Genomic DNA, 54664 nt, shown 5'->3' on the forward strand with positions numbered 1-54664 from the left:
AACAGGCGTTGCCGGTTGGGAAGGGAAGCGCGCGCGGGGCGGAAGGTCGGGGTCATGGTCCGTTCAGGATCTGGTTTCAAAGATAGCCGATCATGAGGGACGCGTGTTTCCTGAAGATTGCACGGCAGCGGGTTGCCACGCATGCAGTCTGTCCATGAGGCCCCGCACGACGGTGGCCTGATCGTGGATGCGGGCGGCGGCGGCGGCGGACAGGCCTGTCGAAAGCTCCTCTTCCAGCGCTTCGAAGTGCGAGGCGGGCGCCCGCATCTGCAGGGCCAGCAGCGCGCCCTGTATGCGGTGCAGCATCTGGGCCGTGGCGACGGCGTCGGGTTTTTCGGCGGCCTGTTCCAGCGCGTCGAGATCCTGGGTCATGGTGTCCCGGATCAATTGGCGATGGTCGGGCGCAAGCGCGGCGTACACCGCGAGCGTGCCAGCGGCAGGGCCGGCGGGAGCATGGGGGAGCGATTTGTGCATGAGAGCCTCCTAGGCGTACATGCGAATGACGTCAGGCTCGCGGGCGATATTAAAAAAGCCCGGTACCAGGAGGCTGCGAATCGGACGGATTCGCCATAGGCGGAGGCGGCCCCGCAGCCGCTCCGCCGCTTTGCTTTAGAACGTGTGGCGCACGCCGATGCCGGCGGCCGTGCTCTTCAGGCCGTCGATGAAGGCGTAGTCCTTGCCGTACGAACCGTAGGCGTACAGATTGGTGCGCTTGGACAGGTCGTAGGTATAGCCCACGCTCCAGACGTTCATGTTGGCGTCGCCGCCGGTCAGCTTGTCGTTGTTCGGCGATACGTGCTGCCACGATGCGAACAGGCTGCCGGCGCCGCCCATGGGCATGGTGGCGCCCAGCATGTAGGAGTTGGCCTTGAAGCCGTCAACGAAACGGTTGGTGCCGAATTCGTCGCTGAAGGGCGTGCCGGCCGGCAGATCCTGGCCGACGAACCAGCCGTCGGTGGTACGGCCGTAGGCGGCGGCGAGCTTCACCACTTCCAGGTCATAGGACAGGCCCAGCGCGTACTGGCGCGGCGTGGCGTCATGATCGATGGCGCCGCGATTGGAGCCGTTCAACTGGTCATAGGTCAGCGTGACGTTCACCGGGCCCTGCACATAGCGCAGGCCGGCGGTGATGCCGCGGGTGTTGTCGGCGGTGCGAAAGCCCGTCTGGTCCGCCACCGTGTCGTCCGCATTGAACGAGTAGCCGACGCCGAACTCGAAGCCGCTCATGGATGGCGACTTGTACATGACCATGTTGTCCCAGCGCATGGTGTTGGCGGCGCTGAACCCCAGGCCCATGTTGGACTGCGTGTAGCTGGTGTAGAAGGGGTCGATGTCGGCGAGGTAGTTCGAGCCCACCGTGGCCTGGCGGCCGAACTCCAGCGTGCCCCAGGCGTCGTTGGCCAGGCCGATGGTGGCTTGGCGGCCGAACAGGCGGCCGGATTGCCCGCGCTGGCCGTTGGCCGAGTCAAATCCGCTTTCCAGCTTGAACACGGCGCGCAGGCCGTCGCCCAGGTCCTCGGCGCCGCGCAGGCCCCAGCGCGACCCGGCCTGGATGCCGTTGATCATGCCTATCTTGCTACCGTCGTATCCATCGCCTTTGATCTTGTTGTAGCCGATGCCGGTGTCGATGACACCATAGAGAGTTACCGACGATTCTGCCTGAGCGACGCCTGCAAAAGTAGTGAACATTGCGGCTGCGAGCAGCGTCTTTTTCATCCTTGGGGACTCCTGTAGAGGGGTGGAAAAAACAAAAGGGAACAGCACGCGAGCATGTAGCCCAGCGCTGTTCCCAGCCCTCATTGTAGGACACCGGCCGCGGCCGGCAGGCTCAGCCCTTGCGGCGCGCCCGCTTTTCCTCGCGCACGAAGATGAATGCGCCGACCAGCACCATGGCCGCCAGGGCGTACCAGGTGATGGCGTAACCCAGGTGGTTGTTGGGGAAGTTCAGCACGGTCAGGCCGCCGACCGGCGCAGTGCGCCCGCTGCCGTCCTTGCCCGTCGCGTCGGCGTCGATGAAGTAGGGCGCCACGTCGGTCAGACCGCGCGCCGCGGCGATGGCGGGCAGGTCGCGCGAGTACCAGAGGTTGGTGGCCGGATCGTTGTTGCGCAGGAAGCCATGGCCGGGCTCGCCCATGCGCAGCAGGCCGGTGACGCTGGCCTGTTCGGGCGCGGACTGGATGGCGGACTTGCTCTTGCGCCATTCGGGCAGCACGAAGCCGCGGTTGACCAGCACCGTGCCGCCTTCGGGCAACTGCAGCGGGGTCATGACCCAGTAGCCGCTGCCCAGCTCGGTTGCGGCCTGCACCAGGGTCTGGCGGTCGTACAGGTAGGTGCCCGTGGCCGTGACGCGGCGGTATTCGGCGTTGTCGGAGCTCAGCGCGGGCCATTCGGCCTGGGCAGGAGCCGGCGTGGGCGCCGCATGGGCGCGCTGTTCGACCTGCGCGATCAGGGTGCGTTTCCAGGCCAGCCGGTGCACCTGCCAGGTGCCCAGGGCGCACAGGCCCGCGAAAATGGCGACAGCAAGCACCCCCAGGATGACCAGGGTGATCTTGCTGCGCGGATTGCGGGAGGAGGTGTCGCGGGAAGTAGAGTCGTTTACTGCGGCCATCAGGGCATTTTCCGCATGTCGTGGGTAGACATGGGCATCATATTGGAGTCGAGGTGGTACATGATCCAGATGGATCCGCTGAGCGTGATTACGACCAGCACCAGCGTGAATATTAACGCCAACATGTTCCAGCCGCTTTCGGACTTGGTGTCCATGTGCAGGAAGTAGATGATGTGGACCACGATCTGCACCACGGCGAACGCCAGGATCACCAGCGCGGTGGTGCGGGATTCGGTGAAGACGCGGCCCATGACCAGCCAGAACGGGATGGCGGTCAGGACGGCGGCCAGCACGAAGCCGGTCATGTAGCTCTTGAAAGTGCCGTGGGCGGCGCCGTCATCATCGTCGTGATGGTCATGGCCGCCATGGCCATGATCGGCCGGATGCTCCAGATGCGCGGTCATGGCAGCACTCCCATCAGGTACACGAAGGTGAAGACGCCCACCCAGATCAGGTCCAGGAAGTGCCAGAACATGGACAGGCACATCAGGCGGCGGCGGTTTTCGGGAATCAGCCCGTGCATCTGCACCTGGATCATCATCGTCACCAGCCACACGATGCCGAAGGTGACGTGCAGCCCGTGGGTGCCGACCAGCGTGAAGAAGGACGACAGGAAGGCGCTGCGCTGAGGGCCGGCGCCCTGGTGGATCAGGTGCGCGAATTCATACAGTTCCAGCGACAGGAAGCCCAGCCCCAGGATGCCGGTCACGGCCAGCCACAGCTGGGTGGCGCCGACCCGGTTGCGCCGCATCTCCAGCATGGCGAAACCGTAGGTGATCGACGACAGCAGCAGCAGCGCGGTATTCACTGCCACCAGCGGCAGGTCGAACAGGTCGGCGCCGGACGGGCCTGCCGCGTAGTTGCGGCCCAGCACGCCGTAGGTGGCGAACAGGCAGGCGAAGATGAGGCAGTCGCTCATCAGGTAGACCCAGAACCCCAGCAGGGTGCCGTTCTTGGGATGGTGTTCGCCCGCGACGTAGAACACGGGCTCCGCGGGCGGCGCGGCGCCGCCGGGCAGGTTGGGGGCCAGGGTATCAGACATTTTTCGCTAGCAACCTTGTGCGGGCGTCTTCGGCGCGCACGACCTCATCGGCCGGCACGTAGTAGTCGCGCTTGTAGTTGAAGGTATGAACGATGGACACCAGGATCAGCGCCGCGAACGACAGCACGGCCAGCGGCCACATGTGCCAGATCAGCGCGAAACCCATGACGACGCTGATCCCCGCCAGCACGATGCCGGCCCAGGTGTTCTTGGGCATATGGATGGGAATGAAGCCCTGTTGCGGCCGCAGGTAGCCGTGCTGCTTCATCTGCCACCAGGCGTCCTGGTCATGCACGCGCGGCGTGAAGGCGAAGTTGTAGTTGGGCGGCGGCGACGAGGTCGACCATTCCAGCGTGCGCCCATCCCAGGGGTCGCCGGTGGTGTCGCGCAGCGATTCGCGGCGGCGGTAGCTGACCACCAGCTGGATCAGGAAGCTGGCAATGCCGCAGGCGATCAGCAGCGCGCCGAAGGCCGCCACCTGGAACCAGATCTGCAGCGACATGTCCTCGAAGTGGTTCACGCGCCGCGTCACGCCCATCAGCCCCAGCACGTAAAGCGGCATGAAGGCGACGTAGAAGCCCACCAGCCAGAACCAGAACGAGCACTTGCCCCAGAATGGATCGAGCTTGTAGCCGAAGGCCTTGGGAAACCAGTACGTGATGCCTGCCATCAGCCCGAACAGCACGCCGCCGATGATCACGTTATGGAAGTGCGCGATCAGGAACAGGCTGTTGTGCAGGACGAAATCGGCGGGCGGCACGGCCAGCAGCACGCCCGTCATGCCGCCGATCACGAAGGTCACCATGAAGCCCAGGGTCCACAGCATGGGGACCTCGAAGCGGATGCGGCCGTGGTACATGGTGAACAGCCAGTTGAAGATCTTCGCGCCCGTCGGGATCGAGATGATCATGGTGGTGATCCCGAAGAACGAGTTCACGCTGGCGCCCGACCCCATGGTGAAGAAGTGGTGCAGCCAAACCAGGTACGACAGCACCGTGATCACGACCGTGGCATACACCATGGACGCGTAGCCGAAGAGGCGCTTGCGGCAGAAGGTGGAGACCACTTCGGAGAAGATGCCGAACGCCGGCAGGATCAGGATGTAGACCTCGGGGTGGCCCCAGATCCAGATCAGGTTCACGTACATCATGGCGTTGCCGCCGAAATCCGCGGTGAAGAAGTTGGTGCCCACGTAGCGGTCCATGGACAGCAGCGCCAGCACCGCGGTCAGCACCGGGAAGGCGGCCACGATCAGCACGTTGGTGCACAGCGCGGTCCAGGTGAAGATGGGCATGCGCATCATCGTCATGCCCGGCGCGCGCATCTTGACGATGGTGACCAGCAGGTTGACCCCGGACAGCAGCGTGCCCACCCCCGCTATCTGCAAGGCCCATATGTAGTAATCGACGCCGACGTCGGGACTCTGCATGATCCCTGATAAAGGCGGATACGCCAGCCAGCCGGTGCGTGCGAATTCGCCCACGAACAGCGACATCATGACCAGGATCACGCCGCCCGTGGTCATCCAGAAACTGAAGTTGTTCAGGAAGGGAAAGGCCACGTCGCGCGCGCCGATCTGCAAGGGCACGATGTAGTTCATCAGCCCCGTGACCAGCGGCATGGCCACGAAGAAGATCATGATCACGCCATGCGCGGTGAAGATCTGGTCGTAGTGGTGCGGCGGCAGGTAGCCCGCCGAATCGCCGAAAGCCACCGCCTGCTGCAAGCGCATCATGATGGCGTCGGCAAAGCCGCGCAGCAGCATCACGATGCCCAGGATGACGTACATGATGCCGATCTTCTTGTGGTCGATGCTGGTGAACCACTCGCGCCACAGATAGCCCCACTTGCCGTAGTAGGTGATGGCGCCCACTACCGCGATGCCGCCTATGGCGACCGCGATGAAGGTGAAGAGCAGGATCGGTTCATGGTAGGGAATGGCTTCCCAGGTCAACTTACCGAAGATCAGCTTGGTGAGGTCTGGTTGGTCAGGCATCTCGATTCCAGCAAAAAGACCGCAATTTCACGAAGCCCTTGCATCATCCGGATCGCCGTGCGCCAGCGATCCGCTACAGGACCAATCCTTCGGTGGCCGTGCACATCGCGCCCACGTACTTGCGCGGCGCGCCGGTCAGGCCCAGGCGCTCGCGCGTTCCGGCGTCCAGGGTGGTGACGTTGAGTGCGCCGGGTATGCCCATGCCGCCCTGCGCGTCGATCGCCATCGCGTCGCGCATGCACATGCGGTTGGGCTCCACGCAGCGGTTGACGATCGCTTCGAACAGGCCGGGCGCGCTGGAGGCATAGAGCTGCACCGGATTGCGTTCGCTCGGCTGTTCAAGTTTCAGGTAGGCGTCGCGGCTGAGCGCGGCGCTGGAGGCGCGCGCGCTGGCCACCCACTGGTCGAAGCCCTGCTGGTCTACCCCATGGAACTTGAAGCGCATGCCGGAGAAGCCAGAGCCGCTGTAGTTGGCGGAAATGCCTTCATATTCGCCGGGGTGGTTAATCACGGCGTGCAAGGTGGTCTGCATGCCGGGCATGGCGTAGATCTGGCCCGCCAGCGCGGGCACGAAGAAGGAGTTCATTACCGTGGACGAGGTGATCCGGAACTGGATGGGACGGTCCACGGGGGCCGCCATCTCGTTCACCGCCGCGATGCCCTGTTCGGGATAGATGAACAGCCATTTCCAGTCCAGCGCCACGACTTCGACCACCAGCGGCTTGGTGCCGGCCGGCACTTCGCGGCCTTCGGACAGGCGCGCGAGCGGGCGGTAGGGGTCCAGCTGGTGGGTGCTGACCCAGGTAACCGCGCCCAGCGCAATGATGATCAGCAGCGGCGCCGCCCAGATCAGGAGCTCCAGCATGGTGGAGTGGTTCCAGTCGGGGTCGTAGTGCGCATCCTTGTTGCTGGCGCGATAGCGCCACGCGAACAGGAACGTCAGGAAGATCACCGGCACGATGATCAGCAGCATCAAGCCGGTGGAAATGATGATCAGATTGCGCTGCTGCAAGGCGATGTCGCCCGACGGCGAGAGCAGGACCGCATTGCATCCGGCGAGCAATGGCAGAGCGGCAATCAGGACCAATCCGCGGAACCTTGGGAAGGACGGCATGACCATACCCCGAAACGTAACCGTGGGAAGTAAACGCAACACTACGCTGGAAGCCGCGAAAAATCTAGGGTAAAAAGAACAAAAATGTGCAGGGCGGCGCGCGCGGACCAGGGCTGCATCCCAATAACGGAGCGGCTCTGCGCGATATGGACCGCAGGCGCGCGGGTGTGTTTCAGGATCGTAGGCCAGGCTGTTCCGAACCTCCTTTCAGCGAGCATTCACATGGCGACCACCACGCAATATCCCGGTCATGCCCCTTCAGTCCCCGCAGCCGGCGGCGGCCACGCCAAGGTGGCGCCGGGTGAAATCGCGGTGGGCGTGGTGGTGGGGCGCGCTTCCGAATACTTCGATTTCTTCGTCTTCGGCATTGCCTGCGTGCTGGTGTTTCCGCAGGTCTTCTTCCCCTTTGAACCGCGCCTGGAAGGCACGCTCTGGTCCTTCGTCATCTTCTCGTTCGCGTTCATCATGCGGCCCATCGGCACGGCGCTGTCAATGGCGGCGCAGCGGCGCTGGGGGCGCGCGACCAAACTCACCATTGCCTTGTTCCTGCTGGGAACCGCCACCGTGGGCATGGCCTTCCTGCCCGGCTACAACGTCATCGGCGCGCACGCGATCACGCTGCTGGCGCTGTTCCGCTGCCTGCAAGGCCTGGCGCTGGGCGGCTCATGGGACGGGCTGCCGTCGCTGCTGGCCTTGAATGCGCCGCCGAATCGCCGCGGTTGGTATTCGATGCTGGGCCAACTGGGCGCGCCCGTGGGCTTCATGGTTGCCAGCGCGTTGTTCCTGTTCCTGCACGTGACGCTGACCGAAGCCGATTTCCTGGAATGGGGCTGGCGCTATCCCTTCTTCGTGGCGTTCGCGATCAACGTGGTGGCGCTGTTCGCGCGGCTGCGGCTGGTGGTGACCGAGGAATACACGCAACTGCTGGAAGAGGGCGAGCTCGAACCCATCAGCACCACGCAGATGGTGCGCGAGCAAGGCTACAACCTGTTCATCGGCGCCTTCGCGGCATTGGCCAGCTATGCCTTGTTCCACCTGGTCACGGTGTTTCCGCTATCGTGGATCGCGGTCAGCGCCACCCAGCAGATCCAGGACGTGCTGGTCGTGCAGATCATAGGCGCAGTGCTGGGCATCCTGGGCACCATCGCCTCGGGCTGGCTGGCCGACCGCATCGGCCGGCGCACCACGCTGGGCCTGCTGGCCTTGCTGATCGCCGTTTTTGCGCTGTTTACACCCTGGCTGCTGGGCGGCGGCCCGAAAGCGCAGGACGCATTCATTCTGGTGGGCTTCGCGCTGCTGGGACTGTCCTACGGCCAGGCCTCGGGCACCGTTACCGCGAACTTCACGCGCCGCTTCCGCTACACGGGCGCGGCGCTGACTTCCGACATGGCCTGGCTGATCGGCGCCGCGTTCGCGCCGCTGGTCGCTCTGGGCTTGTCGGCGCGCTTCGGGCTGGTGGCGGTCAGCGTCTATCTGCTGTCCGGTGCGGCCTGCACGCTGTTGGCGCTGCGCATCAACAAGGTGCTGGAAACGCGGGATTGAAGGGATGAAACCAAGGCCGCGCCCGCGGAATTTCCGCGGGCGCGGCCTTTTTTCTTGTGTAATGGCGGGGCTAGCGCACCGGCCAGCCGTACATCAGGCCGCCGTCGCGCCATTGCGCGTTCAGCGCGCGCGGCAGTTTCATCGGGCTGCTCATGCCCAGGTTGCGCTCATAGCTTTCGCCGTAATTGCCCACTTGCTTGACGATGTTGTAGGCCCATTTGTCGTCCACGCCCATGTTGCGCCCCATGCCGGGCGTCACGCCCAGGATGCGCTGCACGTTGGGGCTATTGGCCTTGAGCTGCGCATCGACGTTGGACGAAGTGATGCCGAATTCCTCGGCCTCCAGCATCGCGTTCAGCGACCAGCGCACGATGTTGATCCAGTTGTCGTCGCCCTGGCGCACCATGGGGCCGAGGGGGCTCTTCGAAATGTTCTCGTCCAGGATCACATAGCTCTCGGGGTTTTCCAACGTCATGCGGGAAGCGGCCAGTTGCGACTTGTCGGAGGTGAAGGCGTCGCAGCGTCCGGCCGAAAAGGCGCGCACGATCTCGTCGTATTTCTCGATGACGACCGGCTTGAAGCGCAATGACTGCGAGCGGAACCAGTCGGCCAGATCGAGTTCGGTCACGGTTCCCGGCTGCACGCAGACCGTGGCGCCGTCCAGTTCGCGCAGCTTCTTCACGCCCAGCTTGTCCGACACCATCACGCCCTGGCTGTCGTAGTAGTTGACCGCCACGCTCAGCAGGCCGAGCGTGGTGTCGCGCGCCATTGTGGGCGTCACGTTGCGGGTCAGCACGTCGACCTCGCCGGACTGTAGCGCGGTGAAGCGAGCCTGGGTGGTGAGCGGCGTCAGGCGGTACTTCGTCGCGTCATTGAAAACTGTCGCGGCGATGGCGCGGCACATGTCCACGTCCAGGCCGTGCCAGGTCCCCTTGCTGTCGGGCGCGGAAAAGCCTTGTATGCCGGTCGATACGCCGCATTGCAGATAGCCCCGCTTGCGTACCGTATCGAGCGTGGGGCCGGCGAATGCCTGGCTGGATACGGCGGCCAGCGCCAGGGCGCAGATGGCGTATGTGCGTCGGTGCATGTCGTTCTCCTGCCGGGCGGGCCGGCGCCGGATGGTTGCGGAAAGGGGCTTCAGGCGGCGCGCGCGGCCGGCTTGGCGATCTTGTCCAGGCTCTCAGTCAGGGCCTGATCCAGGATCGCAATGGCGCGGTCGATCTCGGCGTTGCTCACGGTCAAGGGCGGCGCGATGCGCCACACCGAACCGCGTTCGGGACGGCGGCGGATGTTCATGGACAGGCCCAGTTCGAAGCAGCGCTGCGTGGTCAGGGCGCCGAGCTGGTGATAGGGTTCGCGGGTATTGCGGTCGCGCACCAACTCCACGCCCAGCAGCAAGCCCAGCCCGCGCACGTCGCCGATGGCTTCGTGGCGTTGCTGCAGTTCCAGCAAGCCGCGGCGCAGGTAGTCTCCCTGGGTCCGGGCGCGTTCGATCAGGCCTTCGCGCTGGATGGTATCCAGCACGGCCAGGCCCACCGTGGCGGGCAGCGGGTCCGATACGTGGCTGGTGTAGAAGGTGAAGCCCTTCTCGTGCACGTCCTGTTCGATGGCGGGCGTGGTGACGGCGGCGGCCAGCGGCAGGCCGCCGCCCAGCGTCTTGGACACGCTCATGATGTCGGGCGTGACGCCGAAGTACTCGGAGCCGCTGCGGTAGCCAATGCGGCCGAATGCCGTCTGTGCCTCATCGAAGATCAGCAGCATGCCGCGCGCGTCGGCCGCCTGCCGCAGCGCCTGCATGTAGGACTTGGGCGGCACCAGCACGCCGCCCGCGCTGATGACGGGCTCGACGATGATGGCGGCCGGCCTGCCGGCGGAAGCCATGTCGAACATCTTCAGGCCAATCTCCAGGCAGGCCAGCGCGGATTGCTCGGCGTCCATGCCGGCGATGTAAGGACGGTAGGCATTGGGTTCGGGCATGACGAACACGCCGGCGGGCGGCACGCCATAGCCCTTGCGGTCGCTGGCATAGGAAACCGAACCGGCTCCGCTGGTCACGCCGTGCCAGGAGCCGCCGATGGCCAGGATCTCGAAGCCGCTCTTGTGCATCTTGGCCATGCGCAGGGCGATTTCGTTGCTTTCCGAGCCGGTGTTGACGAAGATCGACTTGCTCAGGCCTGCGGGCATCCAGTCGCGTGCGACGGTGGCTGCCAGCTGGGCCACGGCTTCCGGAATCATGCCGCTGAAAAAGTGGAAGGCGGTTTCGCCCGCCTTGTGTACCGCTTCGACGATGGCCGGATGGTTGTGGCCGATGGTGGCGCACATCTGGCCCGAGGTGAAATCCAGGATCTCGCGGCCGGTGTCGTCGCGCACGATGGCGCCCCGGGCGGACGTGAACAGGTTGGGGAAGGTATCGCCGCCGTAGCGTACGAGATATTCGCGGGCAGCGGCGCGCAGGGTTTCATCCATGTTTACACTCCGTGGCGTGTGGGCTCCAATGCGGAACCGATGGCCGCAGTGTCGGGCAGGGCGCGGACATCGTCCAATGCGAACTAAGCATGCGCGCCGATGCGTCGCGCGCATGGCCGATGCGGATTACGCATGACGCAAGGAGCACTATGGATACCCGGTGGTTGCAGGACTTCATCACGTTGTCGGAGGTGCGCAATTTCACGCGCGCCGCCGAGGCGCGCAATCTGTCGCAGGCCGCGTTCAGCCGCCGCATCCAGAGCCTGGAGAACTGGGCGGGCGCGCGCCTGATCGACCGCACGGCGTTTCCCACCCAGCTGACCGAGGCGGGAGAACGTTTCCGTGGCGCGGCGATAGAGCTGATCAACCAGTTGGCTGAGGCGCGCGCCGGCATCGCGGGCGTGCCGGCGCAGAATCAGCTGCGTCTGGCGACTTCCTATGCGCTGGCGACCGCGCATTTGCCGAAATGGTGGCGGACCTGGAGCGAGGGCAAGTTCCTCAGCTGCAGCCTGCAGACGGGCAATGTGCACGACACGGTGTCGGCCTTCACCTCGGGTGCGGCCGATTTCCTGATCTGCTTTCATCAGGTCGCCCAGCCCTTGCCGCTGGATCCCGCGCGCTACGACTGCCTGACACTCGGTCGCGAGCTGATTCGGCCGTACGCGGCGCGGGCGCTGATCGAGCGCACCGGCTTGGACCTGCCCGGCACGGCAGCCCGGCCGGTTCCTTTGCTGATGTACTCGGCCAACGTCTATTTCGGCCGCCTGATCGATGCGGCGATCGAAGGGGCCGCGGCGCCGTTGCATGGCGTGCGCATGTTCGAGGCCGAGATGTCGGACGTGCTGGGCGACATGGCCGCCCAGGAACTGGGCGTCGCCTGGCTCGCGGATAGCGCGGTGCAGCGGCTGGCGTCGGCGGATCTTGCGCCGCTGGCCAGCCGCCTATGGGATATCGAGGTGTCGATCCTGGCGTTCAAGGACCGCGCCGACTCGCGCCCCGCGGTGGAATCGATGTGGCAGCGGATGCGCGCGACCGCTCAGCCGGCGTAGCCTTCCAGCACGTTGGCGACGTTGATGCCCACGTCCGCCACGGCATAGCCGCCTTCCATCGTGAACACAGCCGGCAGGCCCAGGCCGGCCAGCAGGCGGCCCACGTGCAGATAGTCGGCGCTCTTGAGCTGGAACTTGGAGATGGGGTCGCCTTCGTAGGTGTCCACGCCCAAGGCGATCACGACCGCGTCCGCCTTGAAGGCGCGCACGGCTGCCAGTCCTTGTTCCAGCGCCTGGGTCCAGGCGGCAAAGCCCGTGCCGGCGGGCAGCGGCAGGTTCAGGTTGGCGTCCAGGCCGGCGCCCGCGCCGCGCTCATCGGCATAGCCCAGATAAAAGGGGTACTCGGTGGTCGGGTCGCCGTGGACCGACACGGTCAGCACGTCGCCGCGTTCGTAGAAGATGCTCTGCGTGCCGTTGCCGTGGTGGTAGTCCACGTCCACGATGGCGACGCGTTCGGCGCCGGCTTCGCGTAGCGCCTGCGCGGCCAGCGCCGCATTGTTCAGGAAGCAATAGCCGCCGAAGAAATCAGGACCAGCATGGTGGCCGGGCGGGCGCGTGAGCGCCATGGCGGCGCGGGGGCCGCCCGCCGCGGATACGGCGCGCGCGGCGTCGATGGCGCAGGCGGCGCCCGCGGTGGCGGCTTGCCAGGTGCCGGCGGTCAGCGGGCAGCCGCTGTCGAACGAGAACAGGCCGACCCGCGCGGCGAAGTTGGTGGGTTCTATATCGTGGCGGAAGCCGCGCACGGGCCAGATCGAGGGTAGGACGTCCAGTTCGGCGTTGGCCGGGTCCAGGGCAACCCAATCGTGCCAGGCGCTGGCCAGGAAATCCACGTAGCGGGGCGTGTGCACGCGCTTGACCAAGTCCAGGTCCGCAGCCGAGGGTACGCGCAATTCTCCGATGCCGCGCTGGCGCAACGCCTGCAGCACGAACTCCAGGCGCGCCGGGGTTTCGTGGCAGGGCACCAGCTTGCCGCGGAACATTTCCTGCCGGCCAGCATGTTTGTCATGGACAGGGTTGTGGAAGATCAGCACGGCGGGGATGTCCTCGGACGTAGAGCCAGGAAGGCGGAAGCGCAACTATAGCGGCCGCGATGCTTGCGGCGCCACGGCTGGCGTGCGACGGCACGGGTTGGGGCGGGTGCTTCCCGGCGTGTGCGCGCCTAAGGGCCAGGCCGCGCGACGCATTTTCCGGCCTGGGACCCCGGGTGCGGAATGCGCCGCTCGGACTCGCCTTCGCGCCGTGTCCAGGAAATGGCCTGCGCCGTGCCGTCCGGGCATACCCGGTATTCCTCGAAGCCATAGGTGTCGGCGCTGTAGCGGCACGCCACGGAAAAGACAGGTTTGCTTGCGTCGAACACGGGGTTGACGAAGCCGCGGCAGGGACTGGCCGCAGCATCGGGATGCGGCATTTCGAGAAAGCGTCCTTCCTGCGGGCGGTACAGGAATATGCGCGAAATAGCCTGTGTGCTCCCGCCGGTCTGGCCGACGACGAAGTCCCGGTAGCCATCATGGTCCACGTCCACGTCCTGGAACTGGTCGATGTCTTCGTCGCCGTCGAGGCGAGGGATTTCCTGCGCAGTGCCGTCGCCCACGCGTACGCTCAGGCGCTGCTCAGGCAGTTCGGAAACCGTTACCACGGCGGACAGGCCGGGGCGGATCGTATAGGGGTAATCGCGCGCGGCGGCGTTTTGGCTTAGCGCTGACAGCGCGGCCAGCGCCGCCACGGACAAGAATGCTCTCATGGGGCGCCCTCCGCGCCATCGACTCGGTGAGGCATTATGCCGCAGCGGCTTGCGGGGAAACCAGGATCTCTCGCCCCGCGTCGGGCGGTGGATCCTGGGTAGAATTCCAAGATACGTAAGATCGCCGCGACGCGCTCCGCCCGCCATGAATTTTCCGTTTCCCATCCGTCAAGAATGTCCGCCGGGCGCATGCGTGTGCGACCGGGAGCGGCTGCTGGCCGATCCGGCCGCGGACATCCGCGTGCTGCGGCTGACCAAGGAAGAGGAGAAACGCCTGGTGGCGCGGCTGGAGAACATCTCCAGCCTGGAGGACCTGCGCGCCATGCAGGGACGCATCCAGGCGCAATTGGGCATCGTGATCCTCATCACGCCCAGCGAAAACGAGGTGCGCACTTCGCGCGGCATTGCGATCCAGCTGGAGGACCAGCTCGGCTTGTGCCGCAAGACGCGCACGGCGATCCCCGCCGCCATCCGCCGCGGCTTCGACAACCGACCCGAGATCGTCTATGCGTTGCTGAACGAGCGCGACCTGCTCAGCGGCACCTGAGCGTGTTCAGGACTTCTTCGCCGCGCCGCAGGGCGCAAGCGGCACCACGTCGGCAGGCGCGCGTCCGGCGTCCGGACGCGTCGCATCGCGCTTCTTGCCCAGGCTGACCGGGTAGATCAGCAACACCGCGCTGCCGGTTTCCAGCTTCGGATCCTGCTTGGTGCCGTAGGCCACGGTCCAGCCGCGCACGGCCAGGGGAGCCAGCGTGTACTGCAAGACGGAACCTGGCGAGACGTGCGCGACCTTGCCGGCAAACAGATCCTGCTGATGCGTTTCGGCGCCGTTGGCGCTGACATAGGTGGCGATGCTGACCAGCGCCGCGCCATTGCCGGGGCGGCCCAGCACTGCGGTCTTGTATTTGCCGGGAGGGATGTCGGTCAGGTTGACCGTGAGTGGTCCGGCCGCGTTCCCTTTGGAATCCAGGCTGACGCCGTTGATTTCGGCGCGGGCCAGGGGGGAGGTGCCGGTGTTGCGCACGCGCACGCTGTATTCCCCGGAAGTCCCCGTGACCGTGCAGACCTCGACGCCGTAGGCGGCGCGCGCAGGATGGGCCTGTGCCGTCGTGGCGGCCGTGGCCAGCAGGGCCGCCAGGAACAGCTTGGGGACAGGGGAATGAACGATGGACACGGCACGCTCCTATAAGGAGGCAGCGCGCCGGGTTGCCGCGTTGCCTGCCCTATTACACCACTTGGCGGCCGGGCGCCGCGGCTTGTCCGCGCTTGCCGGCCAGCCAGTGGAGGATCAGCGCCAGCACCAGCAGGCCGACGATGATGAAGCCCCAGAAGATCCAGGCCAGCACCGAGATCAGCGTGCCGAGGCTGCCGGCGAAGGGCAGCACCTGGTTCAGGCCCTGCGCGGCCCACACCAGGCCGCCTTGCAGCGTCTGTAGCCAGGCGGGATCGACCCAGGCGGCGGCCCAGGCGGGCGGCACCCATTGCGACGTGTCCAGCGCCGTGCCGGGCACCTGGGTCGTGGCGATGGTCGACAGAACCCAGTTGGTCAGCTGCAGCGTCAGCGCAACCAGCCCGGTCCAGAGTGCGGCGAGCACGGCGAAGGCGAGCCAGATGATCTTTTTCATTGAGGTGGTACTCCGATGTTTCTAAAGAGGGGCCACGATAAGGCGGATTCTATTTCTGAAAAACCAGCGTGGTTGTGACAAACGTTAAGAAAAAACCGAAGTCTTGGCCTTGGCGAGCACGATCTGGACCAATGGATGGTGTTGTCCGCGGCGGTTGCGGATGGCGTGGATTTCCTCGTGCACGTCGTCGCAGCGGGCCAGGGGGCGTAAGCCCCGCAGCACGCCGATGTCGCCGCCGCCCAGGCGGCTGAGCGGAAACACGCCCAGGCCGCGGGCCGCAAACACCGACATCAGGGCGCTGTCTTCGAATTCTCCCACCACATTGGGATAAATGCCTTGTTCGCCGAACCAGCGGTCCAGCGTCTGGCGCAGCACCGAATGGCCGGTGGGCAGCAGCACCGGCAGGCGCTCCAGGCAGCGCGGGAAATCCTGCGTGTCGGCCTTGCGCACCAGCTTGGCGGGGCCGTACCAGTCCACCGGCGAGGACACCAGGCGGTCGCTGGTGAGGCGCAGGTTGGGGTTGGCGGGCGCGCCCTGGCCGGCCAGCACCAGGTCCAGGTGATGCTGGGCCAGTTCGCCCAGCAGTTCCTCGACCTCGCCCTCGTGGCAGGTCAGGCGCAGGTCCGGGGTGTGCAGCACCGGACCCAGCAAAGCCTGCGCGGCCAGTTTCGAAATACCGTCGGACAGGCCCACGGACAGGCGCATGACGGGCTTGGTGGCTGCCGCGCGGACCTCCTGGGGCAGCACCTGGCCGATCTGGAAGATTTCTTCGGCGCGGGCGAAGGCGGCTTCGCCCGCGTCGGTCAGCGCCACTCCGCGCCCGGCCGGTTTGAGCAACTGGTGGCCCAGGTTTTTTTCCAGTTCGCGCACTTGCGCGCTGATGGTCTGGATGGCCATGTCCAGCCTTTCGGCGGCGCGGGAAAACCCGCCCTCCTTGGCGACCATCCAGAAGTAATACAGGTGTCGGTAATTGAGCATGGCAGGAATCACTTCGGTTTTTTCGAACCTTAACTCACTTTCAGGCTGATTTCTCCATTTGCCCGGGATCCGGATCATGGGCCCCTTCGAACACAAGCGGGAACATCATGGACACCTTGCTCACCTTACTCTCCGCCGATTTCTTCGGCACACCGGCCTGGAGCTGGCTGCTATTCATAGGCATCGTGGTTGCCTTGCTGGCCTTTGACCTGGGCGTGCTGCACAAGGAAGACCGCGAGATCGGCGTGCGCGAGAGCCTGCTGCTGTCCGCCGGCTACATAACCGCGGCGTTGCTGTTCGGCGCCTGGGTCTGGTGGCAGATGGGTTCCGCCAGCGGCATGGCCTACTACACAGGCTTCATGATCGAGAAGTCGCTGTCGATGGACAACGTCTTCGTGATCGCGCTGATCTTCAGTTTCTTCGCGATTCCGCGCCAGTATCAGCACCGCGTGCTGTTCTGGGGCATCCTCGGCGTGATCGTGCTGCGCGCCATCATGATAGGCCTGGGCGCGGCGCTGGTCAGCAACTTTGGCTGGCTGCTGTATCTGTTCGGCGCCTTCCTGGTGTTCACCGGCATCAAGATGTGGATGATCGCGGACCAGACGCCCGATATCGCGTCCAACCCGATCCTGAAGTTCCTGAAGCGCCGCATGCGCGTCACGGAAGGGCTGCGCGGCAACGCGTTCTGGGTGATGGAGACGGATCCCGCCACGTCGAAGAAGGTGCGCTGGGCCACGCCGCTGCTGCTGGCGCTGGTGCTGATCGAGTTCGTGGACCTGTTGTTCGCGGTGGACTCGGTGCCGGCGATCTTCGCCATCACGACCGATCCGTTCATTGTCTACACCAGCAACATCTTCGCCATCCTGGGCCTGCGCGCGCTGTACTTTGCGCTGGCTGCGATGATCCACCGCTTCCACTACTTGAAGTACGCGCTGGCCCTGGTCCTGGTCTTCATCGGCACCAAGATCTTCCTGGTCGGCTTCATCGGCAAGGTGCCGGCGGTTGTATCGCTGTCGGTGACCTTCGGCCTGATCGCTGGCGGCGTGCTGTTCTCGCTGTGGAAAACCCGCTCGGACGCGTCCAAGCAGGAACTCGCGGCGGAATAAGCCTCGCGGTCTGACGCAAGACGCCCGCCATATCCGATGGATATGGCGGGCGCATTTTTTGGGATTTGTCGCGCCAGTGCGGCGGGCGTAGAGTGCTGGACAGTACAAATGCCGCAAGGAGCCGTCATGACCAGCTGGTCCGCCAAACAATATTCCGCCTTTGAAAACGAACGCACCCGCCCGGTGCGGGACCTGGTCGCCGCCTTGCCCAACCAGGACGTGAGGCGCGCGGTCGACCTGGGCTGCGGTCCCGGTAATTCCACCGAGGTGCTGGCCAGCCGCTATCCGGACGCCGAGGTCAGCGGCATGGACAGCTCGGAGGACATGCTCGAGTCGGCGAGAAAGCGCCTGCCGGGGATGCCATTCGAACTGGCCGACATCGCTACGTGGAATCCGCCCGGGACCTACGACGTGATCCTGGCGAACGCCGCCTTGCAATGGGTGCCGGACCACGCGACGCTGTATCCGCGCCTGGTCGGCAAGCTGGCCCCGGGCGGCAGCCTGGCGGTGCAGACGCCCGACAACCTGGAAGAGCCGGCCCACCGCCTGGCGCGCCAGGTGGCCGGCGAAGCGCCGTGGGCCGCCGCCATTGGCGGCTTCAAGCATCCGCCGCGGCACAGCGCCGCCTGGTACTACGAACTGCTCAAGCCGCATTGCGGCCTGTTGGACGTGTGGCGCACGACTTATCACCACCCGCTGGCGGGCGCGGCAGCCGTGGTGGAGTGGTTCAAGGGCACGGCGCTGCGGCCTTACCTGGATCGGCTGGACGCGGCTGGACAGGCCGGTTTCCTGGCCCGTTACCAGTCGCTGATCGAAGAAGCGTATCCGGCGCTGGCTGACGGCACGGTGCTGCTGCCGTTCCCGCGGCTGTTCATCATTGCGGGGCCGAAGCAGGGGTAGGGCCCGCGGCAGGGGGCTCCCAGCCGCCGCCCAATGACCGGTACAGGTCCACCAGCACCAGCGACACCGCGGCCTGGGTCGACACGCGCTCCTGGTCGCTGGCCAGCACTGCGTTCTGCGCGCTGAGCACATTCACGAAGTCCGACGCGCCCGCGGCATATTGGCGCTGCGCGTTGAGCAGAGCCTGGCGGGCGCTCTCGGAGGCGCGCTCCAGGCTGGCGCGGGTCAGCTGCTGCGCCTGATAGGCGGTCATGGTGTTATCGACCTCGTGCCAGGCGTTCAGCACGGTTTTTTGATACAGCAGCGCCGCCTCCTGAGCCTGCGATTCGCGCAGCCGCAGCCTGCCTCGCAGCCGGCCGCCCTGGAAAATGGGAATCTGCAATGCGGGGCCGACGCCGAAGATGCCGGCGTTGTCGGTGTCCAGGTCCCGCAGCTGCAAGGCTTGCAGGCCGAGGTTGCCGGAGAGCGTGATGCGCGGATAGAAATCGCCCTCCGCCACGCCGACCGCGGCCACGGCCGCATGCAGATTGGCTTGCGCGCGCCGGATATCGGGCCGGCGCCCGGCCAGTTCACTGGGCAGTCCGACGGGAACCTGCAGCGGGCCGCCGGGTATCGGCCCGATGGCGGCCAGGCGTTCCTGCAACGCGCCTGGCGGCTGCTCCAGCAGCAGCGCCAAGGCATTCATCAACTGGTCGACGCGCAACGCCAACGGCGGCACCCGGGCCTCGATGGCGGCGGCCTGCGCGTCGGCTTGCGACACGTCCAGTTCGGTGGCCACGCCTTCGCGCTGGCGCAAGCGGGTCAGCGCCAGGTTGCGTTCGGCATTGGCGAGCGTCTTGCGCAGCACGTCCAGCTGGTTCTGCGCGCCGCGCAGCAGGATGTAGTTGCGTGCCGTTTCGGCGCGGATGGCCAGGACCACGCCGCGTTGCGCCTCCAGCGCCGCCTGCGACTGGGCGCCGGCCTGCTCGACTTCGCGCCGCACGCGGCCCCACAGGTCCAGTTCCCAGCTGGCGTCCACGCCGGCCTGCCACAAATTGAATGAGGATTTGCCGCCGCGCCCCGAAGGGTCCGCCAGGCCGACCTCGCTGTTCTGGCCGCGCTTGTAGCTTGCGCCCGCGCCGATTCCAGGCAGGCCGTCGGCCTCGGTCACGCGCAGGGCCGCGCGGCTTTGCAGCAGGCGCTCGTGGGCGATGCGTATGTCCAGGTTGGCCGCGGTCGCTTCGATGATCAGGGCGCTCAGGGTGGGATCGCCGAAGCTGTCCCACCAGGATGTGTTCACGTCTTGCGGGACGGGGACGCTGCCTGCGGCGGACTCGTTGGCCATACGCCATTGCGCGGGCAACTGCGGCTGGGGAGCTTGAAAGTCGGGACCCACGGCGCAGCCCGCCAATGCAGAAAGGGCGCAAGTGAACGCGGCACGGATCAAGAGGCGCGCGGTCATTGCACGGACTCCTCTGCCGCAGCCCCGGTATCGACCAAGGCTTCGACGGACATGCCGGCGCGCAGCGGCGGCGCGCCGTCGGCCGGCGCATCCAGCACGATCTTGACGGGCAGGCGCTGCGCCACCTTGGTGAAGTTGCCGGTGGCATTGCTGGGGACCACCGGCGAAAAGCTCAGGCCCGTGGCCGGCGCGATGCTCTGCACGCGGCCGTGCAGCGGCGTATCCGGATAGGCGTCGACCATGATGACTGCGGGCTGGCCCGGGCGCATGCGGGTCAACTGCTTTTCGCGGAAGTTCGCCACCACATAGGCTTGCTGCAGCGGCACCACCGCGAGGATGGGCGTGCCGGGGCTGACGTAGGCGCCCACCCGCAGCGAGCGCCTGCCCACGATGCCATCGATAGGGGAGACGACCTGGGTATGCGACAGATTGAGTTGCGCCCGGTCCTTCAGGGCCTGCGCGCGCAGCAGCCCGGCCTGCGCGGCCTCGCGATTGGCTTGCAGCACTTCGCGCTGCTTGCGGGCGGCCTGCAAGGTGGCCGTGTGTTCGGCCTGGCGTGCCTGTGCCATGTCCAGACGGCTGCGGGCCTGTTCATAGGCCTGCTGCGTGCCGGCGCCCTCGCTGGCCAGCCTGCGGTGGCGTTGGGCTTCGCTTTCGGCATAGCGGATATCCGCCAGGTCGGCGCGCGTGACGGCGACGGCCTGCTCGATCACGGCCTGCTGGCGTTCCAGCGTTGCGGCCGCGTCCGACAGGCGCGCGCTGGCCACCGCGAGTTCGGCGCTTGCGGCCGCCAGCGCGGCCCGATGGTCGCGGTCGTCGATGCGTGCGAGCAGCTGGCCTTGCTTGACGGGCTGGTTGTCTTCGACCAACACGGCGTCGATGAAGCCGGATACCTGCGGCGCGACGATGGTGTGATCGGCGACGACGGTGGCGTCGTCGGTGGATTCGGTGGCGCCGGTGGCGGACCATGACCAGCCTGCATAGGCCAGCAGGGCCAGGGCGCCGAGGGCGCCGGCGCGTGGAAGGGGAGAAGTCAAGAGAGAGAAGGACATGATATGGACTCGATTTCAGGCCGCGGCGCGCGGAGGGTAGATCCGGGTCGCGACGAAGGGGATCAGCAGGATGAGGAGCACGGCGACGCCGGCCATGCACAGATAGAGATCGGCGGAGGTCAGCACGGCGGCCTGCTCCTGGATGCGGCGGGACAGCGCTGCCGCGCTTTCGCCTGCCGTGCTCAGCGGAAAGTTGCCCAGTTGGTCGGCCAGCATGCTGGAGTGGTAATTGCGGCGCGCGGTGGTCAGCGCGTCCAGCAGGCCGGTGGCGGCGACCGCGGCAAAGCCCTTGATGGTGTTGAACCAGGACGAGGCCCAGGGACCGTCCTGCGGCGCCAGGCCACCGGTGGCCAGCATCAGTAACGGGATCACGGCCATGGGCTGGGCGAAGATCTGCACGGCTTCGAGCAGGTAGAACTGCTCGCGCGACCAGACCGGCGTCAGTTGCGACCCGAGCAGGCAGGACAGCGCCAGCAGTCCGAGCCCAGCAGCCAGCACCCAGCGGCAATCCACCTGGCGCAGGTTGCACAGCGCGGCGACCAGCGGCAGCGCAATCAACTGCGGCAGGCCCATGGTCAGCAATACCGGCGCCGTTTCCAGCGGGCGATAGCCGCGCAATTGCGCCAAGAAAGTCGACGGAATCAGGATCACGCCCAACAGCACGATCAGCACGCCGCCCAGCGTCAGCAAGGCATGGCTCAGGTTGCGGTGGCGCAAGAGCTGGATCTTGAAGAACGGCAGGGGGTGGGACCATTCGTTGATCATGAACAGCACCATCAGCGCGCTACCGCCGCCCAGCAGCACGGAGATCAGCGGTGAGTTCAGCCAGTCCAGCCGGTCGCCCTGCAACAGGCCGATGACCAGCATGGACAACGCCGGCGCGCCCAGCAGCAGGCCGCGCCAGTCGAACAGACGCAGCCGTTCGAGCTTGAGCGGGTCCTGGGGCAGGCCGCGCCAGACGGCCCAAGCGGCGAGCGCCGCAGGGCCGACGATCAGCCAGAAGGCCCAGCGCCAGCCCAGCACCTCGGTGCAGAAGGCGGCCAGCGGTATGCCCAGGCTGGGGGCGAAGGTGGCGGTGAGGGCGTAGCCGCCCAGTCCGTAGAGCTTGATGCCTGGCGGCAGGAAACGCAGCGCCACTGTCATGAGCATGGGCGGCAGCGCGCCGCCCGCGAGCCCTTGCAGGGTGCGCAGGAGCAGCAGTACGGGCAGGTCGGGCGCAAACGGGCAGAGCGCGCCGAACAGCGCGAAGGCGGCCAGCGCCGCGACCGTGAAGCGGCGCAATGAAAACGTGACCGAGCACCAGGGCGCGAACGCCATGGCGCATACCGAGGCCGCGGCGTAGACGGCCACGAACCAGGTGCCCTGGTCGTAGCCGATGCCCAGCGCGCCGCGGATGTCCGGCAGCGCCATCTTGGTCACGTTTTCATTGAGCCCGGCGAGGATCACCGCCAGCAGCACGCCTAGCAATCCGGTCAGGATGCGCCAGCCGAAAGCCGCCGCGGCGGGCGGGGCGGGGGGAGCGGCGGCCGTCATGATTGTGGGCCGCTCCTGCCCGGGGATGAGGAAGACAACATGGAATAGCGTCCTTGGATAACAGGAGCTATTCAGTCTAGGTAGATGCGGGCGGCGGAAAAACCATTCCTGGATCAACCCACCCTTGCATGGGACGCAAGGGTGCGCGTGGCGCGGCGCAGGCGTGCGTAGAGGTTTTCGCGCGGCACAACCTTCGATTGCGCCGCGCGGGATTTATCCCGGCGGGCCGCCGAACGAATAATGCGGCACTCGTTAACCGCAGAGGATTTCATGAATACATTCCGACTCTCCGTTCTGGCGCTGAGCATGGCGCTCGTGGGCGCCGCCGCGCATGCCGAAGGCAAGACCCGTGAACAGGTGCGCGCCGAATTGATGGAAGCCAAGGCCGCCGGCCTGGTGACTTACGGCGAACAGCAATACCCGGTGGATCTGCCTCATGTCAGCACCAAGACCCGCCAGCAGGTGCGCGAGGAACTCGACGCCGCGCGCGCGGCGGGACTGGTCACGTACGGCGAACAGGACTATCCGCCCGCGCTGCCGTCGCAATCGGACCAGACCCGCGACCAGACGGTCGCGGAACTGCGCGAGGCGCGCACGCGCGGCCTGATGAAATCGGGCGAACTGGACTACCCGCCCGCCGTCAATTGATACCGTCGGCCTTGTCCGCGAAGTAGCGGGCAGGCGTCTTGCCCAAGGTCTTGCGGAACATGGTGATGAAGGCGCTGACGGACTCGTAGCCCAGGTCTTCCGCCGTGCGCTGCACCGACACGCCGGCGGACAGGCGCTGCAAGGCCTGGATGATGTGCATCTGCTGGCGCCAGCGGCCAAAGCTCATGCCGAGCTCCTGCCGGATCAGCCGCGCCAGCGTGCGCTCGCTCATGGCGACGCGGCGGCCCCATTGCGCCACCGTGCTGCGGTCGGCGGGATCGGCGTGCAGGGCTTCGGCGATCTCGCGCAGGCGCGGGTGTTCGGAAATGGGCAGGTGCAGTTGCTCGGCCGGCATGCGCGCCAATTGATCGACCAGCACCTCGGCCAGCTTGCGGTTGGGGGCCGTTGCCGTTTCCTCCGGGGGCAGGTCGGCTAGATAGGCCACCAGCTCGCGCACCAGCGACGAGATGGCCAGCGTGCAGCACTGCTCCGGCAGGCCCGGCGCGTCGGGCGGCACGAACAGGAAGCAGACGCGTCCGTTCTGCGTGACCCGGTTGCTGTGCGGCACGCCGCCAGGGATCCAGACGCCGCATTGCGGCGGCACCATCCACAGGCCCTGCGGCACCGAGCAGGTCACGCCGCCTTGCAGGGACAGCACCAGCTGGCCCATGGCGTGCCGGTGCGGCGGCGATTCCTGGTCGTTCTCGTCCGCATGCACGCGCATGGCATAGGTCCATTGCGAGCCGGTATCGGGATTGAAGAAGGGGGCAGGGTCGTCCAGGCGCTGCATCGAATGTGCTTTGACCGAATTTAGGGATAATTTGTCATTATCTCGAAATTCGGCGAGGACGGCGATGCTTAAGCTGACGGCATGAACTCGCATCCTCTCGCTTCCAAACACCCCGCCGCCAATCCCGTGTTGTTGATCGCGGGCATACTCTGCATGTCCATGGCGCTGCGCGCGCCCATTACCGGCGTGCCGCCGCTGACAGGTATGCTGCGCGAGCAGCTGGGGCTGAGCTCCATGGCCGCGGGCATGCTGATCACCTTGCCTTTGCTGGCCTTTGCCGTGGTGTCGCTGTTCGCCGCGGGCATGGCGCGCCGCCACGGCCTGGAGCGCAGCTTGTTTGCCGCCATGCTGCTGATCGCGGGGGGCATCCTGGTACGCACGCTGGGACCGGCCTGGAGCCTGTTCCTGGGTACCGCTGTCATCGGATCCGGCATCGCCATCGGCAATGTGCTGCTGCCCAGCCTGCTGAAGCGCGATTTTCCGCAGCAGCTCGCAAGCCTGACCTCGGCCTACGTGCTGACCATGAGCCTGGCCGCAGGCCTGGCGTCCGCTGTTGCCATACCGCTGGCGAACCTGTCCGACGCGACCTGGCGCTTTTCCACCGGCTGCCTGCTGCTGTTGCCACTGGCCAGCGCTCTGCTGTGGCTGCCGCAGCTGGCCAATCGCACCGCGCCCGCGGCATCCACGGCGCATGCGCCGCATGGACCCCGCCTGTGGCGCTCTGCGCTGGCGTGGCAGGTGACGCTGTTCCTGGGCATCAATTCATTCGTGTTCTATGTGGGCGTGAGCTGGCTGCCAGCTATTCTGCGTGACGCCGGCTATACGGCTGAACGCGCCGGTGCGCTGCATGGCCTGCTGCAGCTCATGTCGGCCGTCCCGGCGCTGTTCCTGGCCCCCGTGGTGCGGCGCCTGAAGGACCAGCGCGGCGCCGCCTTCTTCTCTGCCGCAGCCTCGTTCGTCGCGTTTGCCGGCCTGATCGCCGCGCCCGGCTGGGCGACGCTGTGGATCGTCCTGATGGGCCTGGGCACGGGCGGCGGCATTATCCTGGGCCTGGCATTCGTGGGCTTGCGCGCCAGCCATGCGCAGCAGGCGGCGGCGCTGTCGGGCATGGCGCAATGCGTCGGCTACCTGTTCGCCGCCAGCGGACCGGCGCTGGTGGGTACGCTGCACGACGCGCAAGGTGACTGGGGCGTGGCGCTGGGCCTGTGCGCGGCCTTGTGCCTGGCGATGGCGGCCGTCGGCCTGTATGCGGGCCGCGCCATCCAGATCGGGCAATACCGGGACGCTGCGCTCAAGCCTGTCCGGCCCGGCTTTTCCACAAGCGCACCAGCGGCTCGGGCGCGTCGGTCTCCGGCACGTCGAAGCTGATGTCCGCCACGTCGTCGCCTTCGTAGATGACCTCCACGTGGAAATAGCGTTGGTCGCCGCCCGCTTCGGCGCAGCGCGGGACGGCGACCGGGGCGGAGCGTTGCAGGGCGTCGCAGACTTCCTGCCGCAGGTCCGGCGGGCAGGTGACGAGATCGATGCTGCGCGGTTGCGCCAGCGCCGGCACATAGGCCAGTCCGCCTTCGCGGGTCAGGCGCACCAGCATCGCAAGGTCCAGGGAAGGCAGTTCGATCATGTCTGGACTCCCACGCCGGCCCAGGCCCGCGCGACGGCATCGCGCACGGCTGGACCATGGCGTTCCGCCGCTACCGCCAGCGTCAGTTTCGCGAACTGCGCGAAGTCGGCGTCGTGCCGCAGGCGCTTGTCGCACAGCGCGTCGTACCAGACGCGGCCCGCGCCGGCCCAGGCGGGGCCTTCCAGTGCGGTGGCCGCCAGGTAGAAGGCGCGGTTGGGAATGCCGGAGTTGATGTGCACGCCGCCGTTGTCGTTGGGCGTGTCCACGTAATCGCGCATGTGGGCGGGCTGCGGGTCCTTGCCCAGCAGGGGATCATCATAGGCGCTGCCAGGCTCGGCCATGGAACGCAGCGCGCGGGCGCGGATCTTGGGCATGAACAGACCGGCGCCCACCAGCCAATCGGCCTGGCGCGCGTCCTGTCCCAAGGTGTATTGCTTGACCAGCGCGCCGAACACGTCGCACAGGGATTCGTTCAGCGCGCCGGACTGGCTCTGGTACAGCAGGGCGGCCTCGGCATCGATCACGCCATGCGTGAGCTCGTGGCCGATGATGTCCACCGCGACCGTGAAGCGGTTGAACACTTCGCCGTCGCCATCGCCGAACACCATTTGCGCGCCGTTCCAGAAGGCGTTGTCGTAGTCTTCGCCGTAATGCACGGTGCCGACCAGCGGCAGTCCCTGGCCGTCGATGGAGTGGCGCTCGTAGATGTCCCAGAACAGCTTGTAGGTCGATCCCAGGTGTTCATAGGCTTCGTCCACGGCCGCGTCGCCGCTGGCGCGGGCGCCTTCGGCGCGCACCAGCTTGCCGGGCAAAGTGGTGGTGTTGGCCGCATCGTGCACGGCGCGCTGGGGCGTGCCGGCAGGCGCCGCCTTTTTCGGGCGGGCGGGCTTGGCGCGTGGCGGCTGCACCGCCATTTCGCGCAGGCTGCGCTGCTGCTGGTCGATGATCAGCGTCTTGACCGCGGGCATGCTGACCCGCGAGTCGGCGTGCTGCGCCAGTCGATCCAGCATGTAGGGGGGGATCACACCGATCAAGGGCGCGGATTCGGAAGGACGTGGCATGCGCGGTCTCCGTCGTGGACGCCGGGCCAGGGCCGCGGCGCGAGGCCATTCAACGGTAGCAGATAGGTCTGGCGCAGGGACGTAACAGTGTGCGGCCTGATGCTAGGAACTATGGACGCCGCGGCGCGGCAGCCGGCGCGCGTTTACGCCTAATTGAACACGCCCGTGAGTACGTCCGCCACGACGGCAGTGGCGATGGCGACGAGGATCAGGTCGCTGCCCGCGACGCGCCATTCGTATCCGGGATGCACGGGCAGGCGCGCCAGCATGGGGCCGGGCACCATCTTCTTGGCGATCCCCGGAGGCAGGGGCTTGCCGCGCGCCAGATTCTTGCGTATGCCCGGGGGCAGCGAGCCGTAGCCGGTAGCGCCCGCCTGCACGGCGTAGCTGCGCGCGGTGGAAACGGTGATGCCGGCGGTGCTGAGCGTGACGCTGACGCCGTTGTCCTGGCTCTGTTGGCCCTTGTTCTTGCCATTGCCGTTGCCCTGGCCGGCATGGTCCGGCTTGCCCTTGCCTTCGGGCGGCGCGGCATGCGCCGGCGCACCGAGCGCGACGGCACAGGCAAAGATGGCCACGATCATCGAACGTTTGCGGCGCATGGTTTCGGCTCCTGCTATGTAGAGGAGCCTAGCGTAGCGCCGTCATTGGGCAAGCGCTACTTTCGCCGGCGGATTCAATCGCAACAATCGCCACAATTCATTTGATCTTCCACTCGCGATAGAATCCCCTGCTTATTTTCCGGGGGGGAACGCACGATGAGGTATTTCCTGATCTTGGTTGGGGCGGCCGTGGTCGCCTATCTGCTGGCGCGCGGCATCGCCGCCGTGCTCTCGGACCGTAAACGTTCAAAATCAGAAAGGGATTCGAAGTGAAGCCGACAGATATCCAGATGGTCAAGACGATTGGTGCTGTAAAGCCGCGCGGTATCAAGATCGCGGTGATTACGGCGGTGTTGTTTGTGCTGATCCTGTTCCTGGCGTTCGATTCCTGGTTCCAGGTCGATCAGGGCGAGCGTGGCGTGGTGCTGCGCAACGGCAAGCTGGTGCGCGTGTCGGAACCGGGCCTGGATTTCAAGACCCCGTTCATCGACAACGTGATGACGGTGTCGGTGCGCGACCACACGTTCGTGTTTGAAAAACTGGAAGCCTACAGCTATGACCAGCAGCCGGCCACGCTGCGCGTGTCGGTGACCTACCGTGTGCCGCCCGAGCACGTGGCCGAGCTGTATTCGGAGTACGGCACCATCAGCAATCTGCAGATGCGCGTGCTGGAACGCAAGACGCCGGATTCGGTGAAGAACGTGTTCGGCCAGTACACCGCGGTGCGCGCCATCCAGGAGCGCCAGAAGCTGGGCCAGGACGTGAACTCGGCCGTGCTCAAGACGATGGAAGGCGCGCCGGTGCAGGTGGTGGGCGTGCAGATCGAGGAAGTCGGCTTCTCGCAGGCCTATGAACACTCGATCGAACAGCGCATGCTGGCGCAGGTGCAGATCGAGACGACCCGCCAGCAAAAGGAAACGGCGATGATCACGGCCGAGATCCAGGTGGTCAAGGCCAAGGCGGAAGCCGACGCGCGCCGCCAGCAGTTCACGGCCGAGGCCGACGGCATCCGCATGCGCGGCGACGCCGAAGCGGCCGCGATCCGCGCCAAGGCCGAGGCCCTGGCCGCCAACACCAATCTGGTGAGCCTGAACGCGGTGGAAAAGTGGGACGGCGTGCTGCCGGCCACGCAGGTTCCGGGCTCGGCGCTGCCGTTTATCGGCATCAAGTAGGCGCGGCGGGCGAGGGCTGCGCAGGCTCCGGCGGCGCAGCCTGCCGCCGGCGCGCGTAGTCCATGAGACTGTCGCCCGACAAAGCCTTGCTGTAGTACCACCCCTGCACGATGATTTCGGCGGGGGATGCCAGCGCCTTCAGCTGCTGGTCTGTTTCCACGCCTTCCACCACGATCTGCAGGTTCAGCGCTTCGCAAAAGCGCAGCAGGCCGTTCAGGACCAGCGCGCCCCTGTCGCTGTCTTGCGCCACGACGAAGCTGCGGTCGATCTTGACCGCGTCGATCTCGAACTGGTGCAGATAGCCCAAGGCCGAATAGCCGGTGCCGAAGTCGTCGATGTAGACCCGCGCGCCTATCGCGTGCAGGCGGTCGAAGGCGGTGTGCAGCGCCTGGGTATCCTCCACCAGCGCGTCTTCGGTCAGCTCCACCGAGATCTGCCCGCTGGCCTGCGCCAGCACCTTGATCAGCTTTTCCAGGTAGTCGCCGGACGTCAGCGTGCCAGCCGTGACGTTGATGGTCATCGGCAAGGCGAAGTCGCGCTTGCGCCATTGCAGGCATTGCTGCACGGCCTGCCTGGCCACCCATAGATCCACTTCCCGCATCAGGTCCGCCTGTGCGAGCCAGCGCAGGAACTCCACCGGCGTCTGCCGCGCGCCGTCGGGGCCGGTGGCGCGCAACAGGGCTTCGCAGCCGGTGCACAGTCCGCTGCGCAATGACACTTGCGGCTGGAATTCCAGATGGAAATCGTATTGGCTGATGGTGCGAATACGGCTGTTCTCGGCGTTGCGGCGCGCGCGGTCGGCGTAGGTCTGCACCACCGGATCGTGCGCGTACAGCAGCGATTCCTCTTGCAGCCGGGTGAAGGTGGTATCCAGCGATTTGAAGTAGACGGTGGCGCTTTCCTGGCGCTGACGTTCCAGCGCGACCACATAGGGCGCATACAGGCACACGCCTATCGCCACCAGCGTGAGCTGTAGCGCCACCCCGCCCAGATGGCCGCCAGCGGCGACATAGGCGTTGAACAGCACCGGCGAGGTCAGGGGCAGGGTGGTCGTCGCGGAGGGCAGCCAGCCTAGCTGCACCACGGCCAGCGCGAGGATGGCGTTGGTCACCGGCGCCAGGATGAACGGCACCAGCAGGCGCGGATTCAGGATCAGGGGCAGGCCGAACAGCAGGATTTCGTTCACGTTCAGGAGCGCCACCGGCAGGCTGGCCAGCGCCAGCACGCGCAGGGATTCGCTGCGCGCGAACAGCAGCATGGCCACCACCAGCGACAGCGTCGCGCCCGCGCCGCCGATGAAGACGAAAGCGCCCAGCAGCGTGCTGTTCAGGGCATACATGCCTTCGTAGCCGGCGGACTGGCTGGCGGAGTTCAGCATGGCCGCCTGGTCCATCACGCTCATCAGGGGGGCGAGGGCGTGGTAGCCGTGTATGCCGAAGAACCACAGCAGGGAGTTCAATCCCGCCATCAGGGCGCCCGAGGTGAACGGGCTGTCCAGCGATGCCAGGCTCAAGGGGATGTTGAATTGCGCCACGGCGGGGATCTGCAGCGCGGCGGACAGCGCCAGCACGACCAGGCTGGCCGTCAGCAGGCCGGGCACGACCATGTTCAGCGTGTCGCGGACGTTTTCAGTGATCAGCCCGTCCGGCGCCAGTTGGGTCCAGCGGCGGCGGTGCAGCCAGGCCATCAATGGCACGGTCAGCAGGGGCGAAACAATGGCGATGAAGAGCACAAGGGTGGCGGCCGCCTGGGGATAGGGCGCCATCAGGCCCTCGGCGATCATCACGTAGGACAGGCACAGGAACGCGGTCGGCAGATGCGGCACGCGGTGGCGGAACGACAGCATGTAGCCGATGGAGGTGCCCGCCAGGATCGGCATGATGCCTGAGAGCTTGTCGTGGACGCCGGTCAGCAGGTCCACCACGGAGGCGGGCAGCCCCAGTTGGCGGGCGACGACCGACAGCACCAGGAACAGCGCCGTGATCAGCAGGCAGGGCAGGGTCCAGAGCAGGCCTTCGCGTATGGCGCGCAAGCCGCTGGCGCCCGCCAGCGCGGCCAGCCGATCTTTTGGATAACGCATCAGGGCCAGTTTCGGCATGGCGGTTCGCCCCAGAGTCCGTGCAAGCGAAGATCGCCGCTCCCGTGTTTGTAAGAATATTTTGCTACATCCTAGCCCCGGTTTTCCAGGTTTAGCAATCGGCACCTATCAGAATGTCAGGGATTCCCCTCTATCAAGAATTGCAAAGCGGGCGCAAGGTGGCAGCACGGGCGCGAAGGGCCGCTATACGATCAAGGGGCTCGCCCGGTGCGCGGGACAACAAGCTTCAGATTGAGGAGACATGGATGTCTCAGTTGGATTGGACGTCCGGCGATACCAAGCCGGATCGGCAGGGCTACTACGAAACGCGGTTCGACACGGGATGCACGGTCATCACGCTGTACAGCGTGCTGGGTTGGATGCCGGTGAAAACGCCGGGCAACATGGTGAGCTGGCGGCCTTTGCCGCCCGCCGTCGAGAAGCAAGAGGCCGAACGCCACATACAGGAACTGCGAGAGGCGCAGAGCCACATCCCGATGGATTACTAGCTGGGCGAGCGGGGAAGCTCGCAAGAGTCATGGCACGCAGTTGCGATAATGAGAATTATTTGTAAAATTCGCGGCGTCGCCACCTTCGTTATCCGATCGGTTCATGTCCCGCTCTCCTCCGCCCCGCACCGGCTGGCTCGCCTACTATGACGAGCTGGTTGGGGTATGGAGCCGGCGGGTCGGCAACAGGCATGACGCGGAGGACGCGGCGCACGATGCCATCGAACGCCTGCTGAAGGCGGACGCCAGCGTCGCGTTGAAGGCGCGCAGCTACTTGTTCCAGGCTGCCGGGCATCGCTTGATCGACCGCTGGCGCCGGCAGGAACGGACCGAGCATGTGCCGCTGGACCTGCTGGACGAAGCCGACCAGCCTGCCTGGACCGACCCGGAATCCCCGGTGCGCGCGTCGCGCCTGGCCGATGACCTGGCCCAAGTCCTGGCAGAATTGCCGCCCAAGTGCCGTGAAGCCTTCGTCCTGAATCGCATCGAAGGCTGGACGCAGGCCGAGGTGGCTCAGCATATGGGCCTGTCCAAGAACATGATCGAACGCTACGTCATGCGGGCGATCGAATTCGTGCGCGACCGCATGCGTGAACACAATCCATGACGATGCCGTCCACCCCTGACCCCCGCGAGCAGCTTGCGGCCGATACGGCGGCGCAGTGGTTCGCCCGCTGGCATTCGGGCGAACTGACGCGCCGCCAGCGACGCGACTTTGCCCGGTGGCGGCGCGACCACCCCGAGGCCGCGCGCGAATTCGACCGCATGCAGCAGTTGGGGCGGGCGGCTGCCGGACTGTCCCGCGATCAAGTCCGGACGCTGCTCGGAGGGGAGGTCCCGCCGCGACCCAGGCCGCAGCGCCAGGGCCGTCTTGCGCTGCGCTTTGCCGCGGGCTGTGCGGCCTTGGGCGCAGCCGCGCTGGTGGCTTGGTGGAGCCTGCCGGCAGAGGTGCCGGCGTACACCGCAACGCTCAGCGCGGAACGCGGTGAACGCCGCCAGGTGACGCTGCCTGATGGTTCCATGCTGGAGATCAATGGCGCCACGCGCGCCGACGTAAGGCTTTATGCGGAACGGCGGGAAGTGGCGCTGGACCGTGGCGAGATCCTGTTCACCGTTAGTGCCGATGCGGCCCGTCCATTCATCGTGCGGGCCGGCAGCGGCGTGGTCCGCGTGACCGGCACGGTCTTCGATGTGCGGCGCGATGAAGAGCAGGTGGCGGTGCTGGTGGCGTCCGGCACGGTGGAGGTGTCGGGCGGCCGCTGGTGGAACATGGGCCATGCCGTGCTGCGAGGGGGGGACGGCATCCGTGTGCCGGGCAGCGGCGCGATCGGCGTGCCTGCGCCCACCGACGTCCAGAGCGCGATCGCCTGGCGCGAAGGGCGGGTGGTGTACAAGAACGCGCCGCTGGCCGAGGTGGTGCGGGATATGAACCGCTACTTGTCCACGCCATTGCGGCTGGCGGACGACAAGGTGGGGCGCTTGCGGGTGTCGGCGTCATTCAGCCTGGATCGCCCTGAAGCCCTGGTCGACGCCTTGCCGGCGGTGGCGCCTGTAAAGCTGACGCCGGGACCGGACGGCGCCCTCGACATCAGCGCCAGGTAGGTCCTGCGCCACAGTTACAAAATAAATGAGAATGGGATTCAGGTTTATCTTGGGCTGATTCGTTCTACGAAGGAAGGCGGCAGCCGCCGCGTTTCCATTTCGGGAAACGTTCCCCGTATCGTCGAACAGAACAGCAGGTACTTGTGACTATTCCAGCAGCCCGGCATTTCCCCGTGGCCACGCGTTTCGCGTGCGCGTCTCCCCGTTTCATGCTTTCTTCCTTGGTGTTGGCCTTGAGCCTGGCGACGGCAGGTGCGCCCGCGAGCGCGTGGGCCCAGGCACCTGCCGTGTCGATCGATATCGCGGCACAGCCGCTGGGAGATGCCTTGATGCAATGGGCGGCGCAAACCAAGGTGCGTGTCTTCTACGCGCCCGAGGTGGTGGCCGGAGTCAGCAGCAAGGGCCTGCGCGGCAGGCTGGAGCCGGAGGAGGCGTTGCGCAGCCTGCTGCAGGGTTCGGGCGTGACCTACCGCTGGCAGGGCGACAGCATCATCCTGTCGCGCGATGGCGGCGTGGCCAGCCTGGCGCCGGTCACGGTGCTGGGCAGCATGAATCCGGCGGTGACCGAAGGCACAGGTTCCTATACGACGCCCGCTTCGGCCGCAGCCACCGGGCTGACCCTGTCCTTGCGCGAAACCCCGCAGTCCGTCAGCGTCGTGACGCGTCAGCGCATCGATGACCAGAACCTGCGCTCGCTGGACGAGGTGATGGGCAATGTGGTTGGCGTGCAGGTGGTCAGCGAAGATACCGATCGCACCGATTTCTGGTCGCGCGGCTTCTACATCGACAGCCTGCAGTACGACGGCGTACCCACCACCATCGGCCTGTCGATGTATGGCGAATCCGACAATGATTCGTTCATCTACGACCGCATCGAAGTCGTGCGCGGCGCCACCGGGCTGATGACCGGTGCGGGCAACCCGGGCGCTTCCATCAACCTGGTGCGCAAACATGCCAACAGCCGCGAATTCACCGGGATGGTCAGCGCCGGTGCGGGTTCGTGGAATCAATACCGGGGCACGGTGGACATGTCCACGCCCTTGAACCAGGAAGGCACCGTGCGTGCGCGCATGGTGGCGCTGTATCAGGGGCGCGATTCCTATATCGACCTTTATCATGCGAACAAGAAGGTGTTCTACGGTGTCATCGATGCCGATCTGACGCCATCGACCCGGCTGAGCGTGGGGGCGGATTATCAGGACAAGCGTCCACGCGGATCCACCTGGGGCAGCCTGCCCGTGGTGTTCAGCGACGGCACGCCGACCGACTGGCGGCGTTCCAAGACCACGGCGGCGGATTGGACCTACTGGCACACGACCAACCAGACGGTGTTCGCCACGCTGGAGCATCGCTTCGCCAACGATTGGGAAGTCAAGGCCGACTGGTCGCAGCGTAAAAGCAAGTACGACGCCAAGCTCCTGTACTTGTACGGCGATCTGGATCAGGCAACGGGAACGGGCCTGGCGGCACTGCCGGGGTACTGGAATTCCTACGCGCAACAAACCTCGCTGGACCTGCAGGCCACGGGGCCGTTCAGCCTGCTTGGCCGCAAGCATGAACTGGTGGTGGGCGCCATGCGCAGCCGCTACGGCGAGGACTTCTACCGTTATGGTTTCGACCGCGCTTCGCTGGCGGACACCGGCAACTTCTACGAGTGGGACGGATCGTACGCGCAGCCGACCTGGACCGAGGCCAGCCTGCGCGATACGGTCACGCACCAGCGCGGCGTCTATGCCGCGGCGCGGTGGTCGTTGACCGACAACCTGACCGCCATAACCGGCGGCCGCTACGCGACCTGGGAATCGAAGTCGCCCACGCGCGATCAAAAGGACTCCCAGTTCATTCCATACGCTGGCCTGGTGGTCGACCTGAACGACACCTACTCTGCGTACGCCAGCTATACCGACATCTTCCAGCCGCAGGACAATCGCGACAGCAGCGGCAACTATCTGGACCCGGTGCAGGGCCAGAACTACGAGGTGGGCCTGAAGGGCGAATACCTGGACGGCAGGTTGAATGCGTCCGTTGCGCTGTTCAAGGTCAAGCAAAGCAAGGTGGCGGTGCTGGACGGCGACAAGCTGGTGCCAGGCACGCCGGATCAAGCCTACACGACCGCCGATGGCGTCACCACCAAGGGCATCGAGCTGGAAGTGAGCGGACAACTGGCGCAGGGCTGGAACGCCTATGCCGGCGGCACCTACTACACCAGCCGCGACGCGCAGGGCGTATCGGTCAATCCCGAGCGTCCGCGCGCGGTGGCCAGGTTGTTTACGACTTACCGACTGCCGGGGGAATGGAGCCGTCTGACGGTGGGCGGCGGCGTCAACTGGCAACTGTCGAGCTATTCCGAAGTCAGCGCTGGCGACAACATGGTCACGGTCAAGCAGAAGGCCTACGCGATCTACAACCTGATGGCGCGCTACGACTTCAATTCACGCCTGTCCGCGCAGATGAACCTGAACAATCTGTTCGACAAGAAGTACTACCTGGGCGGCGTCGGCAACCAGGTCTATTACGGCGAACCCAGAAGCGTGTTCGTCAACCTGACTGCCAAGTTCTGATTGTGAAGCGCGCGCCGGGGGGGGCCCGGCGCGGTTTGCGGCGTGCCGCCGCGGGCTTCCAGCCATGGTTCTTGTAAAGAGGCCGAAGATAATTATAATTGCGAATCATTTTCATTAAGTGGGAACGTCTGGCCGCGACGCCCGGGCGCACCATCATGCCATCCTCTACCTTCGCTCCTCGCGCCGAGGTGCAATCGGTCTATCAGGCTCACCATCAATGGTTGCGCAGCGTGCTGCAACGCAAGCTGGGCAATGTGTCCGACGCGGCCGACGTGGCGCACGACACGTTTGAACGGCTGATCCGCGCCGACCTTCGCGAACCGCTGAACGAACCGCGCGCCTATCTGCGCACCATCGCCACGCGCTTGCTGATCGGCCGGGCCAGGCGAGCCGCGCTGGAAGCGGCCTATGCCGAATCGGTGGCGTTGCAGCCGGTGGCGGTGGAGCCCTCGGTCGAAGCGCGCGCCCTGATCCTGGAAGCCTTGGAACAGGTTTGCGAACTGCTCGACAGCCTGCCCATGAACAGCCGCCGGATCTTCCTGATGGCGCAGGTGGACGGCATGTCCTATGCCGAAATCGGCGAGCGGCTGGGCCTGACGCCCAACGCCGTGCAGAAGTCCCTGGCCCGCGCGCTCGTGCATTGCTACACGGCCGTCTACGGTTGAGGCCGGGCCGGATGGAAAACGCCAAGCTGCTGCGGCCGCATGCGCCGGAAGCGGGAACCGTCGATCCCAAGATCGTTCGCCAGGCCGCCGATTGGTGGTCGCGGCTGCGCGAGGACGCGACCGACGAAGACCGCAGGCGTTTTGAAAACTGGCGCCTTGCGCAGCCCGCGCACGAGCTGGCCTGGCAACGGCTGAACGCCTTGACGCGCGATGTGGCGGCGGGCGTCGCCGGAGCCGGCGGCGAGGTGGCCGCGCGCACGCTACGGCAAGCGCCGTTGATCCAGTCGCGCCGCAACGCCATCCGCTGGATGGTGTCGGCGGCCGGGCTGGGCCTGGGCGGTTGGGGCGTGAGCCAAAGCGGCGCCGTGCGTGCGCTGTCGGCAGATATGCGGACCGGCACCGGCGAGCGGCGCGCAGTGACGCTGCCGGATGGCACGCTGCTGGAACTGAACACCGCCAGCGCGGTGGACCTGCGCTACACGGCGAGCCGGCGCGAACTTGTCCTGCTGGAAGGCGAGATCCAGGTGACTACCGGGCGCGATCCGCTGGGCCGGCCTTTCACGGTGCGCACGCGCGCCGGCGTGCTGACGCCGGTGGGCACGCGTTTCGTGGTGCGCGGTCTGGAAGATGGCCGCATCCGGGTGGCGGTGCTGGAAGGCGCGGTGGACGTGCGCGGCCTGGATCCGAACGACTCGGCGCGGCGGGTGCCGGCCGGTGGGCAGGCGGAGTTCTCGGCCGCTGGCGGCTTTGCCGCCGGGCCTCTGGAAGCGGCTAGCTCGGCATGGCTGGACGGAATGCTGATCGCCGACGAGATGCCGCTATCGGACTTTCTGCGCGAACTGGGACGTTATCGTCCGGGCCGCTTGAGTTGTTCGGGCGAGGCGGCCGGCCTGCGCGTGGTGGGGGCGTTTCCGCTGGCGGACAGCGACCAGGTGCTGGCCATGCTGCAGGAAGTCCTGCCGGTGCGCGTGCGCCGCTATACCCGCTACTGGGTCACGGTGGGACTGGCGTGATTCGTGCGCGGCCGGACTATTTTGTAACAGCGGCGGCGGATATTCCGATCTCGCGCTTCATGTAAAGAATGCAGCCGGTCTTCAGGCTGCGCCGATTCTTCATGAGCCAGGGAACCCATTCATGTCTTCTCGTCTAGTCCGCGCCGCGGCCCTCGTCCGCCTTCCCTTGCCGCGCACGGCCTTGAGCGCCGCGCTGCGCTGCGCCCTGCCTGGCGTGATGGCCGTCGCCTTGTGGCCGGCGGCCGCGTTTGCCCAGACGCCGGCGTCCGGACAGCGCGTCGTTGCCTTCAGTATCGAAGCAGGCCCGCTAGGCGCGGCGCTGGGCGCGTTCGGCGTGCAGGCCGGCGTCATGGTGGCGTCCGATCCCGCGTTGACGGCGGGCGCGGCAACGGGAGGCGTGACGGGTTCCTATGCTGTCGACACGGCGCTGCAACGTCTGCTGGCCGGCACCGGGCTGGAAGCCGTGGCCCGCCCCGAGGGCGGCTACCGCCTGCGACCAGCGGCGGCGGCGGGGGCGGCCGCGACCTTGGCGCCGGTCACGGTGACAGGCAGCTACGCCACCACCACGGATGGCACGGGCTCCTACACTTCGCCGGCCGTCACCATCGGCAAGACGGCGCAGGCCCTGAAAGACATTCCGCAATCCATCACCGTGCTGACCCGGCAGCGCATGGATGACCAGGACATGGTCAGCCTGCCGGACGCGGTGAACAACACCACCGGCATGGTGGGCGTGCAGGGCGTGGGATCCGGTGTAGCGATCAACGCCCGCGGCTTCCCCGTGGACCTGCTGCAATATGACGGCGTGTCCTTGCTGCGCAACAGCTACAGTCTGGGCAACTGGGAGCAGGACTCGCTGGTGTTCTACGACCGCGTGGAAATCCTGCGCGGCGCCGCCGGCCTGCTGCAGGGCGCGGGCAGCCCGGGCGGTGCGATCAACCTGGTGCGCAAGCGCGGCGGGGCGGAGCCTGCGGTGGTGGTAACGGCCAAGGCCGGCTCCTGGGATCACTACGGCCTGCAGTTGGACGCGGGCAGTCCCTTGAACGAATCGGGCACCTTGCGCGGCCGCGTGGTGCTGGATGAAGATCAAAGCCATTCCTACATCGACTATGTGTGGGAAAAGACGCGCAACCTGTACGCCGCGCTGGACTATGACATTAGCGATGACACCACGGTGGGCATCGGGATCAGCAACCGCTACAGCCGCTCGCGGCCGATGTTCGTGGGCTATCCCCGCTACGCGGACGGAGGCGATATCGACCTGCCGCGTTCGACCTTTACGGGTTCGACCTGGAACCGGGCGAAGAACGACCAGACCATTTTTTACGCCGACCTGGCGCACCGCTTCAACGACGCATGGCGCTTCAAGATGGTCGGCGTCGCCATGAATGAAAAGAACACGACCGTGCATCAGCGCGTCGCGGATGCCGTGCAGCCGGACGGCAGCGGGCTGTCCTATGGCGATTTCGGCGTGGACTTCCACAGCAAGCAGCGCGGGCTGGACATGTCGGTCAGCGGCGACTTCACCGCCCTGGGGATGAAGCAAGAGGTCGTGGTCGGCGCCAACTATTCCAAGCTGACCACGCAGGACCGATTCACGCGCGTCTGGCAGGACGGCGGCAATATCTTCGATATCGACCACCATCGTCCGTGGCAGGACATCGACACCATTGCCCAGGCCAGCGGCTATGACTCGCGCAGCGCCTACGACATCCGCCAGAAGGGCATTTACGGCACCTGGCGCGTCAAGCCCACTGAATCCCTGGCGCTGATCGGCGGCGGGCGCATCGGCTGGTACGACTACACCTATAGCGGCGGCGGCAGCGCCACCACGTCCAGCACCTCGGGACGTTTCATTCCCTACGCCGGCCTGGTGTATTCGCTGAGCGACAACTGGTCGGCCTATGCCAGCTACACAACGGTGTTCGAACCGCAGACCGAGCGCAGCGTAGCGGGCAGCCTGCTCAAGCCCATCGAGGGCAACAACTACGAAATCGGCGTCAAGGGCGAACTCGCGGACGGCCGCGTCAATACGCTGTTGGCGCTGTTCCGCTACGACCACAAGAACCGCGCGGTCAACGACTACGACGCCGGCTTTGCGTGCGATGGCTGGTATTGCTCGCGCGCGGCGGGCAAGGTGCGCAGTCAGGGCCTGGAGGCCGAGGTCTCGGGCGAAGTGGTCAAGGGCCTGGAGCTGTACGCCGGCTACACCTACAACACCACCAAGTATCTGGACGACCCCGACAACCAGGGCAAGGTCTTCAATACCTGGACGCCCAAGCACATGCTGCGCCTGTGGGCCAACTACAGGCTGCCGGGTTCCTTGAACCGCCTGAGCGTGGGCGCCGGCGTCAACACGCAGACGCATACGATCAGTTCGGACCGCAAGTTCACCATGGCCGGATTCTCGATCTGGAATGCGCGGCTGGGTTATCAGGCCACGCCGGAACTGAGCATCGGGCTGAACCTCAACAATGTGTTCGACAAGAAGTACTACGTGCCTTCGTACAACACGCTCAGCAGCAACAATTACTACGGCGAGCCCCGCAACGTGATGCTGACGCTGCGCTACGCGCCCAAGCTGTAGGCGGCCATGGCGCCCGAGGTGGGCGAGGCCGGGCGCGTACATACGATAGAATATGAATGGTTCCTATTTACATTCTATTGCCAGGTGCGCCTTGCCCACGCCCGATTCCCCGCCCGCCGATCCCGTCGCGAAGCTCTATCGTGACCATCACGGCTGGCTGTCGGTCTGGCTGCGCAAGAAGCTGGGCAATTCCTTCGACGCGGCGGATCTGGCCCACGATACCTTCGTGCGCTTGATGGCCGGGCGGCGCCGGACGGAAGCAGGCGCCGAGCCGCGCGCGCTGCTGACTCATATCGCGAAGGGACTGGTGGTGGATCACTGGCGCCGCCACGCGCTGGAAGAGGCTTATCTGGCCGCCGTCGCGCAACTGCCCGAGCAGGAAGCGCCTTCGCCGGAGGCCCGCGCCTTGATCCTGGAGACCCTGGGCGCCATCGACGCCGCGCTGCGCAAGCTATCCGCCAAAACCCGCGAGATCTTCCTGCTGTCGCAATTCGAGGGCATGGGCTATGACGCGATCGCGCAGGGCCTGGGCGTGTCGCTATCCACCGTCAAGCGGCATATGCAGGCGGCGCTGACCGCTTGCCTGATCGCCAGTCAGACCGACCTGTGATCGATCCCGCCATCCTGAAGGAAGCGGCCGGCTGGCTGGTGCGCTTTCAATCCGAGACCTTGTCGCCGTCGGACCGCGAGGCGTTCGACCGCTGGCGCGCACGCAGCGCTGCGCATGCCGCCGCCTGGCAGCGGGCCGAGGACATGTTGCGCGGCTTCGGGCAGGTCCCGCCGAGGATTGCCGGAGATACCTTGCGGCGGCTGGATCGTCCGGGACGCCGGCAGGCGCTGCGGGCGCTGGCCGGCCTGCTGGTGCTGGGGCCTGCGGCCTGGCTGGGCGGACGCGAGCTGCCCTGGCGGGAATGGAGCGCGGATGCGCGCACCGCGACCGGCGAGCAGCGCCGCATGGAACTGGCCGACGGCACGCAGCTGGTGCTCAACACCGCCAGCGCGGTGGACATCGACTACACCGCGCAACAGCGCACGCTATGGCTGCGGGCAGGCGAAATCCTGCTGACCACGGGCCGCGATGCGCCGCAGCTGCAGCGGCCCTTTGTGGTCCAGACCGCGCAGGGAGCAATCCGTGCGCTGGGCACGCGCTTCATGGTGCGCGACGAAGGGAGCGTTGTGCGCGTGGCGGTGTTCGAGGGAGCGGTGGAGATCCGGCCCATGTCGGCAGGAGGCAGCGCCACGGTGCTGCCGGCCGGACAGCAGACCGTCTTCAATGGGCGCGAGGTACAGCCCCAGGCGGCGGTGGACGCGACGGCGGCGTCCTGGGAGCAGGGCATGCTGGCCGCGCGCAACTGGCGGCTGGCGGACCTGGTGGATGAACTGGGGCGGTATCGGCGGGGCGTGCTGCGCTGCGATCCGGCGGTGGCGGGGCTGCGGGTGTCGGGGGCTTTTCCCTTGAACGACATCGATGCCAGCTTGCGGCTGCTGGAAAAAACCCTGCCCGTGAGGGTGAGCCGGATCACGCCGTACTGGACGACGGTTGCTCCGCGCGCCGGCGTTACAAACTAATCGCGAATGGGCTGACACTTTTTTCTGCTTCGTCCGGTGTACCGGGTGAACCGGCGCGTACCGCGCGCCACCCCGACCCTTACGAAGGATAGCTTCATGGTTTCCCGCAACTCCCGTTCGCCACGCCCGGCTCGTGGAACAACCGTTTTGCCGCCCCTGGCGGCGGTGGCCCGGGCCGTCGGCATGGGACTGGCGCTGTTGGCCGCGGCGGGGGCGGCGGCGCCTGCCACGGCCGCCGAAGCCGTCAGCGTCGCGGCGCGTAAATCCTACGCGATTCCGGCGGGACCCCTGGGCGACGCGCTGGCCCAGTTCGCCGCGGCTGCGGGGGTGCCGCTGTCGTTCGATCCGGCGCTGGTGTCGGGGCTGCGCAGCAACGGGCTAGACGGCGCCTATACCGTGAAGGAAGGCTTCTCCCGTTTGCTGTCGGGGTCGGGCTATGCCTTGTCGGAGCAGGGCGGCGGCGCCTATTCCCTGCGCAAGCTGTCTTCGGGACAGGATGAATCGGCGACCGTGCTGCCGACGGTCACCGTCGCCGGCGCCAGCGCGACCCCGTTCGCCTTGCCAGCCGAATACGAGGGCGGCCAGGTAGCCAGGGGCGGACGCCTGGGCCTGCTGGGCAATCGCGACGTGATGGACACGCCGTTCAACGTCACCAGCTACACCTCGGAGCTGTTGGCGAACCGCCAGGCGGTAACCTTGGCCGACGCGCTGAACGTTGAACCTTCGGTGCGCTTCACCGGCCAGATCGGCGGCGTGACCGATTCGTTCTACATCCGCGGCTTTCCCATCGGCGAAGGCAATCTGGGCGAGATCGCCTTTGACGGGGTCTACGGCGTGGCGCCCAACTATCACGTCTTCACCGATTACATCGAACGGGTCGAAGTGCTGAAAGGGCCGGCGGCGCTGCTGTACGGCATGTCGCCCAATAGCGGCGTGGGCGGGGTGATCAACATGGTGCCCAAGCGGGCGCTGCCGGAGGACCTGAGCCGCGTGTCCGCCGACTATGTGGGCGATTCGCAATTCGGCGCGCGCGCGGACCTGAGCCGCCGCTTCGGCAAGGATGGCGAATGGGGCGTGCGCATCAACGGCATGCACCGCCAGGGCGATACGCCGCTGGACAACCTGTATTCGCGCACCGACATCGGCGCCTTGTCGCTGGACTACCAGGGCGAACGGCTGCGCGCCTCGCTGGACCTGCTGACGCAGAATGAGAAGATCGACGCGCCCACGCGGCCTTTCCTGGTGGCCGCCGGCATAGACGTGCCGCATGCGGCGGACGGACGGCGCAACGCCACCCAGCCCTGGGGCTGGTGGAAGTCCGATGGCCAATCGGCGCTGCTGCGCGTCGAGTACGACATCAGCGACCGCCTGACGGTTTTTGCCGACGCTGGCGGCTCGGACACCGATGTTTCGCGCCTGTCGGACCAGACGCCCACCATCGTCAACGCGGCCGGCGATACGGTGGTCACGCCAAACAACTTCCGGTTCGAGGTCAACCGCAGCACCTACAACGCGGGGCTGCGCGCCAAGCTGGATACGGGCCCGGTGCGCCACGCCATCAGCTTCATGGGCAGTCTGTACAGCGACCGGAACAAGCAGGCCAGCGTGTTGGGCACGCCGCTCACGTCCAACATCTATCATCCGATCACGCGCCCGGAGCAATACATTCCAGCGCCTGCCTATGTGCCAAAGATTTCGTCATCGGACCTTTCCGGCCTGGCGCTGGCCGATACGCTCAGCATCCTGGACGAGCGCGCGCAGCTGACCCTGGGCGTGCGCCAGCAGCGCATCGAATCGCGCAACTTCAACGCCACGACCGGCGCGCGCACCGTCAGCTATGACGAGAGCGCGACCACGCCGCTGGCGGGCATCGTGGTCAAGCCCTGGAGCAATGTCTCGCTGTACGCCAACTACATCGAAGGCCTGAGCAAGGGCGATGTGGCGCCGGCCACCGCGTCCAACGCGGGCCAGGTGTTCAAGCCCTATAAGGCCAGGCAAAAAGAGGTGGGAGTGAAGGTGGACCTGGACGGCGCCATGCTGACCCTGAGCGCCTTCGAGATCACCAAGCCCAGCGGCCAGCTGACCAACGGCGTGTACGGCGCCGACAGCGAGCAGCGCAACCGCGGTCTGGAACTGAACCTGGCCGGCGAACCATGGCGCGGCCTGCGCCTGCTGGGCGGGGTGACCTTGCTGGACGCGGAACTGACGCGCGCCGGCAATAGCGCCGTGGTGGGCAACCGGCCCGTGGGCGTACCCAAGGTGTCGCTCAACCTGGGCGCGGAATGGGATACGCCATGGGTCGCGGGCCTGACCTTGACCGGCAGCATGATGCACACCGGCAGCGAGTACATCAATCAGGCCAACACGCAGTCGGTGCCTTCGTGGACCACGTTCGATCTGGGCGCGCGCTATGCCGCCAAGGTCTACGGCAAGGACATCACGCTGCGGGCGAATGTGGTCAACGTCTTCAACCGCGCCTATTGGTCGGGCGTGGCGTCGTACGGCACGATTTCCCAGGGCGTGCCGCGCACGCTGATGCTGTCGGCGTCGATGGACTTCTGAGCGGAACTTGCCGGCCTAGGACGCCAGGATGCCGCTGATGCGGGCCAGGTTGTCCAGCGTGCTGCGCAGATGGCTGGCCAGTTCCGCTGAGGCCTCTTCGTTGCGCTCGCGTTCCAGCAGGTCGAGGATGGCCAGGTGCTGATCGCAATGTTGCTGGTAGCGGCTGCGGTCCTGCATGGAGCGGTAGGACAGCAGCCGGCGCACGCGGTTGACGCGCTTGATGGCGTCGATGAAGAAGGGATTGCCCGAGGCTTCCACCAGCGATTCATGAAAGCGCACGCCGCGCTCATGCAACTGGTCCGCGGTGTCGGTGGCGATGCCGCCGTCCAGCAGGTGCTTTTCAGCGGCGCGGCAGCGCGCCAGCACTTGTTTATCGATGCGAAAGCCCGGTTCCAGCAGCGCCGCCGGCTCCAGCGCCAGGCGCAGGCGGTAGGACTGCAGCAGGCTGTCGGGCGTGGTCATCATGGACGAAAACTCCCAGCCATAGCCCGGTCTGCGCTCGGCCCAGCCTTCCTGCGCGATGCGGCCTAGCAGGGCCTGCGTCTGCGCCGCCGTCAGGCCATAGCGCGCGCGCAGCAGCGCCTCGCTGCACTGCATGGGCAGCGCGCCGCGCAGCAGCTCGTCGGCCAGCTTGAAGTAGCTGTGCGTGACGATGTCGTCCACGGCGGGCGGCGCCAGGTCCTCATGCGCTTGCGCCAGCGTCGCGTGATCCTGCGCCAGAAAATAGCCGCGGTTGGGCTTGCGCGAAACGACGCCGCGTTGCTCCAGGATGTCCAGCGCGTCGTTGACGGGCGAGCGCGACAGCCGCAGCCGGTCGGCGAGCTTCTGCGCGGTCAGGTGCGCACCCGCGGGCAGGCGGTCTTCCTGGATCAGGGCCAGGATTTTCGCGGCGGTATTGGTTTGGGCGCTCATGCGTGGCGGGCGGCGGAATGGATGGTGTCCGAGAGGATAGCGGGAATGACGCCGCCCATGCGCAGCAGCCTGACTTCCAGCCGGGTCTCGACCGCTGCCGTGGCCTGTAGCGTTTCGACGGCGCCGCCTGCGCGCAGGATGCGCACCGCCACGGCCATGCGCGGCGCCAGCGCGACGGCCTGGGCGTCGATCTCGATCCGGTCGCCGGGCCGGACCCGCAGCGTGGCCGGCGTGACGCCCGCAGGCAGGCGCAAGGGCAGGATGCCCATGCCTATCAGGTTGGAGCGATGGATGCGTTCGAAGCTGACCGCCAGCACCGCGCGGATGCCCAACAGCCGCTGGCCCTTGGCGGCCCAGTCGCGTGAGGAGCCCGTGCCGTAGCGTTCGCCCGCCACCAGGACCACGGGTTGGCCGGCCCGGGCATAGCGGCCAGCGGCCTCCCAGATCGGCTCCACCCGGCCGCTGGGCGCGTGCAGCGTGTGGCCCACCGGCGCGCCGGGGCAAAGCAGATTGACCAGGCTCTTGCTGTAGAAGGCCGCGCGCAGCATCACCTGCCAGTTGCCGCGCCGCGAGGCGAATACGTTCAGGTCGTTGCGGTCGTCGCCGCGTTCGACCAGGAAGTCGGCGATCGGGCTGTCCGGCGGTATGGCGCTGGCGGGCGACAGATGATCGGTGGTCACATCGTCGCCCAGCACCAGCAGCGGATGCGCCGTGTAGCGGCCCAGTTGGCCGGCCTCGTCGACGCTGGCGAAGGGCGGGCGGCGCAGGGCGGTGGAGGCCGGGTCCCAGGGAAAACGCGCCGAGTCCGGCGATTGCAGGGCCTGCCATGCCGGGTTGGCGCTGGCGATCTGGAAGGCGTGGCGGTAATCCGCCGGTTGCTGACCGGCGGCCAGCGCGGCGTCGATGTCGGCGTCGTTGGGCCAAAGTTCGCGCAGATGGATGGCGCGGCCATCGGGTCCAGTTTGCACGGGTTCGCGGCTCAGGTCGCGTTCGGCATCGCCGGCCAACGCGAACGCGATGACTAGCGCTGGCGACATCAGGAAGCCCAGGTCCAGGTCCGGATGGATGCGGCCGGCGAAGTTGCGGTTGCCGGACAGCACCGCCACGGGATGGACCGAGCCGGCCGCCATGGCCTCGCGCACGGCTTCAGGCAGGGGGCCGGAATTGCCGATGCAGGTAGTACAGCCGTAACCCACGATGTCGAAGCCCACGGCGGCCAGATCGTCCAGCAGCCCGGCGCGCGCGAGGTATGCGGCGGCCGCGGGCGAACCCGGGGCCAGCGAGGTCTTCACCCAGGCGGGTACGCGCAGGCCGGCTTGGCGCGCCTTGCGGGCCAGCAGGCCGGCGGCGGTCAACAGGCGTGGATCGGAGGTGTTGGTGCAGCTCGTGATGGCTGCGATCGCGATGGCGTGGCGGGGCAGGCCGCCAGCGGCGGCCGAGGGCGTGAAGGCCAGTTCCTCCAGGATCGCCCTGGTGTGGCCGTAGGGATGCAGGTCTTGCGGCCGCTTGGGGCCCGCCACATGCATCTGCACGCGGTCCAGCGCGATGTCGACGACGCGGGTGTAGCGCGGTTCGGCGGCGGGGTCGTAACCGATGCCGGCGTGTTCGGCGTAGGCCTGGATCTGCGCGATCAGCGCCTCGGGCCGGCCTGTCTGGCGCAGGTACGCCAGCGTTTGCGTGTCTATCGGGAAGTAGCCCGTGGTGGCGCCGTACTCGGGCGCCATATTGGCGACCACGCAGCGGCTGCCGGCCGGCAGCGTGGCCACGCCCGGCCCGTAGAACTCGACGAATTCCCCGGATACCCCGATTGCGCGCAGGCGCTGGGTCACGGTCAGTGCCAGGTCGGTGGCGCTGACTCCCGGCGCCAGCGCGCCGCTCAGGCGCACGCCGATGACATCGGGAATGCGCAGTAGTGTGGGCAGGCCGAACATCACGGTCTGCGCTTCCAGGCCGCCCACGCCCCAGCCCAGCACGCCGATGCCGTTGACCATGGGCGTGTGGCTGTCGGTGCCTATCATCATGTCCGGATGCAGGGCGATGGCGTCGCCGTCTTCCCGCGCGCAGACCACGGTGGCCAGTTGCTCCAGGTTGATGGTGTGCATGATGCCCGTGCCCGGTGGATGGATACGCACGTTGGACAGGGCCTTGGAGGCCCAGCGCAGGAAGCGGTAGCGTTCGGCGTTGCGGCGCAGTTCCAGGTCCAGGTTCAACGACGCCGCATCGGCGCGCGCATAGGACTGCACCGCCAGCGAATGATCCACCGACACGTCCACGGGCAGCACGGGATTCAGCGTGGAAGGATCCACGCCGGCTTCGGCCAGGGCATCTCGCATGGCGGCGATGTCCACCAGCGCCGGGGTGCTGGTGGTGTCGTGCATCAGCACGCGCCCGGGCTGGAAAGCGATCTCGGCCTCGCTGGTGCCGTGCGCCAGCCATTCGAACAGCGCCGCGGTAGCGGCGTCACGTTCCGTGCCTTGCATGTTGCGCAGCGCATTCTCCAGCAGCAGCCGCAGCACCACCGGCAGGCGAAAGTACTCGGCGCCGTACATGCCGGGCAGGTCCAGGCAAGTATGGCGGGCGCCGTTCAGGGTGAAGCGGGCATGGCGGGGCGTGGCGGTGATGGTGTCCATAGCCGCCATTTTGCATATTGAATTATCAAAATGCAATTAAAGAGAATGGGGGACGATTTGACCGATGTCCCCGGAGAGGCTGGCGCCCCAGGGCCAGGGCTAGCGCAAGACGGCGTCCAGCGCGCTCAGGGCAGGCGGGATCATGGCCAGGAGACGGGCCCGGCCGACGCCGTCCCGTGCTTGCACCGACAGGCCGTGCAGCACCACGGCGTAGTAGTCGCCCAAGGCCTGTACATCGGTGCCGGGCTTGAGTTCGCCCGCCTGCAATGCGGCCTCGAGGCGGTCGATGATGGACTGCGTGCGCGCCTTGCGATGGCTGGTGAGCCACGCCATGACGGCTTCGTTTTCCGCGGCGTAATTGGTGGCGGCCGACACCACCATGCAGCCTTGCGGACGGCCGCGTCGGGTGTAGGTGCCTACCGCGTCGGCCAGCAGTTTGGCGATGGCGTCGCGCACGCCTTCGGTGTCTTCCAGCGCCTTCTCGGCGAAGGCGCCGTCGCCTGCCTCGTAGCGCGCCACGGCTTCGCGGAACAAGTCCTGCTTGGAGCCGAAGGCGGCGTAGAGGCGCGCCGAAGCCAGTCCCGTCGCCGCCACCAGGTCCGCCATCGACGTGCCCTCGTAGCCTTGCTTCCAGAACGCAAGCATCGCTTGCTGAAGCGCCAGGTCGCGGTCGAATTCTCTGGGTCTGCCTGCCATGACGGTCTCGTTGAAATGAACTGAGGCGCAGTGTAACGCCGCGCCTGCGCGGCTATGTGCGCGGAGCCGGCGCTTGCAGTCGTACCTGTTCATCGTCTATTCTTTGTCGTTCGACAAACAATTAGGTTTAAAAAATCATGCAAACGATCAAAGGCCCCAGCCTGCACCTGGCCCAGTTCAGCGACGCCGTCGCTCCCTTCAACAGCCTGCCCGCCATCGCCGAATGGGCGGCGGGCGTGGGCTTCAAGGCCCTGCAGATTCCGGCCTGGGACCAACGCTTCTTCGACGCCGCGACGGCGGCCGCCAGCCAGGACTATTGCGATGACATCAAGGGCACGCTGGCCGAACATGGCCTGGTGGTCAGCGAGCTGACCAGCCACATCTATGGCCAGTCGCTGGCGGTCCATCCCGCCTACGACGCCATGGTCGACAACTTCGCGCCGCCCGAGGCTCGCGGCAATCCGCAAGCCCGGACGGCTTGGGCGCGGCAAGGCCTGCTGGACACGGCGCGCGCATCGCGCAGGTTGGGGCTGACCGAGATGGGCACGTTTTCGGGTTCGCTGGCCTGGCCCTACCTGTTCCCGTTTCCGCAGCGTCCGGAAGGCCTGATCGAAGCGGCGTTTGATGAACTCGCCAAGCGCTGGCTCCCGGTCCTGGACGAGTGCGAAGAGCAGGGCGTGAACCTGTGCTTCGAGATCCATCCCAGCGAAGACCTGCACGACGGCATTTCGTTCGAGATGTTCCGTGAGCGCGTGGGCGGCCATGCGCGTTGCGCCATCCTGTTCGACCCCAGCCACTTCGTGCTGCAGCAGCTGAATTATCTGGAGTACCTGGACATCTACAAGGATCACATCCGCATGTTCCATGTGAAGGATGCCGAATTCAATCCGACCGGCCGGCAGGGCATCTATGGCGGATACCAGTCCTGGATAAATCGGGCCGGCCGCTTCCGCTCGCTGGGCGACGGGCAGGTGGACTTCAAGGCGATCTTTTCGAAGCTGGCGCAATACGACTACCAGGGATGGGCCACGCTGGAATGGGAGTGCTGCCTGAAGGACCAGGAGACCGGCGCGCGCGAAGGCGTGGAGTTCATCAACCGCCACATCATCCCGGTCACGTCCAAGGTGTTCGACGACTTCGCTGGCGCGGCCATCGACAAGCAACAGATCAACGCCCTGCTGGGCATCGCATGAGCGGCCTTGCGCCGCATCGGACAGCAACAATGACACATCAGAATTCTTCCTTCGACGCCTTTGCGCACCAGTACGTTCTGGTCAACGGGCACCGCATCCACTGCGCCACGGCGGGCGCGGGTACGCCGGTGCTGCTGATTCCGGGCTGGCCCCAGACCTGGTACACGTGGCGTCACGTCATGGCGGCGCTGGCGCAGACAGGCTACATGGCGATTGCGGTGGATCCGCCCGGGACAGGCGATTCCGACCGTCCTGCATCCGGCTATGACACCGGCGCGATCGCCGCCACGCTGCACCAGCTGATGGCGCAGCTGGGCCACGCGCGCTACCAGGTGGTGGGCCACGACATCGGCATGTGGGTGGCTTACGCGCTGGCCAGCGATTTTCCGCAGGCGGTGAGCCGCTTGGCCCTGACTGAGGCCGTCATCCCGGGACTGGCCCCGGCGCCCACCATCTTCGCGCCGCCGCAGGAGAACATCTTCCTGTGGCACTTCATGTTCAATCAGTTGCACGATCTGCCCGAGACGCTGATCGCGGGCAGGGAGAAGGCCTATCTGACCTTCATGTTCGACAAGTGGTCGCATCGCCGCGACCGGGTCGCGGCCGAGGTCTACATCGACGCTTACGCTGCGCCTGGCGGGCTGCGCGGCGGATTCGCCTACTACCGCGCCATCCCGGAGACCATCCGGCAGAACACGCTGCGCGCCAAGCGCATGCTGGAAATGCCTACGCTGGCCATCGGCGCCGAGCATGCGACCCGCGATGCGCCGTTGGTCACCATGCGCGGGAATGCCAGGAACTTGCAGGGGGCGATCATTGCGGATTGCGGCCACTTCGTCACCGAGGAATGCCACGAAGCCTTCCTGGAGCACTTGCTGCCGTTCCTGTCGCCGGAGGGGTGAGCGCGGCGGCGCTTCGACCTGGACGCGGGGAGGCTTGCAGTATGCTTACCCGCTTCATGGACCTTCCCGATGTTGCCGCAATGACTGATTTCCCTTTCGATGCCGTGCTGTTCGACTGCGATGGCGTTCTGGTCGATTCCGAACCCATCACCAGCCGCGTGCTGACCGAGATGCTCAATGAATTGGGCTGGGGCATTACGCATGCGGAAACCATGCAGATCTTCACGGGCAAAGCCGTCAGGGACGAGCTGCCGCTGATCGAGGCCCGCACGGGCGCGACCATCACCCCCGGCTGGTTCGACCAGTTCCGCCTGCGCCGCAATGCCGCGCTGGACCGGGATCTGCTCGAAATTCCGGGCGCGCCGGATGCGGTGCGGGCGCTGCATGCGGCCTTGGACGGCCGCATTGCCGTGGCTTCGGGCGCGGACCGCCGCAAGGTGGAGCTGCAACTGGCCAAGGTCGGCATTGCCGATTGCTTCCGTGAACGCGTCTTCAGCGGCCACGAAATGCCGCGCAGCAAGCCCTATCCGGACGTGTACCTGGCGGCCGCTCTGGCGCTGGGCGTGGACCCCAGGCGCTGCGCCATCGTGGAAGACACGGTGACTGGCGCCACCGCCGGAGTGGCCGCCGGCGCCACCGTGTTCGGCTACAGCCCGGACGCCAACGGCCATAGCGGCGCCGAGGCCTTGCGCGATGTGGGCGTGGCCCACGTGTTCACCGACATGGCCGCACTGCCCGGGCTGCTGGCGGCTTGGCGCCAGGCCGCCTAGTCCGGCCTGCGCGCGCGCCGGACGGGCTTCAGCGCGCGTACTGTTCGCCGCCGTCCAGGTCTATCACCGTGCCGCTCAGGTAGCCGGCGCGCGGCGAGGCGCCGAACACGATCATGTCGGCCACTTCGCCGGGTTCCATCAGGCGTCCGAAGGGCAGGTCCGACAAGGTTTCCTGCCAGCGGCTTTCGTCGCCCCAGCGCGCCTGGGCACGCTGTTTGGCCAGCGTCAGCACCCGGTCGGTGCGGGTGCGCGAGGGGTTCACGCCGAATACGCGCACACCGTGGCGCGGCGCGTCCCCGCCCAGGGCGCGGGTGAAGGCGATGAGCGAGGCATTGCCCGCCGCGCCGCAGATGTAGTCGGCGCGCGGCGCCGAGCCCGCCATGCCGATGATGTTGGCGATGACGCCCGCGCCGGCTTCGCGCATGCGTGGGTAGTAGTGGCGGGCCAGATCGATATAGCCGTGGACTTTCAGTTCCCAGCCGGCGCGCCAGCGTTCGTCCTGAACCTGGTCGAGGGCGCCGCCCGGCACCGCGCCGGCATTGTTCACCAGGATGTCGATATCGCCTGCTTCCTGGCTCAGGCGTTGCGCCGCGCCGGGTAGGGCCAGGTCCAGCGTGACGGCGCGAGCCTGCTTGCCGGTCTGCTCGCGTATGGCCTCGACCGCCGTGCGCAGGGCCGCGTCGTCGCGCGCCACCAGTACCGGTTCGGCGCCTTCGCGGGCGAAGGCCAGCGCGCAAGCCAGGCCTATACCCTTGGATGCGCCCGTGATGAGCACGCGTTTACCGTCTAGCTGCAAATCCATGTAACCCTCCGGTCAGTTCCATCCGCGACCCAGCGCGGCGTCTGCTCGGTTGTAAACCAGTTGTGCCCACATGTGCCAGTGCGTGCGGCGCATGGCGGCGGCCGGGCGGCGCCTGCTATGCTGGTCCGACCATTTCCCACGAGGGGGCGGCGATGACGGAAATCTGGCTGGAAATCTGGTCCACCGTGCGCAGTGAGTTCGCCGACATCCCCGATGTGGGCGAGGCGACCCGCATCGTGCTGCGCCTGAGCGTGGCGATGCTGCTGGGCGGCCTGCTGGGCTATGAGCGCGAGCGCAGCGGCAAGGACGCGGGCCTGCGCACCCACATGCTGGTGGCATTGGGGGCGGCGATCTTCGTGCTGGTGCCGTTGCAGGGCGGCATGCAGGTCGGCGACCTGAGCCGGGTGCTGCAAGGCGTGATCGCCGGCATCGGCTTCCTGGGCGCCGGCGCCATCATCAAGCTCAGCGGCGAGCGCGAGATCCGCGGGCTGACCACCGCGGCCGGCATCTGGATGACGGCCGCGATCGGCGCGGCGGCGGGCATGGGGCGCGAGGCCACCGCCGTGGTCAGCACGCTGATGGCCTTGTTCGTGTTGGCGGTGCTGCGCCGGGTCGAGGCGCGCATTGCCGCCCGGCAGGAGCACGGCGTCATTTCCACCGACGCCAAGTAGCGTCGGAGCTGGCGCCTCAGCTGCCGCCGGACACCTCGATGAAGGAGCCGCTGGTGTAGCCGGCCTCGTCCGAGAACAACCACATGACGGCGCCCGCCACTTCTTCCACGGTGCCGCCGCGGCGCAGCGGAATTGCGCCTTTCAGGCGGTCCACCCGGCCGGGTTCACCGCCGCTGGCGTGCATGTCGGTGTAGATGGTGCCGGGACGCACGCTGTTGACGCGGATGCCTTCGGGTGCGACTTCCTTGGACAGGCCTATGGTCATGGTGTCCATGGCGCCCTTGGACGCGGCATAGTCCACGTATTCATTGGGCGAACCCAGGCGGGCAGCCGCGGACGAGACATTGACGATGGCGCCGCCCTGGCCGCCGTGGCGCGTCGACATGCGGCGCACCGCTTCGCGGGCGCACAGGAAGGCGCCGATCACATTGGTGGACAGGACGCGCAGCAGGCGCTCGGCGCTCATCTGGTCCACGCGCATCTGCTGTTCCAGGATGCCGGCGTTGTTGACCAGCGCGTCGATGCGGCCCAGCTTCCGATCCAGTTCGTCGTACATGCGCAGCACCTGGTCCTCTTGCGAGACATCGGCCTGCAGGGCGACGGCGCGGCCGCCGCCTTGCACGATTTCCTCGACTACCGCTTGCGCGGCATCGGCGTTGGCGTGGTAGTTGACGCCTACCGCGTAGCCGCGGCGGGCGGCCAGCTTGGCGACGGCGGCGCCGATGCCGCGGCCGCCGCCGGTGACGAGCATGATTCTGGACATGGCTTACTCCTTGTGGGCTTTCACCTTAGCAGATGGCGGCCGGCTCAGATCCAGACGTCGTTGGGAGCGCTGCGCTGACCGCCCTGGTCGCCGGTATTGCGCACGCCGCGCGGCTCGATCAGCAGCATTTTGACTTCTTCGGGGGCACAGGGCTTGTGCTCCACGCCCTTGGGGACCACGGCCATTTCGCCGGGGCCCAGGTCGATATGGCCGTCGCGCAGCTCGATGCGCAGGCGGCCTTCGATGACGATGAAGGTCTCGTCGGTGTCGGCATGGCTGTGCCACACGAACTCGCCCTGGATCTTCACCAGCTTGAATTGGTAGTCGTTCATCTCGGCGACGACCTTGGGCATCCAGTGTTCGGAGAACTGCGCCAGTTTGTTGGCGAAGTTGATGGGACGGATATCGGACATGGCGCGACCTTCATGCAGGGTTGAACAAACCCCAGGATAGAAGGCCGCGCGGGCGGCGTCTTGTACGATCGAGCAGCTTTGCGGAGCCGGAGGCCTAGCGGCTCAGCATGCGGCGCCAGCGGTCTGGAGCCATGCCGTAGGTCTGGACGTGGCGGTGCGTCAGGTGGCTCTGGTCGGTGAAGCCCGACGCGGCGGCCGCTTGCGCCAGCGGCATGCCCGCGGCGATCAGGCGCCGGGCCTGAGCTAGGCGGCGCAGCATCACGTAGCGGTACGGGCTGGTGCCGAACAGCGCTCGGAAGTCGCGCGACAGGCTCCAGCGGTCCGTGGCCGCGGCGCTGGCCAACTGTTCCAGGGTGATGGACTGTTCGAGCGAGGCGTGGATGTACTGGCGCGCGCGTTCGGCGGCGCCGTAGTCGGCGCTGCGGCGTCCCGGCTTGGCGCCGGCCGCGGCGCACAGGGCATGGCTCAGCTCGTACAGCGCATCGTCTTCCTGCAGCGGGTCGATGGGCTCATGCGTGTCTTGCAGCAGGCTGGCGCTGGCCGCGTACAGCCGCGGATCCGCCGAGATGCCGCCCGGAATGAACGGCAGCGGCCGTCCGCCCAGGATTTGCTGGATGAGCGCCGGCTCCACGTAGATCATGCGGTAATGGAAACCGGCCTCGGTGCCGGCCTGGCCGTCGTGGACTTCGTCCGGATGCAGCACGATGGTGCCGCCGGGCAGGCTGTGCCGCAGCCCGCGGCGGTAATGGAAACTCTGCACGCCGGACAGGGTGCGGCCGATGGCATAGGTATCGTGGCGGTGCATGCTGTAGCCATGGCCACCGAAGTAGGCTTCGATGCGCTCCAGCTGGCCCGAGGGCGCGGCGCGCAGTATCCAGTCCTGCTTGGGCGTGGCGGGCGGCATGGGGAACTCTTTTTGAATACGGGCTGCGGTCCATTCTAGACCCAGGCCAGGCCTTAATCCGCCTCTCGCAGCAGCCGCAGGCCCACCAGCGGATAGCGGGTTTCCTGCGTGTTCCAGTTGCGGTAGGAGGCGCGCGTGTACAGCGCCCAGGTATGCCAGGAGCCGCCGCGCCGCACGCGCACGTTGCCGCTGGCGGGGCCTTGCGGGTCGTCCACCGGCGAGTGCGCGTAGTAGTCCTCGCCATACCAGTCCGAGACCCATTCCCAGGCGTTGCCGTGCATGTCGTACAGGCCGAAAGCGTTTGGCGCGTAGCTGGCGACGGGCGCGGTGAAGGCATGGCCGTCGGCGCGGGCGGAGGCGTGCGCCTGCCATTTGGGCCACAGCGGCGCGGCATCCGCGTCGAAGCCGTTGCCGATGTCGGGCATGGCGGCGGGATCGTCGCCGTTCTGGTAGCGGGTGCGCGTGCCGGCGCGGCAGGCGTATTCCCATTCGGCTTCCGTGGGCAGGCGGTAGACCTTGCCTTCGGTCTGGGTCAGCCAGCGCGCCAGCGCCGTGGCGTCGTTCCAGCTGATGTTGACCACGGGGTGGTCGTCGCCTTGCGCGAAGCCCGGATTGCGCCAGGAATAGCGGCGGTCGCGCCCTTCGAAGGCATCGCCGCGTTCGGACTTGTCGGCATCGTACTGCGGGTTGTAGCCATAGCCGCCGGTGCCGTCGGCTTCCGATTCGGGCACGTAGCCGGAGGCTTCGATGAAGCGTCGGAACTGGCCCACGGTGACCTC

General features: G+C 66.7%; 53 protein-coding genes (2 of these 53 cut by a window edge). 22 read left to right on the plus strand and 31 right to left on the minus strand.

Annotated features, from left to right (window positions below; genetic code table 11):
- From AC3WOB_RS05430 to cyoA, 8 genes are all read right to left on the minus strand, one after another.
- Nucleotides 1-56: the beginning of a ParB/Srx family N-terminal domain-containing protein gene (locus tag AC3WOB_RS05430; RefSeq protein ID WP_013395971.1), read on the minus strand. Its footprint begins 1270 nt before the window's first position; only the first 56 of its 1326 coding nucleotides appear in the window; it begins with the start codon at nucleotides 54-56; the stop codon falls past the left edge of the window.
- A 34-nt stretch (nucleotides 57-90) separates the two neighbouring features.
- A complete protein-coding gene (locus tag AC3WOB_RS05435) occupies nucleotides 91-474 on the minus strand; it encodes a hypothetical protein (protein ID WP_013395970.1) in 384 nt (127 codons plus the stop codon).
- 135 nt (nucleotides 475-609) lie between these two features.
- Nucleotides 610-1716: a porin gene (locus tag AC3WOB_RS05440; RefSeq protein WP_013395969.1), complete on the minus strand. Its 1107-nt coding sequence runs from the start codon at nucleotides 1714-1716 to the stop codon at nucleotides 610-612.
- 112 nt (nucleotides 1717-1828) lie between these two features.
- Nucleotides 1829-2608, minus strand: a complete 780-nt coding sequence (locus AC3WOB_RS05445) for an SURF1 family protein (protein ID WP_013395968.1) — start codon at nucleotides 2606-2608, stop codon at nucleotides 1829-1831.
- Entirely contained in the window at nucleotides 2608-3012 is a 405-nt protein-coding gene (gene cyoD, locus AC3WOB_RS05450) for a cytochrome o ubiquinol oxidase subunit IV (RefSeq protein ID WP_013395967.1), read from the minus strand. Before cyoD ends, AC3WOB_RS05445 begins: the two co-directional genes overlap by 1 nt.
- Complete coding sequence (gene cyoC, locus AC3WOB_RS05455) at nucleotides 3009-3650, minus strand: cytochrome o ubiquinol oxidase subunit III (protein ID WP_013395966.1); 642 nt, start codon at nucleotides 3648-3650, stop codon at nucleotides 3009-3011. Before cyoC ends, cyoD begins: the two co-directional genes overlap by 4 nt.
- Entirely contained in the window at nucleotides 3643-5646 is a 2004-nt protein-coding gene (gene cyoB, locus AC3WOB_RS05460) for a cytochrome o ubiquinol oxidase subunit I (RefSeq protein ID WP_013395965.1), read from the minus strand. Before cyoB ends, cyoC begins: the two co-directional genes overlap by 8 nt.
- Nucleotides 5647-5719: 73 nt before the next feature.
- The gene (gene cyoA, locus AC3WOB_RS05465; protein WP_013395964.1) at nucleotides 5720-6760 is read right to left on the minus strand and encodes a ubiquinol oxidase subunit II; all 1041 of its coding nucleotides are present in this window, start codon (nucleotides 6758-6760) and stop codon (nucleotides 5720-5722) included.
- Between the two features lie 222 nt (nucleotides 6761-6982).
- Here cyoA and AC3WOB_RS05470 point away from each other — a divergent pair, with 222 nt between their 5' ends.
- Nucleotides 6983-8302: an MFS transporter gene (locus AC3WOB_RS05470; protein WP_013395963.1), complete on the plus strand. Its 1320-nt coding sequence runs from the start codon at nucleotides 6983-6985 to the stop codon at nucleotides 8300-8302.
- Nucleotides 8303-8372: 70 nt separating this feature from the next.
- Here AC3WOB_RS05470 and AC3WOB_RS05475 read toward each other — a convergent pair whose 3' ends face one another.
- Both AC3WOB_RS05475 and AC3WOB_RS05480 read right to left on the minus strand, forming a co-directional pair.
- Nucleotides 8373-9389, minus strand: a complete 1017-nt coding sequence (locus tag AC3WOB_RS05475) for an amino acid ABC transporter substrate-binding protein (protein WP_013395962.1) — start codon at nucleotides 9387-9389, stop codon at nucleotides 8373-8375.
- Between the two features lie 50 nt (nucleotides 9390-9439).
- Entirely contained in the window at nucleotides 9440-10768 is a 1329-nt protein-coding gene (locus AC3WOB_RS05480) for an aspartate aminotransferase family protein (RefSeq protein WP_492274425.1), read from the minus strand.
- A gap of 149 nt (nucleotides 10769-10917) precedes the next feature.
- On the opposite strand from AC3WOB_RS05480, the gene AC3WOB_RS05485 reads away from it, so the two are divergent.
- Nucleotides 10918-11817: a LysR family transcriptional regulator gene (locus AC3WOB_RS05485; RefSeq protein WP_492274426.1), complete on the plus strand. Its 900-nt coding sequence runs from the start codon at nucleotides 10918-10920 to the stop codon at nucleotides 11815-11817.
- Here AC3WOB_RS05485 and AC3WOB_RS05490 read toward each other — a convergent pair.
- The gene (locus AC3WOB_RS05490; RefSeq protein WP_492274427.1) at nucleotides 11805-12848 is read right to left on the minus strand and encodes a histone deacetylase family protein; all 1044 of its coding nucleotides are present in this window, start codon (nucleotides 12846-12848) and stop codon (nucleotides 11805-11807) included. The two genes, AC3WOB_RS05485 and AC3WOB_RS05490, sit on opposite strands and share 13 nt — an antisense overlap.
- Before the next feature lie 128 nt (nucleotides 12849-12976).
- The gene (locus AC3WOB_RS05495) at nucleotides 12977-13558 is read right to left on the minus strand and encodes an XAC2610-related protein (RefSeq protein ID WP_492274428.1); all 582 of its coding nucleotides are present in this window, start codon (nucleotides 13556-13558) and stop codon (nucleotides 12977-12979) included.
- A gap of 145 nt (nucleotides 13559-13703) precedes the next feature.
- Between AC3WOB_RS05495 and AC3WOB_RS05500 the strand changes: the two genes are divergently transcribed.
- A complete protein-coding gene (locus AC3WOB_RS05500; protein ID WP_492274429.1) occupies nucleotides 13704-14105 on the plus strand; it encodes a hypothetical protein in 402 nt (133 codons plus the stop codon).
- A 6-nt stretch (nucleotides 14106-14111) separates the two neighbouring features.
- Here the strand turns inward: AC3WOB_RS05500 and AC3WOB_RS05505 are convergent, their stop codons facing one another.
- The 3 genes from AC3WOB_RS05505 to AC3WOB_RS05515 all read right to left on the minus strand — a co-directional run bounded on the left by AC3WOB_RS05505 (nucleotide 14112) and on the right by AC3WOB_RS05515 (nucleotide 16161).
- Nucleotides 14112-14732: a hypothetical protein gene (locus AC3WOB_RS05505; RefSeq protein WP_492274430.1), complete on the minus strand. Its 621-nt coding sequence runs from the start codon at nucleotides 14730-14732 to the stop codon at nucleotides 14112-14114.
- A 52-nt stretch (nucleotides 14733-14784) separates the two neighbouring features.
- Nucleotides 14785-15183 (minus strand): hypothetical protein, encoded by a 399-nt coding sequence (locus AC3WOB_RS05510; protein ID WP_492274431.1) that lies wholly within the window; start codon nucleotides 15181-15183, stop codon nucleotides 14785-14787.
- Nucleotides 15184-15267: 84 nt separating this feature from the next.
- Complete coding sequence (locus AC3WOB_RS05515; protein ID WP_041656179.1) at nucleotides 15268-16161, minus strand: LysR family transcriptional regulator; 894 nt, start codon at nucleotides 16159-16161, stop codon at nucleotides 15268-15270.
- A gap of 107 nt (nucleotides 16162-16268) precedes the next feature.
- Here AC3WOB_RS05515 and AC3WOB_RS05520 point away from each other — a divergent pair, with 107 nt between their 5' ends.
- Together AC3WOB_RS05520 and tam are read left to right on the plus strand one after the other, a co-directional pair.
- The gene (locus AC3WOB_RS05520; RefSeq protein WP_492274432.1) at nucleotides 16269-17267 is read left to right on the plus strand and encodes a TerC family protein; all 999 of its coding nucleotides are present in this window, start codon (nucleotides 16269-16271) and stop codon (nucleotides 17265-17267) included.
- A gap of 126 nt (nucleotides 17268-17393) precedes the next feature.
- Entirely contained in the window at nucleotides 17394-18167 is a 774-nt protein-coding gene (tam, locus tag AC3WOB_RS05525; RefSeq protein ID WP_492274433.1) for a trans-aconitate 2-methyltransferase, read from the plus strand.
- Here the strand turns inward: tam and AC3WOB_RS05530 are convergent.
- From AC3WOB_RS05530 to AC3WOB_RS05540, 3 genes are read right to left on the minus strand one after another with little or no spacing between them, the layout of a single operon-like run.
- Complete coding sequence (locus AC3WOB_RS05530) at nucleotides 18142-19608, minus strand: efflux transporter outer membrane subunit (protein WP_492274434.1); 1467 nt, start codon at nucleotides 19606-19608, stop codon at nucleotides 18142-18144. The two genes, tam and AC3WOB_RS05530, sit on opposite strands and share 26 nt — an antisense overlap.
- Nucleotides 19605-20660: an HlyD family secretion protein gene (locus AC3WOB_RS05535; protein WP_492274435.1), complete on the minus strand. Its 1056-nt coding sequence runs from the start codon at nucleotides 20658-20660 to the stop codon at nucleotides 19605-19607. The genes AC3WOB_RS05530 and AC3WOB_RS05535 overlap by 4 nt, the downstream gene beginning before the upstream one ends.
- 15 nt (nucleotides 20661-20675) lie before the next feature.
- Nucleotides 20676-22193 (minus strand): MFS transporter, encoded by a 1518-nt coding sequence (locus tag AC3WOB_RS05540; RefSeq protein WP_492274436.1) that lies wholly within the window; start codon nucleotides 22191-22193, stop codon nucleotides 20676-20678.
- Nucleotides 22194-22463: 270 nt separating this feature from the next.
- Here AC3WOB_RS05540 and AC3WOB_RS05545 point away from each other — a divergent pair, with 270 nt between their 5' ends.
- Nucleotides 22464-22841, plus strand: coding sequence for a DUF4148 domain-containing protein (locus tag AC3WOB_RS05545; RefSeq protein ID WP_492274437.1), 378 nt, complete (start codon nucleotides 22464-22466; stop codon nucleotides 22839-22841).
- Here AC3WOB_RS05545 and AC3WOB_RS05550 read toward each other — a convergent pair.
- Nucleotides 22834-23631 (minus strand): AraC family transcriptional regulator, encoded by a 798-nt coding sequence (locus AC3WOB_RS05550; RefSeq protein WP_492274438.1) that lies wholly within the window; start codon nucleotides 23629-23631, stop codon nucleotides 22834-22836. The genes AC3WOB_RS05545 and AC3WOB_RS05550 overlap by 8 nt on opposite strands.
- Nucleotides 23632-23712: 81 nt before the next feature.
- Between AC3WOB_RS05550 and AC3WOB_RS05555 the strand changes: the two genes are divergently transcribed.
- Entirely contained in the window at nucleotides 23713-24999 is a 1287-nt protein-coding gene (locus AC3WOB_RS05555) for an MFS transporter (RefSeq protein ID WP_492274439.1), read from the plus strand.
- Here the strand turns inward: AC3WOB_RS05555 and AC3WOB_RS05560 are convergent.
- From AC3WOB_RS05560 to AC3WOB_RS05570, 3 genes are all read right to left on the minus strand, one after another.
- Nucleotides 24923-25252, minus strand: a complete 330-nt coding sequence (locus AC3WOB_RS05560; protein ID WP_492274440.1) for a protealysin inhibitor emfourin — start codon at nucleotides 25250-25252, stop codon at nucleotides 24923-24925. The genes AC3WOB_RS05555 and AC3WOB_RS05560 overlap by 77 nt on opposite strands.
- On the minus strand, nucleotides 25249-26313 hold the full coding sequence (locus AC3WOB_RS05565; RefSeq protein ID WP_013395944.1) for a M4 family metallopeptidase: 1065 nt from the start codon (nucleotides 26311-26313) through the stop codon (nucleotides 25249-25251). The genes AC3WOB_RS05560 and AC3WOB_RS05565 overlap by 4 nt, the downstream gene beginning before the upstream one ends.
- A 149-nt stretch (nucleotides 26314-26462) precedes the next feature.
- A complete protein-coding gene (locus tag AC3WOB_RS05570; RefSeq protein ID WP_013395943.1) occupies nucleotides 26463-26912 on the minus strand; it encodes an anti-virulence regulator CigR family protein in 450 nt (149 codons plus the stop codon).
- Nucleotides 26913-27202: 290 nt separating this feature from the next.
- Here AC3WOB_RS05570 and AC3WOB_RS05575 point away from each other — a divergent pair, with 290 nt between their 5' ends.
- Entirely contained in the window at nucleotides 27203-28084 is an 882-nt protein-coding gene (locus AC3WOB_RS05575) for a prohibitin family protein (RefSeq protein WP_041654296.1), read from the plus strand.
- Here AC3WOB_RS05575 and AC3WOB_RS05580 read toward each other — a convergent pair.
- Nucleotides 28077-30182: a PTS sugar transporter subunit IIC/EAL domain-containing protein gene (locus tag AC3WOB_RS05580; protein ID WP_013395940.1), complete on the minus strand. Its 2106-nt coding sequence runs from the start codon at nucleotides 30180-30182 to the stop codon at nucleotides 28077-28079. The two genes, AC3WOB_RS05575 and AC3WOB_RS05580, sit on opposite strands and share 8 nt — an antisense overlap.
- Before the next feature lie 245 nt (nucleotides 30183-30427).
- Here AC3WOB_RS05580 and AC3WOB_RS05585 point away from each other — a divergent pair, with 245 nt between their 5' ends.
- From AC3WOB_RS05585 to AC3WOB_RS05630, 10 genes are all read left to right on the plus strand, one after another.
- Complete coding sequence (locus AC3WOB_RS05585) at nucleotides 30428-30670, plus strand: hypothetical protein (protein WP_492274441.1); 243 nt, start codon at nucleotides 30428-30430, stop codon at nucleotides 30668-30670.
- 103 nt (nucleotides 30671-30773) lie between these two features.
- Nucleotides 30774-31277, plus strand: a complete 504-nt coding sequence (locus tag AC3WOB_RS05590; protein ID WP_013395938.1) for an RNA polymerase sigma factor — start codon at nucleotides 30774-30776, stop codon at nucleotides 31275-31277.
- The gene (locus AC3WOB_RS05595; protein WP_492274442.1) at nucleotides 31274-32272 is read left to right on the plus strand and encodes a FecR family protein; all 999 of its coding nucleotides are present in this window, start codon (nucleotides 31274-31276) and stop codon (nucleotides 32270-32272) included. Before AC3WOB_RS05590 ends, AC3WOB_RS05595 begins: the two co-directional genes overlap by 4 nt.
- A gap of 287 nt (nucleotides 32273-32559) precedes the next feature.
- Nucleotides 32560-34833: a ferric-rhodotorulic acid/ferric-coprogen receptor FhuE gene (gene fhuE, locus AC3WOB_RS05600; RefSeq protein ID WP_492274443.1), complete on the plus strand. Its 2274-nt coding sequence runs from the start codon at nucleotides 32560-32562 to the stop codon at nucleotides 34831-34833.
- A gap of 155 nt (nucleotides 34834-34988) precedes the next feature.
- A complete protein-coding gene (locus tag AC3WOB_RS05605) occupies nucleotides 34989-35498 on the plus strand; it encodes a sigma-70 family RNA polymerase sigma factor (protein WP_013395935.1) in 510 nt (169 codons plus the stop codon).
- Between the two features lie 11 nt (nucleotides 35499-35509).
- Complete coding sequence (locus AC3WOB_RS05610) at nucleotides 35510-36511, plus strand: FecR domain-containing protein (protein ID WP_492274444.1); 1002 nt, start codon at nucleotides 35510-35512, stop codon at nucleotides 36509-36511.
- 121 nt (nucleotides 36512-36632) lie between these two features.
- Nucleotides 36633-39098, plus strand: coding sequence for a TonB-dependent siderophore receptor (locus AC3WOB_RS05615; RefSeq protein WP_492274445.1), 2466 nt, complete (start codon nucleotides 36633-36635; stop codon nucleotides 39096-39098).
- 91 nt (nucleotides 39099-39189) lie between these two features.
- Nucleotides 39190-39708 (plus strand): sigma-70 family RNA polymerase sigma factor, encoded by a 519-nt coding sequence (locus AC3WOB_RS05620; protein WP_492274446.1) that lies wholly within the window; start codon nucleotides 39190-39192, stop codon nucleotides 39706-39708.
- Nucleotides 39705-40667 carry a FecR domain-containing protein gene (locus tag AC3WOB_RS05625; RefSeq protein WP_492274447.1) on the plus strand — a complete coding sequence of 321 codons (963 nt, stop codon included), beginning with the start codon at nucleotides 39705-39707 and terminating at the stop codon, nucleotides 40665-40667. Before AC3WOB_RS05620 ends, AC3WOB_RS05625 begins: the two co-directional genes overlap by 4 nt.
- A 96-nt stretch (nucleotides 40668-40763) precedes the next feature.
- Nucleotides 40764-43229, plus strand: a complete 2466-nt coding sequence (locus tag AC3WOB_RS05630; protein WP_492274448.1) for a TonB-dependent siderophore receptor — start codon at nucleotides 40764-40766, stop codon at nucleotides 43227-43229.
- 15 nt (nucleotides 43230-43244) lie between these two features.
- Here AC3WOB_RS05630 and AC3WOB_RS05635 read toward each other — a convergent pair whose 3' ends face one another.
- From AC3WOB_RS05635 to AC3WOB_RS05645, 3 genes are all read right to left on the minus strand, one after another.
- Nucleotides 43245-44141, minus strand: a complete 897-nt coding sequence (locus AC3WOB_RS05635; protein WP_492274449.1) for a GntR family transcriptional regulator — start codon at nucleotides 44139-44141, stop codon at nucleotides 43245-43247.
- Complete coding sequence (acnA, locus tag AC3WOB_RS05640; RefSeq protein WP_492274450.1) at nucleotides 44138-46771, minus strand: aconitate hydratase AcnA; 2634 nt, start codon at nucleotides 46769-46771, stop codon at nucleotides 44138-44140. Before acnA ends, AC3WOB_RS05635 begins: the two co-directional genes overlap by 4 nt.
- Nucleotides 46772-46870: 99 nt before the next feature.
- Nucleotides 46871-47467 (minus strand): TetR/AcrR family transcriptional regulator, encoded by a 597-nt coding sequence (locus AC3WOB_RS05645; RefSeq protein ID WP_492274451.1) that lies wholly within the window; start codon nucleotides 47465-47467, stop codon nucleotides 46871-46873.
- Nucleotides 47468-47604: 137 nt separating this feature from the next.
- Here AC3WOB_RS05645 and AC3WOB_RS05650 point away from each other — a divergent pair, with 137 nt between their 5' ends.
- The 3 genes from AC3WOB_RS05650 to AC3WOB_RS05660 all read left to right on the plus strand — a co-directional run bounded on the left by AC3WOB_RS05650 (nucleotide 47605) and on the right by AC3WOB_RS05660 (nucleotide 50332).
- Entirely contained in the window at nucleotides 47605-48660 is a 1056-nt protein-coding gene (locus AC3WOB_RS05650) for a sugar phosphate isomerase/epimerase family protein (RefSeq protein WP_492274452.1), read from the plus strand.
- Between the two features lie 29 nt (nucleotides 48661-48689).
- Nucleotides 48690-49562, plus strand: coding sequence for an alpha/beta fold hydrolase (locus AC3WOB_RS05655; protein ID WP_492274453.1), 873 nt, complete (start codon nucleotides 48690-48692; stop codon nucleotides 49560-49562).
- Nucleotides 49563-49642: 80 nt separating this feature from the next.
- Nucleotides 49643-50332 (plus strand): HAD family hydrolase, encoded by a 690-nt coding sequence (locus AC3WOB_RS05660; protein ID WP_492274454.1) that lies wholly within the window; start codon nucleotides 49643-49645, stop codon nucleotides 50330-50332.
- Nucleotides 50333-50360: 28 nt separating this feature from the next.
- Here AC3WOB_RS05660 and AC3WOB_RS05665 read toward each other — a convergent pair whose 3' ends face one another.
- Nucleotides 50361-51134 (minus strand): SDR family oxidoreductase, encoded by a 774-nt coding sequence (locus AC3WOB_RS05665; RefSeq protein WP_492274455.1) that lies wholly within the window; start codon nucleotides 51132-51134, stop codon nucleotides 50361-50363.
- Between the two features lie 152 nt (nucleotides 51135-51286).
- On the opposite strand from AC3WOB_RS05665, the gene AC3WOB_RS05670 reads away from it, so the two are divergent.
- A complete protein-coding gene (locus AC3WOB_RS05670; RefSeq protein ID WP_013395922.1) occupies nucleotides 51287-51805 on the plus strand; it encodes an MgtC/SapB family protein in 519 nt (172 codons plus the stop codon).
- A gap of 16 nt (nucleotides 51806-51821) precedes the next feature.
- Here the strand turns inward: AC3WOB_RS05670 and AC3WOB_RS05675 are convergent, their stop codons facing one another.
- From AC3WOB_RS05675 to AC3WOB_RS05690, 4 genes are all read right to left on the minus strand, one after another.
- The gene (locus AC3WOB_RS05675) at nucleotides 51822-52568 is read right to left on the minus strand and encodes an SDR family oxidoreductase (RefSeq protein WP_492274456.1); all 747 of its coding nucleotides are present in this window, start codon (nucleotides 52566-52568) and stop codon (nucleotides 51822-51824) included.
- A 44-nt stretch (nucleotides 52569-52612) separates the two neighbouring features.
- The gene (locus AC3WOB_RS05680; protein ID WP_492274457.1) at nucleotides 52613-52981 is read right to left on the minus strand and encodes a cupin domain-containing protein; all 369 of its coding nucleotides are present in this window, start codon (nucleotides 52979-52981) and stop codon (nucleotides 52613-52615) included.
- Nucleotides 52982-53075: 94 nt separating this feature from the next.
- A complete protein-coding gene (locus tag AC3WOB_RS05685) occupies nucleotides 53076-53885 on the minus strand; it encodes an AraC family transcriptional regulator (protein ID WP_492274458.1) in 810 nt (269 codons plus the stop codon).
- A 53-nt stretch (nucleotides 53886-53938) separates the two neighbouring features.
- Nucleotides 53939-54664, minus strand: the 3' portion of a protein-coding gene (locus AC3WOB_RS05690; RefSeq protein ID WP_492274459.1) for a formylglycine-generating enzyme family protein. The gene runs 267 nt beyond the window's last position; the window shows 726 of its 993 coding nt (coding positions 268-993); its start codon lies beyond the right edge, outside the window; the stop codon is at nucleotides 53939-53941.

Source organism: Achromobacter sp. FW305-C-30-7 (genome assembly GCF_058783105.1).

What these genes read in the sequence shown, in the direction of transcription:
- AC3WOB_RS05435 (WP_013395970.1), bottom strand. Translation starts at nt 474, where the DNA reads ATGCACAAATCGCTCCCCCATGCTCCCGCCGGCCCTGCCGCTGGCACG.
- AC3WOB_RS05440 (WP_013395969.1), bottom strand. Translation starts at nt 1,716, where the DNA reads ATGAAAAAGACGCTGCTCGCAGCCGCAATGTTCACTACTTTTGCAGGC.
- AC3WOB_RS05445 (WP_013395968.1), bottom strand. Translation starts at nt 2,608, where the DNA reads ATGGCCGCAGTAAACGACTCTACTTCCCGCGACACCTCCTCCCGCAAT.
- cyoD (WP_013395967.1), bottom strand. Translation starts at nt 3,012, where the DNA reads ATGACCGCGCATCTGGAGCATCCGGCCGATCATGGCCATGGCGGCCAT.
- cyoC (WP_013395966.1), bottom strand. Translation starts at nt 3,650, where the DNA reads ATGTCTGATACCCTGGCCCCCAACCTGCCCGGCGGCGCCGCGCCGCCC.
- cyoB (WP_013395965.1), bottom strand. Translation starts at nt 5,646, where the DNA reads ATGCCTGACCAACCAGACCTCACCAAGCTGATCTTCGGTAAGTTGACC.
- cyoA (WP_013395964.1), bottom strand. Translation starts at nt 6,760, where the DNA reads ATGCCGTCCTTCCCAAGGTTCCGCGGATTGGTCCTGATTGCCGCTCTG.
- AC3WOB_RS05470 (WP_013395963.1), top strand. Translation starts at nt 6,983, where the DNA reads ATGGCGACCACCACGCAATATCCCGGTCATGCCCCTTCAGTCCCCGCA.
- AC3WOB_RS05475 (WP_013395962.1), bottom strand. Translation starts at nt 9,389, where the DNA reads ATGCACCGACGCACATACGCCATCTGCGCCCTGGCGCTGGCCGCCGTA.
- AC3WOB_RS05480 (WP_492274425.1), bottom strand. Translation starts at nt 10,768, where the DNA reads ATGGATGAAACCCTGCGCGCCGCTGCCCGCGAATATCTCGTACGCTAC.
- AC3WOB_RS05485 (WP_492274426.1), top strand. Translation starts at nt 10,918, where the DNA reads ATGGATACCCGGTGGTTGCAGGACTTCATCACGTTGTCGGAGGTGCGC.
- AC3WOB_RS05495 (WP_492274428.1), bottom strand. Translation starts at nt 13,558, where the DNA reads ATGAGAGCATTCTTGTCCGTGGCGGCGCTGGCCGCGCTGTCAGCGCTA.
- AC3WOB_RS05500 (WP_492274429.1), top strand. Translation starts at nt 13,704, where the DNA reads ATGAATTTTCCGTTTCCCATCCGTCAAGAATGTCCGCCGGGCGCATGC.
- AC3WOB_RS05510 (WP_492274431.1), bottom strand. Translation starts at nt 15,183, where the DNA reads ATGAAAAAGATCATCTGGCTCGCCTTCGCCGTGCTCGCCGCACTCTGG.
- AC3WOB_RS05515 (WP_041656179.1), bottom strand. Translation starts at nt 16,161, where the DNA reads ATGCTCAATTACCGACACCTGTATTACTTCTGGATGGTCGCCAAGGAG.
- AC3WOB_RS05520 (WP_492274432.1), top strand. Translation starts at nt 16,269, where the DNA reads ATGGACACCTTGCTCACCTTACTCTCCGCCGATTTCTTCGGCACACCG.
- tam (WP_492274433.1), top strand. Translation starts at nt 17,394, where the DNA reads ATGACCAGCTGGTCCGCCAAACAATATTCCGCCTTTGAAAACGAACGC.
- AC3WOB_RS05530 (WP_492274434.1), bottom strand. Translation starts at nt 19,608, where the DNA reads ATGACCGCGCGCCTCTTGATCCGTGCCGCGTTCACTTGCGCCCTTTCT.
- AC3WOB_RS05535 (WP_492274435.1), bottom strand. Translation starts at nt 20,660, where the DNA reads ATGTCCTTCTCTCTCTTGACTTCTCCCCTTCCACGCGCCGGCGCCCTC.
- AC3WOB_RS05540 (WP_492274436.1), bottom strand. Translation starts at nt 22,193, where the DNA reads ATGACGGCCGCCGCTCCCCCCGCCCCGCCCGCCGCGGCGGCTTTCGGC.
- AC3WOB_RS05545 (WP_492274437.1), top strand. Translation starts at nt 22,464, where the DNA reads ATGAATACATTCCGACTCTCCGTTCTGGCGCTGAGCATGGCGCTCGTG.
- AC3WOB_RS05550 (WP_492274438.1), bottom strand. Translation starts at nt 23,631, where the DNA reads ATGCAGCGCCTGGACGACCCTGCCCCCTTCTTCAATCCCGATACCGGC.
- AC3WOB_RS05555 (WP_492274439.1), top strand. Translation starts at nt 23,713, where the DNA reads ATGAACTCGCATCCTCTCGCTTCCAAACACCCCGCCGCCAATCCCGTG.
- AC3WOB_RS05560 (WP_492274440.1), bottom strand. Translation starts at nt 25,252, where the DNA reads ATGATCGAACTGCCTTCCCTGGACCTTGCGATGCTGGTGCGCCTGACC.
- AC3WOB_RS05565 (WP_013395944.1), bottom strand. Translation starts at nt 26,313, where the DNA reads ATGCCACGTCCTTCCGAATCCGCGCCCTTGATCGGTGTGATCCCCCCC.
- AC3WOB_RS05570 (WP_013395943.1), bottom strand. Translation starts at nt 26,912, where the DNA reads ATGCGCCGCAAACGTTCGATGATCGTGGCCATCTTTGCCTGTGCCGTC.
- AC3WOB_RS05575 (WP_041654296.1), top strand. Translation starts at nt 27,203, where the DNA reads ATGGTCAAGACGATTGGTGCTGTAAAGCCGCGCGGTATCAAGATCGCG.
- AC3WOB_RS05580 (WP_013395940.1), bottom strand. Translation starts at nt 30,182, where the DNA reads ATGCCGAAACTGGCCCTGATGCGTTATCCAAAAGATCGGCTGGCCGCG.
- AC3WOB_RS05585 (WP_492274441.1), top strand. Translation starts at nt 30,428, where the DNA reads ATGTCTCAGTTGGATTGGACGTCCGGCGATACCAAGCCGGATCGGCAG.
- AC3WOB_RS05590 (WP_013395938.1), top strand. Translation starts at nt 30,774, where the DNA reads ATGTCCCGCTCTCCTCCGCCCCGCACCGGCTGGCTCGCCTACTATGAC.
- AC3WOB_RS05595 (WP_492274442.1), top strand. Translation starts at nt 31,274, where the DNA reads ATGACGATGCCGTCCACCCCTGACCCCCGCGAGCAGCTTGCGGCCGAT.
- AC3WOB_RS05605 (WP_013395935.1), top strand. Translation starts at nt 34,989, where the DNA reads ATGCCATCCTCTACCTTCGCTCCTCGCGCCGAGGTGCAATCGGTCTAT.
- AC3WOB_RS05610 (WP_492274444.1), top strand. Translation starts at nt 35,510, where the DNA reads ATGGAAAACGCCAAGCTGCTGCGGCCGCATGCGCCGGAAGCGGGAACC.
- AC3WOB_RS05615 (WP_492274445.1), top strand. Translation starts at nt 36,633, where the DNA reads ATGTCTTCTCGTCTAGTCCGCGCCGCGGCCCTCGTCCGCCTTCCCTTG.
- AC3WOB_RS05630 (WP_492274448.1), top strand. Translation starts at nt 40,764, where the DNA reads ATGGTTTCCCGCAACTCCCGTTCGCCACGCCCGGCTCGTGGAACAACC.
- AC3WOB_RS05635 (WP_492274449.1), bottom strand. Translation starts at nt 44,141, where the DNA reads ATGAGCGCCCAAACCAATACCGCCGCGAAAATCCTGGCCCTGATCCAG.
- acnA (WP_492274450.1), bottom strand. Translation starts at nt 46,771, where the DNA reads ATGGACACCATCACCGCCACGCCCCGCCATGCCCGCTTCACCCTGAAC.
- AC3WOB_RS05645 (WP_492274451.1), bottom strand. Translation starts at nt 47,467, where the DNA reads ATGGCAGGCAGACCCAGAGAATTCGACCGCGACCTGGCGCTTCAGCAA.
- AC3WOB_RS05650 (WP_492274452.1), top strand. Translation starts at nt 47,605, where the DNA reads ATGCAAACGATCAAAGGCCCCAGCCTGCACCTGGCCCAGTTCAGCGAC.
- AC3WOB_RS05655 (WP_492274453.1), top strand. Translation starts at nt 48,690, where the DNA reads ATGACACATCAGAATTCTTCCTTCGACGCCTTTGCGCACCAGTACGTT.
- AC3WOB_RS05660 (WP_492274454.1), top strand. Translation starts at nt 49,643, where the DNA reads ATGACTGATTTCCCTTTCGATGCCGTGCTGTTCGACTGCGATGGCGTT.
- AC3WOB_RS05665 (WP_492274455.1), bottom strand. Translation starts at nt 51,134, where the DNA reads ATGGATTTGCAGCTAGACGGTAAACGCGTGCTCATCACGGGCGCATCC.
- AC3WOB_RS05670 (WP_013395922.1), top strand. Translation starts at nt 51,287, where the DNA reads ATGACGGAAATCTGGCTGGAAATCTGGTCCACCGTGCGCAGTGAGTTC.
- AC3WOB_RS05675 (WP_492274456.1), bottom strand. Translation starts at nt 52,568, where the DNA reads ATGTCCAGAATCATGCTCGTCACCGGCGGCGGCCGCGGCATCGGCGCC.
- AC3WOB_RS05680 (WP_492274457.1), bottom strand. Translation starts at nt 52,981, where the DNA reads ATGTCCGATATCCGTCCCATCAACTTCGCCAACAAACTGGCGCAGTTC.
- AC3WOB_RS05685 (WP_492274458.1), bottom strand. Translation starts at nt 53,885, where the DNA reads ATGCCGCCCGCCACGCCCAAGCAGGACTGGATACTGCGCGCCGCGCCC.